50 protein-coding genes and 9 pseudogenes (1 of these 59 running past the window's edge) are annotated in these 57671 nt (G+C 58.8%); 35 read left to right on the top strand and 24 right to left on the bottom strand.

The genetic code is table 11. The features are described 5' to 3' along the window. The 3 genes from ACK83U_RS19145 to ACK83U_RS19135 form a co-directional block, all read left to right on the top strand. Positions 1-327, top strand: the end of a protein-coding gene (locus tag ACK83U_RS19145; protein ID WP_112610882.1) for an amino acid ABC transporter permease. Its footprint begins 333 nt before the window's first position; only the last 327 of its 660 coding nucleotides appear in the window; its start codon lies beyond the left edge, outside the window; it ends in the stop codon at positions 325-327. Between the two features lie 13 nt (positions 328-340). Further along, on the top strand, positions 341-1111 hold the full coding sequence (locus ACK83U_RS19140; RefSeq protein WP_112610884.1) for an amino acid ABC transporter ATP-binding protein: 771 nt from the start codon (positions 341-343) through the stop codon (positions 1109-1111). Between the two features lie 162 nt (positions 1112-1273). Continuing rightward, positions 1274-2077, top strand: coding sequence for a helix-turn-helix domain-containing protein (locus ACK83U_RS19135; protein ID WP_112610886.1), 804 nt, complete (start codon positions 1274-1276; stop codon positions 2075-2077). A 177-nt stretch (positions 2078-2254) separates the two neighbouring features. Here ACK83U_RS19135 and ACK83U_RS19130 read toward each other — a convergent pair whose 3' ends face one another. From ACK83U_RS19130 to ACK83U_RS19060, 15 genes and pseudogenes are all read right to left on the bottom strand, one after another. Continuing rightward, on the bottom strand, positions 2255-3334 hold the full coding sequence (locus ACK83U_RS19130) for an ABC transporter ATP-binding protein (RefSeq protein ID WP_112610888.1): 1080 nt from the start codon (positions 3332-3334) through the stop codon (positions 2255-2257). Next, positions 3331-4131, bottom strand: coding sequence for an ABC transporter permease (locus tag ACK83U_RS19125; protein ID WP_112610890.1), 801 nt, complete (start codon positions 4129-4131; stop codon positions 3331-3333). The genes ACK83U_RS19130 and ACK83U_RS19125 overlap by 4 nt, the downstream gene beginning before the upstream one ends. Position 4132: 1 nt before the next feature. After that, positions 4133-5005 carry an ABC transporter permease gene (locus ACK83U_RS19120; protein WP_112610892.1) on the bottom strand — a complete coding sequence of 291 codons (873 nt, stop codon included), beginning with the start codon at positions 5003-5005 and terminating at the stop codon, positions 4133-4135. 114 nt (positions 5006-5119) lie between these two features. Continuing rightward, the gene (locus tag ACK83U_RS19115; protein WP_112610894.1) at positions 5120-6130 is read right to left on the bottom strand and encodes an ABC transporter substrate-binding protein; all 1011 of its coding nucleotides are present in this window, start codon (positions 6128-6130) and stop codon (positions 5120-5122) included. Between the two features lie 54 nt (positions 6131-6184). Then, positions 6185-6499 carry an NIPSNAP family protein gene (locus ACK83U_RS19110; protein ID WP_112415255.1) on the bottom strand — a complete coding sequence of 105 codons (315 nt, stop codon included), beginning with the start codon at positions 6497-6499 and terminating at the stop codon, positions 6185-6187. A 5-nt stretch (positions 6500-6504) separates the two neighbouring features. After that, positions 6505-7968 carry an aldehyde dehydrogenase gene (locus ACK83U_RS19105; RefSeq protein ID WP_112610896.1) on the bottom strand — a complete coding sequence of 488 codons (1464 nt, stop codon included), beginning with the start codon at positions 7966-7968 and terminating at the stop codon, positions 6505-6507. A 5-nt stretch (positions 7969-7973) separates the two neighbouring features. Next, positions 7974-9014, bottom strand: coding sequence for an LLM class flavin-dependent oxidoreductase (locus ACK83U_RS19100; protein ID WP_112610898.1), 1041 nt, complete (start codon positions 9012-9014; stop codon positions 7974-7976). Beyond that, the gene (locus ACK83U_RS19095; RefSeq protein WP_112610900.1) at positions 9011-9946 is read right to left on the bottom strand and encodes a flavin reductase family protein; all 936 of its coding nucleotides are present in this window, start codon (positions 9944-9946) and stop codon (positions 9011-9013) included. Before ACK83U_RS19095 ends, ACK83U_RS19100 begins: the two co-directional genes overlap by 4 nt. Then, on the bottom strand, positions 9943-10779 hold the full coding sequence (locus tag ACK83U_RS19090; protein ID WP_183716303.1) for an alpha/beta fold hydrolase: 837 nt from the start codon (positions 10777-10779) through the stop codon (positions 9943-9945). The genes ACK83U_RS19095 and ACK83U_RS19090 overlap by 4 nt, the downstream gene beginning before the upstream one ends. Positions 10780-10803: 24 nt before the next feature. Continuing rightward, a complete protein-coding gene (locus ACK83U_RS19085; RefSeq protein WP_112610904.1) occupies positions 10804-11406 on the bottom strand; it encodes an amino acid synthesis family protein in 603 nt (200 codons plus the stop codon). A 343-nt stretch (positions 11407-11749) separates the two neighbouring features. Then, the gene (locus ACK83U_RS19080) at positions 11750-12661 is read right to left on the bottom strand and encodes an agmatinase (protein WP_112610950.1); all 912 of its coding nucleotides are present in this window, start codon (positions 12659-12661) and stop codon (positions 11750-11752) included. A gap of 21 nt (positions 12662-12682) precedes the next feature. Then, positions 12683-13378 carry a GntR family transcriptional regulator gene (locus ACK83U_RS19075; protein ID WP_112610906.1) on the bottom strand — a complete coding sequence of 232 codons (696 nt, stop codon included), beginning with the start codon at positions 13376-13378 and terminating at the stop codon, positions 12683-12685. Positions 13379-13618: 240 nt separating this feature from the next. Continuing rightward, positions 13619-13926, bottom strand: a pseudogene (locus tag ACK83U_RS19070) (UbiA family prenyltransferase); the annotation flags it as partial. 75 nt (positions 13927-14001) lie between these two features. After that, positions 14002-14100: pseudogene (locus ACK83U_RS19065) on the bottom strand (DNA resolvase); the annotation flags it as partial. Between the two features lie 440 nt (positions 14101-14540). Beyond that, positions 14541-16118, bottom strand: a complete 1578-nt coding sequence (locus tag ACK83U_RS19060; protein ID WP_112610908.1) for a 4-hydroxyphenylacetate 3-hydroxylase N-terminal domain-containing protein — start codon at positions 16116-16118, stop codon at positions 14541-14543. 183 nt (positions 16119-16301) lie between these two features. Between ACK83U_RS19060 and ACK83U_RS19055 the strand changes: the two genes are divergently transcribed. The 7 genes from ACK83U_RS19055 to ACK83U_RS19025 all read left to right on the top strand — a co-directional run bounded on the left by ACK83U_RS19055 (position 16302) and on the right by ACK83U_RS19025 (position 21787). After that, a complete protein-coding gene (locus ACK83U_RS19055) occupies positions 16302-16952 on the top strand; it encodes an FAD synthetase (RefSeq protein ID WP_412474959.1) in 651 nt (216 codons plus the stop codon). After that, a complete protein-coding gene (locus ACK83U_RS19050; RefSeq protein ID WP_112610912.1) occupies positions 16939-17463 on the top strand; it encodes a flavin reductase family protein in 525 nt (174 codons plus the stop codon). Before ACK83U_RS19055 ends, ACK83U_RS19050 begins: the two co-directional genes overlap by 14 nt. Positions 17464-17501: 38 nt before the next feature. After that, positions 17502-18371: a dioxygenase gene (locus ACK83U_RS19045; RefSeq protein WP_112610914.1), complete on the top strand. Its 870-nt coding sequence runs from the start codon at positions 17502-17504 to the stop codon at positions 18369-18371. A 73-nt stretch (positions 18372-18444) separates the two neighbouring features. Beyond that, complete coding sequence (locus tag ACK83U_RS19040) at positions 18445-19632, top strand: muconate/chloromuconate family cycloisomerase (protein ID WP_051970546.1); 1188 nt, start codon at positions 18445-18447, stop codon at positions 19630-19632. After that, complete coding sequence (locus tag ACK83U_RS19035; RefSeq protein WP_029616264.1) at positions 19629-20030, top strand: hypothetical protein; 402 nt, start codon at positions 19629-19631, stop codon at positions 20028-20030. The genes ACK83U_RS19040 and ACK83U_RS19035 overlap by 4 nt, the downstream gene beginning before the upstream one ends. Next, positions 20027-20896 carry an alpha/beta fold hydrolase gene (locus tag ACK83U_RS19030; protein WP_112610916.1) on the top strand — a complete coding sequence of 290 codons (870 nt, stop codon included), beginning with the start codon at positions 20027-20029 and terminating at the stop codon, positions 20894-20896. Before ACK83U_RS19035 ends, ACK83U_RS19030 begins: the two co-directional genes overlap by 4 nt. Positions 20897-20905: 9 nt before the next feature. Further along, the gene (locus ACK83U_RS19025) at positions 20906-21787 is read left to right on the top strand and encodes a LysR family transcriptional regulator (RefSeq protein ID WP_112610918.1); all 882 of its coding nucleotides are present in this window, start codon (positions 20906-20908) and stop codon (positions 21785-21787) included. A gap of 161 nt (positions 21788-21948) precedes the next feature. On the opposite strand, the gene ACK83U_RS19020 is transcribed toward ACK83U_RS19025, so the two are convergent. Continuing rightward, a complete protein-coding gene (locus ACK83U_RS19020) occupies positions 21949-22875 on the bottom strand; it encodes a LysR family transcriptional regulator (RefSeq protein WP_112610920.1) in 927 nt (308 codons plus the stop codon). A 163-nt stretch (positions 22876-23038) separates the two neighbouring features. On the opposite strand from ACK83U_RS19020, the gene ACK83U_RS19015 reads away from it, so the two are divergent. The 13 genes from ACK83U_RS19015 (at position 23039) to tehA (ending at position 36259) form a co-directional block, all read left to right on the top strand. Beyond that, the gene (locus ACK83U_RS19015) at positions 23039-23857 is read left to right on the top strand and encodes an alpha/beta fold hydrolase (protein ID WP_112610922.1); all 819 of its coding nucleotides are present in this window, start codon (positions 23039-23041) and stop codon (positions 23855-23857) included. A 419-nt stretch (positions 23858-24276) separates the two neighbouring features. Next, positions 24277-24891: a cupin domain-containing protein gene (locus ACK83U_RS19010; RefSeq protein WP_112610952.1), complete on the top strand. Its 615-nt coding sequence runs from the start codon at positions 24277-24279 to the stop codon at positions 24889-24891. Between the two features lie 121 nt (positions 24892-25012). Beyond that, the gene (locus ACK83U_RS19005) at positions 25013-25954 is read left to right on the top strand and encodes a substrate-binding domain-containing protein (protein ID WP_112610924.1); all 942 of its coding nucleotides are present in this window, start codon (positions 25013-25015) and stop codon (positions 25952-25954) included. Positions 25955-26043: 89 nt separating this feature from the next. Beyond that, on the top strand, positions 26044-26841 hold the full coding sequence (locus ACK83U_RS19000) for an ATP-binding cassette domain-containing protein (RefSeq protein ID WP_112610954.1): 798 nt from the start codon (positions 26044-26046) through the stop codon (positions 26839-26841). A gap of 2 nt (positions 26842-26843) precedes the next feature. Then, on the top strand, positions 26844-27851 hold the full coding sequence (locus ACK83U_RS18995; RefSeq protein ID WP_412475040.1) for an ABC transporter permease: 1008 nt from the start codon (positions 26844-26846) through the stop codon (positions 27849-27851). Between the two features lie 5 nt (positions 27852-27856). After that, the gene (locus ACK83U_RS18990) at positions 27857-28945 is read left to right on the top strand and encodes a phosphotriesterase (protein ID WP_112610956.1); all 1089 of its coding nucleotides are present in this window, start codon (positions 27857-27859) and stop codon (positions 28943-28945) included. Positions 28946-28971: 26 nt separating this feature from the next. Continuing rightward, the gene (locus ACK83U_RS18985; protein ID WP_112610928.1) at positions 28972-29742 is read left to right on the top strand and encodes a glutamine amidotransferase; all 771 of its coding nucleotides are present in this window, start codon (positions 28972-28974) and stop codon (positions 29740-29742) included. Between the two features lie 5 nt (positions 29743-29747). Next, entirely contained in the window at positions 29748-30662 is a 915-nt protein-coding gene (locus tag ACK83U_RS18980; RefSeq protein ID WP_112610930.1) for a PfkB family carbohydrate kinase, read from the top strand. Continuing rightward, positions 30659-31501, top strand: a complete 843-nt coding sequence (locus ACK83U_RS18975) for a BtpA/SgcQ family protein (RefSeq protein WP_112610932.1) — start codon at positions 30659-30661, stop codon at positions 31499-31501. The genes ACK83U_RS18980 and ACK83U_RS18975 overlap by 4 nt, the downstream gene beginning before the upstream one ends. Then, a complete protein-coding gene (locus ACK83U_RS18970; RefSeq protein ID WP_112610934.1) occupies positions 31498-32760 on the top strand; it encodes a Zn-dependent hydrolase in 1263 nt (420 codons plus the stop codon). Before ACK83U_RS18975 ends, ACK83U_RS18970 begins: the two co-directional genes overlap by 4 nt. Before the next feature lie 593 nt (positions 32761-33353). After that, positions 33354-34073: a hypothetical protein gene (locus ACK83U_RS18965; RefSeq protein ID WP_112610936.1), complete on the top strand. Its 720-nt coding sequence runs from the start codon at positions 33354-33356 to the stop codon at positions 34071-34073. Between the two features lie 116 nt (positions 34074-34189). Next, a complete protein-coding gene (locus tag ACK83U_RS18960) occupies positions 34190-35221 on the top strand; it encodes a zinc-binding alcohol dehydrogenase family protein (RefSeq protein WP_112610938.1) in 1032 nt (343 codons plus the stop codon). Positions 35222-35260: 39 nt separating this feature from the next. Continuing rightward, positions 35261-36259 carry a dicarboxylate transporter/tellurite-resistance protein TehA gene (gene tehA / locus ACK83U_RS18955; RefSeq protein WP_112610940.1) on the top strand — a complete coding sequence of 333 codons (999 nt, stop codon included), beginning with the start codon at positions 35261-35263 and terminating at the stop codon, positions 36257-36259. A 324-nt stretch (positions 36260-36583) separates the two neighbouring features. Here tehA and ACK83U_RS18950 read toward each other — a convergent pair whose 3' ends face one another. Next, positions 36584-37525, bottom strand: a complete 942-nt coding sequence (locus ACK83U_RS18950) for a GlxA family transcriptional regulator (RefSeq protein ID WP_112610942.1) — start codon at positions 37523-37525, stop codon at positions 36584-36586. A gap of 147 nt (positions 37526-37672) precedes the next feature. On the opposite strand from ACK83U_RS18950, the gene ACK83U_RS18945 reads away from it, so the two are divergent. From ACK83U_RS18945 to ACK83U_RS18935, 3 genes and pseudogenes are all read left to right on the top strand, one after another. Then, positions 37673-38497 (top strand): alpha/beta fold hydrolase, encoded by an 825-nt coding sequence (locus ACK83U_RS18945; RefSeq protein ID WP_112610944.1) that lies wholly within the window; start codon positions 37673-37675, stop codon positions 38495-38497. A gap of 12 nt (positions 38498-38509) precedes the next feature. Beyond that, a pseudogene (locus ACK83U_RS18940) lies at positions 38510-39228 on the top strand (hypothetical protein). A 56-nt stretch (positions 39229-39284) separates the two neighbouring features. After that, positions 39285-39635 (top strand): annotated as a pseudogene (locus ACK83U_RS18935) (alpha/beta fold hydrolase); the annotation flags it as partial. Here ACK83U_RS18935 and ACK83U_RS18930 read toward each other — a convergent pair. The 4 genes and pseudogenes from ACK83U_RS18930 to ACK83U_RS18915 all read right to left on the bottom strand — a co-directional run. Next, positions 39557-40021 (bottom strand): annotated as a pseudogene (locus ACK83U_RS18930) (IS6 family transposase); the annotation flags it as partial. The pseudogenes ACK83U_RS18935 and ACK83U_RS18930 sit on opposite strands and share 79 nt — an antisense overlap. A gap of 62 nt (positions 40022-40083) precedes the next feature. Then, positions 40084-41343, bottom strand: coding sequence for a group II intron reverse transcriptase/maturase (ltrA, locus tag ACK83U_RS18925; protein ID WP_112611032.1), 1260 nt, complete (start codon positions 41341-41343; stop codon positions 40084-40086). 532 nt (positions 41344-41875) lie between these two features. Continuing rightward, positions 41876-42133, bottom strand: a pseudogene (locus ACK83U_RS18920) (IS6 family transposase); the annotation flags it as partial. Between the two features lie 140 nt (positions 42134-42273). After that, a complete protein-coding gene (locus tag ACK83U_RS18915; protein WP_412474958.1) occupies positions 42274-43365 on the bottom strand; it encodes a hypothetical protein in 1092 nt (363 codons plus the stop codon). Between the two features lie 128 nt (positions 43366-43493). Here ACK83U_RS18915 and ACK83U_RS18910 point away from each other — a divergent pair, with 128 nt between their 5' ends. From ACK83U_RS18910 to ACK83U_RS18870, 9 genes and pseudogenes are all read left to right on the top strand, one after another. After that, the gene (locus tag ACK83U_RS18910) at positions 43494-45119 is read left to right on the top strand and encodes an ISL3 family transposase (RefSeq protein ID WP_412474957.1); all 1626 of its coding nucleotides are present in this window, start codon (positions 43494-43496) and stop codon (positions 45117-45119) included. A gap of 21 nt (positions 45120-45140) precedes the next feature. Further along, a pseudogene (locus ACK83U_RS18905) lies at positions 45141-45317 on the top strand (IS5/IS1182 family transposase); the annotation flags it as partial. A gap of 233 nt (positions 45318-45550) precedes the next feature. Next, positions 45551-46378, top strand: a complete 828-nt coding sequence (locus ACK83U_RS18900) for an FkbM family methyltransferase (protein WP_112611654.1) — start codon at positions 45551-45553, stop codon at positions 46376-46378. Between the two features lie 154 nt (positions 46379-46532). Further along, positions 46533-46820, top strand: a pseudogene (locus ACK83U_RS18895) (IS6 family transposase); the annotation flags it as partial. A gap of 717 nt (positions 46821-47537) precedes the next feature. Beyond that, a complete protein-coding gene (istA, locus tag ACK83U_RS18890; protein WP_112611405.1) occupies positions 47538-49058 on the top strand; it encodes an IS21 family transposase in 1521 nt (506 codons plus the stop codon). Continuing rightward, positions 49048-49842 (top strand): IS21-like element helper ATPase IstB, encoded by a 795-nt coding sequence (gene istB / locus ACK83U_RS18885; RefSeq protein WP_112611403.1) that lies wholly within the window; start codon positions 49048-49050, stop codon positions 49840-49842. Before istA ends, istB begins: the two co-directional genes overlap by 11 nt. Before the next feature lie 393 nt (positions 49843-50235). Beyond that, entirely contained in the window at positions 50236-51957 is a 1722-nt protein-coding gene (locus ACK83U_RS18880; RefSeq protein WP_112610998.1) for a peptidoglycan D,D-transpeptidase FtsI family protein, read from the top strand. 630 nt (positions 51958-52587) lie between these two features. Further along, entirely contained in the window at positions 52588-53085 is a 498-nt protein-coding gene (locus ACK83U_RS18875; protein ID WP_112611000.1) for an HIT family protein, read from the top strand. Positions 53086-53651: 566 nt separating this feature from the next. After that, complete coding sequence (locus ACK83U_RS18870) at positions 53652-53822, top strand: hypothetical protein (protein ID WP_181476491.1); 171 nt, start codon at positions 53652-53654, stop codon at positions 53820-53822. A gap of 184 nt (positions 53823-54006) precedes the next feature. Here ACK83U_RS18870 and repC read toward each other — a convergent pair whose 3' ends face one another. The 3 genes and pseudogenes from repC to repA all read right to left on the bottom strand — a co-directional run. Continuing rightward, the gene (gene repC / locus ACK83U_RS18865) at positions 54007-55230 is read right to left on the bottom strand and encodes a plasmid replication protein RepC (protein WP_112611002.1); all 1224 of its coding nucleotides are present in this window, start codon (positions 55228-55230) and stop codon (positions 54007-54009) included. A gap of 186 nt (positions 55231-55416) precedes the next feature. Next, positions 55417-56451 carry a plasmid partitioning protein RepB gene (repB, locus tag ACK83U_RS18860; protein ID WP_112611004.1) on the bottom strand — a complete coding sequence of 345 codons (1035 nt, stop codon included), beginning with the start codon at positions 56449-56451 and terminating at the stop codon, positions 55417-55419. Between the two features lie 2 nt (positions 56452-56453). After that, a pseudogene (repA, locus tag ACK83U_RS18855) lies at positions 56454-57625 on the bottom strand (plasmid partitioning protein RepA); the annotation flags it as partial. Positions 57626-57671: the final 46 nt, after the last annotated feature.

Below are 57671 nucleotides of genomic sequence, written 5' to 3'. Positions count from 1 at the left end.
CTTCAAGCCATCCCCAGAGGTCAGACGGAGGCGGCCAAGGCGATCGGCCTCACCTTCACTCAGGCCTTCACTTCGGTCCTATGGCCGCAAGCGATGCGCCAATGCCTGCCGGCTTGGGTGAATACCGCAGCCGAGATGGTGAAGGCCTCGACGCTTCTTTCCGTGATCGGCGTCGCTGAACTGCTCCTGCGCACCCAGGAGATCATCTCGCGCAATTTCATGAGCCTCCAGTTCTATTTTCTGGCTGGTGGCCTCTATTTCATCATCAACTTCGGTATCGAGCGCTTCGGCAAATATGTCGAGCGCAAGACCGCACTGCCGTCCTGAGGAGATCGGACCGATGGCCAAGACAATTCTAGACATTCAGGGCTTGCGCAAGACCTATGGCCAGCATGAGGTTCTGAAGGGCGTCAACTGCATAGTGCAGGAAGGCGAGGTCATTTCCATTATCGGCTCGTCGGGCTCCGGCAAGACGACGATGCTGCGCTGCATCAATATGCTGGAGGAGTTCCAGGGCGGCAAAATCAGCCTTGACGGCGAGGAAATCGGCTATCATGTCGATGGCAACATCCGCCGCCGCAAGAATGAGAAGGAGATCGCTCGCCAGCGCGCACTCACCGGCATGGCCTTCCAGCAGTTCAATCTTTTTCCGCATATGACCGCGGCCGAGAACGTGATGCTCGGCCTCGTAAAGGTGAAGAAGATGTCGAAGGCGGATGCGCGCGCCGTCGCCGAAAAATGGCTCGACCGTGTGGGTCTGTCCGCCCGCGCCAACCACTATCCAGGCCAGCTCTCGGGCGGTCAGCAGCAGCGTGTCGCGATTGCCCGAGCCATCGCCATGACGCCACGGCTGATGCTGTTCGACGAGGTGACGTCGGCTCTCGACCCTGAACTGGTTGGTGAAGTTCTTCAAGTCATCAAAGGGTTAGCTGCCGACGGTATGACGATGCTGCTGGTTACCCACGAGATGCGCTTTGCCTATGAAGTCTCGTCGCGCGTCATCTTCATGAACCAGGGCGTCATCTGTGAAGAAGGCGATCCGAAAGATATGTTCATGCGCCCGAAGACGGAGCGGCTGGCCGAATTCCTCAAGACCTCGAGTTTCAATTGAGAGGAAACAAGAGCGCTGCGCAAGCGTTGCGTCATCGCACGCGTGAATGCTATCGCAGCATCTTGCTTAGATCTGACGGCACGAGCGCCGTATAGTCGGCATCATGTGCCGATACGTCGCAACGTACGGGTTGCGGCTAGTTTAGGAATTTTGGAGAAAAGCGTGGCCGAGACTGCAAATGACATTGTATCCCGACGCATGCGAGGGCTGGATCGCGCGTTTGAGATCCTGGAATTTCTGCGCGTGAAACGCCAGCCCATGCGGCCGAACGAGATCGCTACGGAAATCGGCGCGCCACGTTCTTCCATCTACGAGCTTGTCAATCTTCTGCTCGGCCATGGCATGCTCGATTATCAGGGCGGCGATGGCCGGGTTTTTCTCGGCCGCCGTCTCTATTTTCTCGGAACCGCCTATGCAGAACAGTTCGACCTGATGCGCGAATGCGGCCGCATGCTGGGGGTGCTGGCGGAAGAGACGCGCGAAACCGCGCAAATGTGCCTGCTGGAAGGCAATAAATATACGGTCGCCATGATGCGCGAGGGCATCCGGCCCTTTCGCATTTCGTCGAATGTCGGCGAACTCGTTGCAATTCCGTGGACGGCCTCGGGGCGCCTGCTTGTCGCGCATCTTTCCGATCAGGAAATCCTCGATTTCATTCCGCCAGAGGATTTCATCCTGCCGAATGGCAGGCGCCTGGAGCCTGCTGATTTCATCGCTCAAGTGCGCCAGGCCGCCGAAGACGGATATTTCACCTTCAATAGCGAAGTGGAAAATTTCACCCACTGCTTCGCTGTTCCGATCCGGCAGGCCGACGGGTCCAGCATTGCGACGCTTTGCCTGGTTACCCCGCGTGAAGATGGCTTGCGCAATCGCACCGCCTATCTCGACAGTCTCTTGAAAGCTGCTCACGAAATCTCCGAAAAGCTCGGCTTCCGATCATTGAAAGGCCGCCTCTTCGGTTCCTAAATCTGAGAGGAATTTTTTCGAAAATGCAACGAGATGGGCTGCTCCTGAATGGGATCACAACCAACGACTCTTCTATTAGAAAATCCGTATCTAACAAATTCATGAGGCGAGCCAAGAACTTGGGCTGGCGGAATTGCCGTGGTTGCCTTCATTGCGCAGTGAGAGTACCGGCCAGCGCTAGCAGAAGACATGCGCGGCGTCGGGATCGAACTCCAGATGCACATTATCGCCGCGGCTGAGACCCGAGATGGCTTCGTGGCCAAAGGGCAGGCGCACGGACAGGGTTTCGCCGGCGGCAATCCGCGTCGTCACATGTACGTTGTTGCCGAGGAAAGTGATATCGTTGACCGTCGCGCTGAGGCCTTGGCTTGAGCCTGCTTTGCGCCCGAGCCGAATGCGTTCCGGCCGCAACATCAATGCCGCTTTGCTCCCTGACGTCGGCCGTCCGTGCACCGGGATGCTGTCGAAAACGGTCTTGTCACTGAGCGAGATCGTCGCCTGGCCATTGTCCGATGAAAGCAGATGGCACGAGATGAAATCGCTATCGCCGATGAACTCGGCGACGAAGCGAGTTTTGGGATTGGCGTAGAGTTCCGGGCCGGTTCCGATCTGGTCGATGACGCCCTTGGAGAAAACGGCGATGCGATCCGAGAGCCGCAGCGCCTCCTCCTGATCGTGGGTCACGTAGAGGATCGTCACTTCCGTCTGCTGGTGGATGCGGCGGATCTCATGCTGGATCTCTTCACGCAGCTTCTTGTCGAGCGCCGATAGCGGCTCGTCCATCAAAAGCACCGGCGGATCATAGGCAAGCGCCCGCGCAAGAGCGACGCGCTGCTGCTGGCCGCCCGACATCTGCGCCGGCTTGCGATCCTCGAAGCCTTCCAGGCGGACGAGACGCAGCATTTCCTTGACCCGGCTGTCGATCTCAGCCTTGGACTTGCGGCGGACCTTCAGCGGAAAAGCTATGTTCTCTCCAACGGTCAGATGCGGAAACAGCGTGTAGCGCTGGAACACCATGCCGATATTACGCTTATGCGACGGCGTCGACAACAGCGTCTCGCCGTTCAGCAGGATATCGCCCTTGGTCGGGTTCTCGAAGCCGGCGAGGATATAAAGCGTCGTGCTCTTGCCTGAGCCGGATGGGCCAAGAAAGGTCAGGAACTCGCCGCGCTTGACCTCGAGATTGACGTCATGGACTGCGACGACGGGGCCGTATTCCTTGCGGATACCTTTGATCTTCAGGAAGGATTCGCTCATGATTTCAGAACCTTGCGTACAATCGCGGCCAGCGTCATCAACGTGACCGTCAACAGAATGAGAAGCGTGGAGGCAGCGGCGACGACAGGGGTCAAATCCTGCCTGAGCGTCGCCCAGACTTTCACCGGCAGCGTCTGCAGCGTCGGGCTCGCCATGAAGATCGCAACGACCACTTCATCCCAAGACGTCAGGAACGAGAAGACAGCCGCGGAGAACAAGCCGTGGCTGATGGCGGGCAGCGTGACCCTGATCTTCGCCTCGAACGGAGACGCGCCGCAAAGCACGGCGGCATCCTCGATCGATTTGTCAAAGCCTTCGAGCGCGCCGGAGATGGACAGAATGGAAAAGGGCAGCGCCAGCACAAGGTGGGACACCACAAAGCCGATCAAGGTGCCTCCAAGGCCAATTCGCAGGAAGAAGGCGTAAAGCGCCACGGCGAAGACGACGACCGGGAGGATCATTGGCGTCAGGAACAATGCCTTCAGCGCGTCGCGAAACAGGAATTTTCCATGCACGAGGCCGAAGGATGTCACCAGGCCGAGCAGCACCGAAAGCACGGTGACGATCGCGGCGATCTTGAAGCTGGTCCAGGCGGAAGCCAGCCATTGCGGATCGGAAAGCAGCTCCGCGTACCAGCGCCAGGTCCAGCCCGGCGGCGGAAAGATCAGCCATTGCGACGAACCGAACGATAAGGCCGCAATGAACAGGATCGGCATCAGAAGAAAAGCCGCCGTCAGGACCGTGATGACGAGCAGCACATATTTCCACCAGCCGAGACGATCGAAATTCAGCAGCATCTCAGCGCCCTCCCATATTCTGGGCGCCGAACAGCCGCAGCTGGACGGCATAGAGCGTCAGCGTGACGACGAGCAGGACGAAGGCGGCGGCCCCGCCCATGCCCCAATTGACGAGCGACTGCACGAACTGCGCGATGAGTTCGGCAAGCATCATGTTCGCCGTGCCACCAAGCAGCGATGGCGTGACGTAGTAACCGAGCGACATGACGAACACCATCAGGGCACCTGCCATCATGCCAGGTGCGGCAAGGGGTATCAGAATGCGGGTCAGGCATTGCAGACGGCTGGCGCCGCACAGCGCTGCCGCCCGCAGCACGGCCGGATCGATCTTCCTGATGACGCCGTAGAGCGGCAGGATGATGAAGGGCAGCATGATATAGGTCATGCCGATCGTGACGCCGGTGAGGTTGTTGACCAGCGCGAGAGGCTTGTCGATAAGCCCCGCACCGACAAGCATCTTGTTGATCAGTCCCGTGCGCTGCAAAAGCACCATCCAGGCATAGGTTCGCGCCAGCAGGTTGGTCCACATCGACAGCAGCAGGATCGCAAAGACAACGGAAGACCAGCGCGAAGGCATGATCGCCAGCGTCCATGCGACAGGAAAACCGATCAGCAGCGCCAGGACGGTCACGACACCCGACACGATAAAGGTGTTGACAAAGATCTTCAGATAGGTTTCGGAGCCCAGCAATTCCGCGTAATTGCCAAAGCCGAATGCCGGCTCCATCACGCTGCGCAAAAGCAGCGCGATGACCGGAAAGATGAAAAAGATCGCGACGAAGGCGAGAGCCGGCGCCACCTGCGCAAATCCAGTAGGCCCTGCCGCCTTGCGCGCCGGTGCGGCCGCGTCCGCAACGTTTATGTATGTCGACATGGCAATCCTTTCCCACCATCGGCGCCGACGTGCAGCGATCGCCACTCGCGGGCCTGGACCTCGCATTGCCCCACCGCGGAGATTTGTCCGCGGTGGTCTGGCTATCTCCGCCGCTTACTGCGCCTGCCAGGCGTACCACTTCTTGCCGATGGCATCCCGGTTTGCGGCCCAATAGCTCATGTCGGCATTGACCTGGCTGGCGGTCTGCTGGTCCGGCAAGGTCTTGGCTATCTCAGGGTCCATCAGCTTCGCCGAGCCGAGGTTGGTCGGCGCATATCCGGTGGCCTTCGCCAGATCGGCCTGGGACTGTGCCGAGGTCGCCAGCGCAATGAACTTCATCGCCGTTTCAAGGTTCGGTGCACCCTTGGGGATGACAAGGGAATCCGCCGCCGTAATATTCTGGCTCCAGGAGGTTTCCGTCTTGACGCCGCGGTTGGCGAGCGCGGTCATGCGACCATTCCAGATACTGCCGAAAGGCGCTTCGGCCGAGGCCAGCAGCTGCTGCGATTGCGCGCCGCTCGACCACCAGACAATATCGGATTTGATCGTATCGAGCTTCTTGAAAGCACGGTCGAGATCGAGCGGATAGAGCTTGTCGGCGGGAACGCCATCGGCCAAGAGTGCCGCTTCGATGACGCCCGGCGCGGACCATTTGTAGAAGGTGCGCTTGCCTGGGAATTTCTTGGTGTCGAAGAGATCGGCCCAGGTCTTCGGGCAGGCGCTCACGGCATCGGCGTTGCAGCCGATAACGAAGGAATAATAGAAGCTGCCGACGGAGTAGTCGCTGACGAAACGCGGGTCGAGCTTGGACTTGTCGATGACGGAGAAGTCCAGCTTCTCTAGCAGGCCGTTCTTGCCGGCTTGGGCGGCATAATCACCCTCGACATCGACGACGTCCCAGCTCACCTGGCCGGCTTCTACCATAGCTTTCAGCTTGCCATAGTCCGTCGGACCGTCCTGCATGACGCCGATACCGGTCTTTTCAGTGAACTGGTTGGCCCAGGCGACCTTCTGCGCATCCTGCGTCGTTCCTCCCCAGCTCGTGAAGACCATGGTATCGGCCTTGGCGGGCATGGATGCGGCCATTATTGCGGCAAAGGCCGCGAGTGCAATTCTTGCTTTCATGTTCCCTTGTCCTTGTTTTTCAGTTCTTGGAGGCATGCCTTACACACCGCCAGTTCACCCCAAGGGGGAGAAACCGGCGGGCTTCATGATCTTGTTTTCCGCTTGTTCGATCAGGTCGCGAATCCTGGGCAGGAAAGCCTGCCACTTGGGGTCCGCCGCCAGCCGCCCGCGCCGCGCCTCGCGATCGTCGAGGCTTGCGTAGGCCCAGATGTGCACGATCTCGTTGATCACGCCGATTTCCGAATGGAAGTAGCCGACAAGATTGCCGAGATGCGCCTTCTGAATAGCGATCCCCTCCTCTTCCACGACCTTCAGATATTGCGGGATCGTGCCGTTCTTCAGCCGGTAGGTGCGGATCTCGTAAAACATCGCTCTCACCTCATGACGAAGGGATCGGGGATCGGGTCATCCGACGTCCGCAGCCAGATCGTCTTGGTGCGCGTATAGTCCAAAGCCGCCGCAAGACCGCCTTCCCGGCCATGACCGGAAAGGCCGAAGCCGCCGAATGGCGCGATCGGCGATACCGCGCGATAGGTGTTGACCCAGACGACACCGGCGCGGATGCCCTTCGTCAGGCGATGGGCGCGCGTGAGGTTTTGGGTAAAGACACCGGATGCCAAGCCATAGCGTGTATCGTTTGCAAGCCTGAGGGCTTCCGCCTCGGTCTCGAACGAGACAAGCGACAGAACCGGCCCGAAGAATTCTTCGGTAAGCGAAGGCGAGGAGACGCCATCGCAATCGAGGATCGTCGGCGGGAAGTAATAGCCCGCACCTTCAGGCCTTTGGCCACCCGTCACAAGCCGAGCACCGCTTTCAATGGATTTCTCAACGAGCGCGGCCACATGATCCTGCTGCCGCTTCGTGGCAAGGGGGCCGACCTCGGTTGCCATATCGAGCGGCGATCCAATGCGGATCGCGTCGGCCTTGCGCTTGAGGATCGACAGGAAGGTGTCCTTGACGCTGGCTTCGACGATCAGGCGCGAGCCGGCAACGCAGCTTTGGCCGGTTGCCGCGAAAATGCCGGCAACCTGTGCATTGGCGGCACTTTCGAGATCCGCATCGGCAAAGACGATGAAGGGTGATTTACCGCCCAGTTCCAGCGATGTCGAGGCAAGGTTCTCGGCCGAATTGCGCACGACATGGCGTGCCGTCTCCGGCCCGCCGGTAAAGGCGATATGCGCGACCTTGGGATGCCGCCCGAGTGCCGCGCCGCAGGAAGGGCCGAAACCGGTGATGATATTGACGACGCCAGCCGGAAAGCCGGCTTCATGGACCAGCCGCGCGAATTCCAGCAGCGGCGCCGGCCCGTCTTCCGAAGCCTTGACGACCGTCGTGCAGCCTGCCGCAAGCGCCGGCCCGATCTTGACGGCGGACAGGAAGAGCTGGCTGTTCCAGGGCACGACCATGGCGACGACGCCGACCGGTTCGCGACGCAGCCAGACATCCATGTCCGCCTTGTCGATCGGCAGATAGGAGCCTTCGATCTTGTCGGCGATGCCGGCATAGTAGCGGTAATAGTCGGCGACATAGGCGATCTGCGCCGAAGTCTCGCGGATGATCTTGCCGGTATCGCGCGTCTCCAGTTCCGCAAGCTTCTGCGCATTGGCCGCAACCAGATCGGCGAGCTTGTAGAGAAGCTTGCCGCGCTGCGTCGCGGTCATCTTCGACCACGGGCCTTCGTAAAGGGCCTTTTCGGCGGCATTGGCGGCGCGATCGACATCGGTCTCGCGCGCTTCCGGCATCTCCGCCCAGACGTCGCCGGTCGCGGGGTCGATGCTCTGGAAGCGGGCTTCCCCGTCCAGAAACTCACCGTCGATATAGTGCTGGAAGCGCTGCATGACGTTCACTCCGCAAATGCCGGCGTGACCTCGGCGATGAACCGTTCGAGCGAAGCTTTCTTGCGCTCGAATGACATGCCAGTGTCGATCCAGAAGGAATATTCGTCGTAGCCCATCGCCTCATAGGTCTTCAGCCGAGCAATCACTGTGGATGCATCTCCGACGACGTTATTGCTACGCATGACCGCATCCGACAGCATGGCATTGGCGCGAATATCCTCTTCCGGAATACGCTCGATCAGGCCCTGATGGATCGGCTTCTCGTTCTTGAACCAGGCGAAGAAGTAGTTGTAATAGACGCTGAGCTCATGAGCAGCCCGTGCGATGTCATCCTCCGAGGAGCCGACATAGGTATGGCGCAGGAGCATGATCTTCGGTCGCTCCATATGCGGGCTCTTGGCGCAGGCATCGTTGAACCGCCCTATCAGCGCCTCGACCTCATCATCGCCCTGCCAGAGCGGCGTCACCTGGACATTGCAGCCATTGGCGACAGCGAATTCATGCGAATTCGGGTCGCGCGCGGCAACCCAGATCGGCGGGTTCGGCTGCTGCAGCGGCTTCGGCGCCGAGGTGGTCGACGGGAATTTGAAGAACTCGCCTTCATGGGCGTAATCGCCCTGCCAGACGCCTTTCACGGCGGGGATCAGCTCGCGCATGCGCTGACCGGCGCCCCATGCATCGAGACCCGGCAGCAGCCGTTCATATTCGAAGGAATAGGCGCCGCGGGCGATGCCGATATCGAGCCTGCCGTCGCAGATGATGTCGGCCATCGCCGCTTCGCCGGCAAGCTTGATCGGATGCCAGAAGGGCGCGATCACTGTTCCCGTTCCGAGCCTCGCCCGTGACGTCCGGCGCGCCAGATCGGCGATCGTCACAAAGGGATTGGGCGCGATAGTGAAATCCATCCCATGATGTTCGCCCGTCCAGATCGCGTGCATGCCGCCCTTGTCGGCGATCTCGCAAAGCGCGACGAACTCCTCATAAAGGCTTTTATGCGTCTGGCTCGCGTCGAGACGCTCCATGTGGACGAAGAGAGAGAATTTCATATCTGCACCGCCTTTCCGGAAACCGGCCGCACCATGCCGGAGGTCTCGTCGCCAAAATAGACCCCGAAATTGCCGATCTGGCTTTCCAGCGCAAAGCGGGCGACGATATCGGCAGTGGAACTGGTCTTGAAGTGCGCCGTCGTCAGTGCATCCGGCTTGAGGAACCTGCCCTCGCGCGGTTCGCCTTGTGAAGCAAAGGCACGATAGACGATGTGATGCTTGCCATCGCTCCTGCTTTCATAGACGGAATAGAGGAAGCCGACGGTCACGGTAAGGCCTGTCAGCGTTTGCAAATACTGACCGAGAATGTCGGCGGGGCTTCCTTCGCTGCCCTCACAATTCGGAAGAGCAAGCACTTCTTCCCCAAGCAGCAGGATTTCGCCATCGCGCTCGACGACTGCTCCAAGCTCGATATTGCCTTCCGCAGCGGCAGAGACCGCCTTGCTTGCCAGGATTGGCGTGAAATAGCCGCCGCGAGCATAGCCAAGTCCATTGCGGCCACTGTTGTCGAACGAAACGATCCGTCCCATCAGGACGACATGGTCGCCGGCGTCGATGACTTCGCTCGTGGCACATTCGAACCAGGCGGCGACATCGGCAAGGATCGGACAGCCATCCGCCCCGGAACTCCACTCGACGGCGGCAAACCGGTCTTCAACGGGCCGCGCAAAGGTGTTGGAGACGGCCTTCTGCGTCTCCGAGAGCACATTGATGGCAAAGTGCTTCGCGCTCGTCATGGCGGCAAAATTACGCGAGGTCTTGGCGAGGCAGACAAGAAGAAGCGGCGGCTCAAGCGACACCGACGTGAAGGAGTTGGCCGTAAAGCCGATCGGAAGACCAGCCTGATCGCGCGCCGTCACGACCGTCACACCGGTCGGAAATGCGCCGAAGGCGTCGCGCAGCGCCCTCGGATCGAAAGCTTGTGTCGTCATCTTGCGTCCTCCCCGCATGAAAGCCACTCGGCAAGCAGCTCATTGACGGTATCCGGCGCCGTCAGGTTCACCATATGGCGGTGCCCTTCGACGATCCGTGCCCAGCCCTTGGGTGCAGCCGCGGCCATCTGCTCCGCCATCCGCGGCGTCGAGTTTGGATCGTCGGATCCCGTCAGGAACAGAGCCGGTGCCCCGACATCGGGCCAGCGATCGGCGTAGGTCTCGTCACCGCCGGCGAAAGCCGCGTAGGCGGTGGAGTAGCCCTGCGGATCGACAAGGCTCAGCCAGTTGCGGGTGAGCTCGCGCGCCACCGCGCTTTGGGCATCATCGCCAAACCAGCGCAGCAGCGGGCCTTCCTTGTCGACGCCCGTCAACGGTATTGCCGCTGCGCGCGCCAGCACGGCGGCCTTGGCCTTCGGATCGCGCCGATAGACGCCATTGAGATAGGCGATCCGCTTGATCCGCTCACCGAAGGTGGCGGCAGCCCCTCCGGCAACGAGCGCACCCATCGAATGGCCGGCAACATTGACCTTACTGAACGCCATCTCATCGAGAAAGCCGCCAAACCAGGCGACAAAGGCTTCCAGCTTGCTGCCAGGGGGTAAGCCAACGCTTTCCCCATGACCCGGCATATCGACAGCGATGACGCGATAGCTTCCGGAAAAAGCCTTGATCTGTGGCGTCCAGGCTTCAAGCCGCATGCCGACACCATGGATCAGAATCAGCGGCTCGCCTTTGCCGACTTCATGATAGGCGGTGCCATGCGCCGTGTGCTTGCGGAGCAAGCCTCCCACAGTCAGGTGACCGGCCTTTTTCTGATCCATCGTTTCCATTGCCGGCATCCAAGCATCCGATCCTTATACGCCGGCCGGATTGGAGACGTCCTGTCCCAGATCCCTAAGGTCCTGATAACGATCGCCGATGCGATGATGCGGCCGTCCACCGACAGAGGCGCCAAGAGCCACGACGATCTCATCGGCGGCAGGCGCATCGGGGACCGACGTCTGGATCGTCAGATAATGCGAACGACGACCTTCATCGTTCTTGTCCATGAGCGGGATCATGATCGGCGCATTGGCCGGTCCGCGCGTGTTGCAGAAGGCGAGATAGGATTTGGCGCCGACGGCGTGGCGATAATGATTGCCAAAGCGAAGGGTGTGGATCAGCGCGGATGCATGCTCGATCTCGCCATCGAGACCGACGACGGCGGATTTGCCATAAGCCTCGACGGCCTCGCCCGATCCGACCGCATCGATAATCATCTTGGTGAGCAATTCACCAAGAACAGGCGCGGCGGCATGAATCTCGGGCTTCAGATCCGCGACGAAGCCCCGACCGGCCCAAGGGTTTTTGACGATCGCGGATGCCGAGAAGAGCTTTAACGGCGTGGCCGCTGCCTTCTCCCCTTCAACAAGCGTCGTTTCGATCTGCAGGACAGTTTTTCGGATCTGAAGGCTCATGGCTCGCTCTCATCTAAGAATGCGTATGATGGTATGCCATAATACTATACTGTCAAGCAGCTTTGAACGACCGGAACTGAAAAACCTGCCGCTTTCTAAAATAGTCAGCTATATCAGTGCTTTATGAATAGGCACGAACAAGCGCCGGCGAAAGCGGTGCTTGTCATCGCGCATCTTCAGCCGTGAGTATTTTGCTTTTGTATTCGTTATTATGGTATACCGTCACACCGAAGAGGCGGCGAAGTCAACCCGCTTCACGAAGGCAAACGAACAATTTGATGCGGCGTGACGCTCATCGGCATCATGCACGCCTGCTCGTCACACGGCGAGAATTTCGCCGGCGTTACCCCTGGCGGACGATGGTGCCGATCGCATTGACGACAATGCGCGCGGCGGTCAAGGCCGAAAGGCCGTCGATATCGGCGGGAGGATAGAGTTCCACCAGATCGAAACCCGCAATATCAGCCCGTCGGCCGAGGCCGGCGATCAGGTCGATAACCTGCGTATAGGTGAGACCGCCCGGCGTCCGCGCGGCAACCCCAGGCATGATGCTGGGATCGATGCTGTCGCAATCCAAGGTGACGACAACCCGCGCTCCTTCCGGAATATGCCGAAGGGCCGCTGCAACGCCCTGCGCATGGATCTCGCGGGCGGTCACGAAGTGGCTGCCGTAGCTCTGCGCGGCCTCGATCTCGGTGGAACGGGCGCTTCCGACGCTGCGAAGACCGACTTGAACCATTCCGGCGACATGCGCCGTTTCGCTTGCCCGGCGCATCGGGCTCGAATAGCCATAGCGCTCGCCATGCAGTTCGTCACGCCAGTCGATGTGGGCGTCGAGCTGCAGTACCCAGACCGGTCCGTGATCCGCAAAGCCTGCAATAAAAGGGATCGTTACCGAGCAGTCACCGCCAAGCAACATCGGCACGGCTGACAATGCCAGAACGTCGCGTGTCTTGGCCTCAATCCGGCTTCGGTTGCCGGCATTGTCATGCATGACGGTCTCAATGTTCCCCACGTCGATGCAGGAAATCGGCTTGCCCTCGAACAGCGGGCCGCCGAGATCGAAATCCCAGTGGTCGACAAGCCCGGCATCACCCTGGCTGGCGTCTCGGATTGCCCCGGGCGATAAGGCATAGCCGCTGCTGTCCTTGCCGGGATAGGTGCTTCCGTGCCCCGCCCCGAAGATCACCACACGCGGCAGATGGCCATCGTCAAGGCGGTCCGAGAAGCCGAGAAAGGAAGAGGAAGCCGTCATCTTCATGGCCTTGGCGAGAAATCAGTCGATCGGCTGCCGGCCGGAAAGCACGGCCTGGGCAATGGCGCTTGCGCTGGTGACATGATCCATCGCCGCCTGATAGGCGCCTTCACCGTCGCCACGCCGGATCGCGTCGACGATACGCGCCATCTGTGCAGGCCCCTGGACATCGCGATTTTGCGTCTTGATCGTCATCGAGCGCAGGTGATTGATGCGCACGGTCAGAAGGTTGACGACGCCCCAGGCCACATGGCGGTCGACCATGCTGAACAGCGTCTGATAGAAGGACGATGTGTGAGCGAGCACGCCGGCCATATCCTTCTCGCGGTAGCTATGCCTTATGTCCTCAAGCGACTTGTCCAGGGCATCGGCGATCGCGGGGTTGTTCTGCTCGGCACAAAGCCGTGCCGCCATCCCTTCGAGCGCGGCGCGGATCTCGTAGATCTGCTTGGCTTCGTCATGATTGAGCTGCGCGACGATCGGCCCCTTGTTCGGAAGATTGGCGACGAGGCCTTCGGATTCGAGATGGCGCAGGACCTCGCGCACGATCGTGCGGCTGACGCCGAGCTGCGCGCAAAGATCGCGTTCCACCAAGCGGTCGCCCGGGCGGAAATAGCCGTTGATGATCGCCTCTCGCACCTTGTCGAGGGCGAGCTCCCGCAACGTCTTCGTCGGACGCTCCACGCGAATTGCGGCGCCATGCGCATCATCATTCATTTTCACACCCTCGATCTTCGGATGCCATAATATGGCGTACCAAAATCATCTATTGTCGAAATGAAGTCAATGCCGGCGTGACGTCAACGGCATGTGACGCGGGGCGACCGCCGTATGCAACCTCCGCGAAGAGGCGGTTGGTCAAACAACGCCACGAGTTCAGTGGGCAGCGTACTCAAGGTGATCACTCCCCTTGTTATCAGCTGGCTACGACTTGAGAACGCGCAAGCAAACAGGTATCGCCAAGGGGCGAAATCGTGTTCGTTCAACGTGTCCGTCGAACTTTTGATCAGCGATGTCGTTCACGGTCGAACCAGAACTTCTCATCAGCAATGCGCCGAGAGTAAAGACGATCAAGTGTCGAAGCTCGGGAATCCCGTACGACGCTTGGACGAGCGCCGCCCAGCAAGGGAATAGTGTGAGCATATTCCTACTGGACGGTCTAGCCGTGCAAGCCTTGTGTAGGGTTGCCATGCCTTAGGCAAACGCCGATCTACCCAGTCTCCTTTTTTAATATCGCTGAGGCCTGGTCGGCTTAATGTGTTCATCTTGGTATTCCACGACTACATTGAGATGCACGATAGAGACTTTTGCTGACCCTGCAACCGGCGCTAACAAACCAATCATTCGACGGGTGCGCGATTGCGTCTGACGACGTCGCTGACGGTGTTCTTGCTGATCCCGAGATCGCGTGCGATCCAGCGATAGCTGCGTCCTTCAGCAATAAGGGGTCGTTTGCGGAAGGGGGCGAAAGACTACCTTAAGCAGCGATCAGGCGGTTTACACTAGCGACCATGACAACTTTCATACGATAGGGATTTTTGGCGGGTTTCGCGACACAACAGCCGTTGGATAGTCTCCCTGTAGACGGCAAAGTGCGACCCAAGTCGGCCATTGGTTGTCGAGGGCGCAAAGGTCTGCAGTGGCTGATATCTCGGGTCGTTCTACTCGAACCGGTCAGCCGCCAGAAATCCGTCGGAGAAGCGGATCACGGCGAACGAATTGATGGTAGTGGGCTGCCCCCGACCGTGTCGACCGCTTCCTTGATCTGGTCGGCCTCAAAATCCCCATGCCTCCAACCCAGTTCTCAAGGGTTGGAGGCATGCGACAAGTATTTGGAGCTGCGGTAAGGCGAAGCCGAACCAAGCTTGCCATGGAACCACTAGGCAGCCTGGACTGTACCCCGGCCGACCAGGCTAATGTCATCCGGATTTATCAAATCAGAACCCGTCCATCCGGACAGGTCATATTCGCTCATGCAGTCTTTCACCAAGGACTGCATGGACTCGAGATCGCCGGTTACCGTCGCCGCCCCTAAGGTCTCGATCCTGAGGTTTTCATAGTTGCCAGCGTAATTGCGCTCATAGAGCTCATGGCGACCGCCGAACTCCGTGCCAATGGCATCCCATAGAAGCTTCAGGAGCTTGACGCGGTCGAGCGCGGCATAGCCGTTCGACCCACGGACGAAGCGGTCGAGGTAAGGGCGGATAGCCTCACTTTCGAAATCAGCAGCACTCGACGGCAGATAAATGAGGCCGCTCGCGACGTGACGCTCGATCAACTCCTTGATGCGCGGATACGCCATCGGCGCCAGCACGCGATAGGCAAGACCGGCATTGAGGTTCGGCAGGTTGTAGCCTTCGGTTCCCTGCCACGGAACGGGCGACTTCACCATCGCATCACCCAGTGCATGAAATGTGTTGCGCCACGCGATGACCTCGCCGACGCCGGCCTGCACGCCGCGAAAATCCTTCGAACCCGTTGCTTCGACAGCCATAGAGAAGAGGCCTGCGATGAAGTCGAGCTTCACCGACAGACGCGTAAGGCCATGCAGCGTGAAGCGCGGGACGAAGCCCGATGCCGGGAAGAACTGGTTGATCTTGTCGACGTCTCCATAGATGAAGATGTTCTCCCAGGGCACCAGGACTTTGTCGAAGACGAGGATGGAGTCGTTCTCGTCCATACGGCTCGAAAGCGGGTAGTCAAACGGCGATCCGGTCGCGGCCGCGTTGAACTCGTATGACGAGCGGGCAATGAGCTTGATACCTGGCGAGTCCATCGGCGCGGTAAAGATCAGCGCGAAGGACTTGTCCTTGATCGGGATGCCGTAGTGGGCGATGAAATTGTAGTGCGTGAGGGCCGAGCCGGTCGCGACAACCTTGGCTCCCGAGACGATGAGCCCCTTGTCCGTTTCCTTCTCTACATGCATGAAGACGTCGCGAACCTCCTCGATCGGGCGGTCACGGTCGATCGGCGGATTGACGATAGCGTGATTCCAATAGTCGAGCCGTTCCTGCGTACGGGCGTACCAGGCACGCGCATTCTGGGCGTATTCGCCGTAGAAGTCGGAATTCGCACCCAGCGTTCCGAGGAACGAGGCCTTGTAGTCCGGGGACCGGCCCATCCAGCCGTAGGAGACCTTCTGCAGCTCGGCAATAGCGTCTCGTGACTTGATGAGGTCTTCGCTCGTTTTGGAGCCGAGAAAGAAGGGATGCGTCAACTTGCCCGACCCCGTGTCGGTCAGCACGCCGATTTGCTGCTTCTTTTCATGGAAGCGATCGTACCAGCGCGCCACCATGCGCGCGGAATTCCGAAATGCCGGATGCTCGGTGACGTTCTTGACGCGCTCACCATAGATGTAGATCTCGCGGCCGTCCTGAATGCTCTCCAGGAACTCCGAACCGGTGTAGGCGTCGGTCGAGTTTGCGTTCTCCTCGGACGCGATAGCCAGATTGTGCATGTCGTTCACTCCTCCATTTTGGCCGGGTGGGCTGCGTGCCGGTGCGGCGCTTTGATCCGAAAGGGCACTCCTTCCCTTTCCGAGGGAGAGAACTATGCGCTTAAAGGGAGCGATTGATAGGTATCATGCGATACCGCTTCAGGCATCGCAGAGCATGCCGTCAGGCGCTAGATATACTCATCGATGGCGCTGGCGAAGGCGCTACGGCTGGGAACATGGGAGGAGACCATGGATCATCAACCCCGCATTCATGTGCAGATTCAAGATGAGGCAGAATTGACGCTTTGCGGATCGGCCTTGACGATCGGAGCCTTCGACGGGGTTCATGGCGGCCATCAGGCGTTGATCCGGTCGGCTGTGCTAAATGCGCAATGTCTCGGCGTTCCCTCTGTCGTCTACACATTCGATCCACCTCCCAAGGCTCTGCTGTGCGGTGCCCGCCCCCTCACTTCGATCGATGAGAAAATCGAGCGGATAAGCGCCCTCGGCCCCGATCACATCGTCGTCGCCCGTTTCGACGCGTCCTATAGGGCCCGCACAGCAAATGATTTCATTCGCGAAATCGGTCGGATTTCGCCGCGGGTCATTTGGCTCGGCTCGGATTTTCGCTTCGGTTCCTGCAAGAAGGGAAACCCAGCGTTGCTCGCCAGCCACTTCGATACTCGCATCCTTCCGGCCGTATGCTGCGAGTCTGGAGAGGTCGTATCGAGCACCCGGATTCGAGCCCTTAGGGCCGCAGGACGCTTCCTGGAGGCGGAACGACTGGAAGGATGGTCGGAGCTTCCGCCGTTTCGAGGATCCAACGACAATGGAGGGCACCATGCGACTGCTTGATCCCCGCACGTTTCGCGACGCCTGTGGTGTCTTCGCGACCGGTGTGAACATCATCACGACCCACTGCGACGGCCACGATCACGGCATGACCGCGAACGCGTTCATGTCGATTTCTCTCGATCCGCCACTGATTGCCATCTCAATCGCCGAGAAGGCTCGAATGCTGGAGAAGATCCAAAAATCGGGCCGCTTCGCCCTCAGCGTTCTTGCGTCCGGCATGGACGCCGTGGCCTGGCATTTCGCAGGCAAGCCAAACGCTGACCTGCATGATCTGTTCGACACTCTCGATGACCTTCCAGTGATCCGCGGCGCGATCGTCACGTTCTCGGCCATCGTCCACGACGAAATCCTCGCCGGCGATCACACAATTTTCGTGGGCCATGTTCAGTCGCTCGCGGGAAGCGGAGGCGACGAACCACTGCTTTTCTTCAAAGGCAAATTCGGCGCCATGGAAAATACGCGAAAGACTACGGCTGGCCTGCTGCAGGTCGAGACCGAGTTTATGTGGTGAGGATGAACCGCATACTTACAGTTTGCAAGGAGGAGAAAATGCGAAACGTAACCCAGCAAAACATCTCGGATGTTGTAATCGCCGCGCTGTCTTCGGATATCCCGGCCCGAAACCGTGGGATTCTTGAGAGCCTCATCCGTCACATCCACGGCTTCTGCATCGAAGCGAAGATCACCCACGCGGAGCTGATTGAAGTCTGTCAATTCCTCGTCCGCGCCGGACACATCTCTGATGATGCTCGCAACGAGTTCATTCTGCTTTCCGACATCCTGGGCGTCGAAGTTCTGGTCGACATGCTCGACCACACCGTGACGGATGGTGAGAGCGAATCTACTGTCCTCGGGCCGTTCTATCGAGACAACCCGCCGGTTTTGCCGAAAGGCGCCTCCATTGTTCAGAAGAGCTTCGAAGGCTCCGAGACCGTGCGTGTCCGCGGAACCGTGCGCGATACCGCCGGGCGTCCGGTTGAGGGCGTGACGATCGACGTTTGGGAGGATGCTCCGAACGGGCTCTATGAACAGCAGGATCCTGAGCAGCCCGACTACAATCTTCGCGGCCGCTTCTTGACCGACGAAAGAGGCGAATACGAATTCGTCGGCATTCGGCCGGTTCCTTATCCGATCCCCTATGATGGAGCCGCCGGAGAGCTGCTGAACTATATGGGCCACCACCCGTGGCGGCCAGGCCATATCCACTTCATGCTCAAGAAGGATGGCTATCAAAGCCTCGTCTCGCAGATCTATGACGCTGACACCCAGTATCTCGACAACGACTCGGTGTTCGCAGTCAAGGAAAGCCTCATCGGCAAGATGGACAAGGCCGCAGCCGATGCGGATACCGACCTTGTCATGGAATTCGATTTCAAGCTCAAGCCGGCCGCGGGCGCTATCGCTGTCGCCGCCGAGTAATCACCAAACAAGCACTCAAGCATCGATCCGCCGAGACATGTCTCAGCGGATCAGCTCGAAAGGCAATAGGAAAATGCCCCTCGCCAGCGCTGAACCATCCTCAATTCCGGACCACTCTGCGGTCAACGCCCGGGACATGCGGGTTCGCTCCATTGTGGCGACCATTCTCGAGGCTCCTACCGTTCGGCGGCACAAGCTTTCGAATACGGAGATTGCCCACCAGGGATTCGTCCTCGTGCGGGTTCGCCTTGAGAACGGCGTCACGGGCATCGGCGAGGCATCCACGCTCGGCGGGCCACGTTGGGCTGAGGAGAGCGTGGAGTCGATACAGGCGGTCATCGAAAACTATCTCGCCCCCGCACTCGCCGATCAGGATGCCATGCTGTTCGAGGCCAATGCGGTGCGCATGTCAAAGGCGGCGACGCGCAATTTCGCTGCGAAGGCGGCCGTTGAGTCGGCACTGTTCGATGCCGTCGGACGCACGCTCGGCCTGCCCGCCAGTGCATTGCTCGGCGGGCAGGTCCGCGACAGAATCGGCGTGATCTGGGCGCTTGCCTCCGGCGATGCCGGGCAGGAACTGGAAGAAGCACGCGAGAAGCTGCGTCTGCGTCAGCACAGGGACTTCAAGATCAAACTCGGCTTCAACACGCCGGATGCCGATGTCAAGCGACTGCAACACTTGCGCGGCGGCTTGGGCGACGACGTGAGGCTGATCGTCGATGTCAATCAAGCGTGGACGGAAGCTCTGTGCATCAGGCTCTTTCCGGCGCTCGAGGAACTTGGCGTGGCGCTGATCGAGCAACCGGTTCCGGCATCCCAACGCGATGCCATGGCGCGCGTCGCTTCCCGAACCCGCATCCCGCTTCTCATCGACGAGGCGGCCTTCACCAACACGGAACTGGCGAGCGTCGCCTCGCAGGCCTGCGGAAGTGTTTATTCCCTCAAGCTGGTGAAAAGCGGCGGGCTCCTTGAGCTCAAGCGAGCGGCCGGCATCGCGCAGGCATTCGGCATCGAGCTTTACGGCGGATGCCTGCTGGAAAGCAGCATCGGCGCAGCAGCGCACATGGCTGTGTTTTCGACGCTTCCCAAGCTCGAATGGGGAAGCGAGCACTTCGGTCCCCGTATTCTCGTGGACGATCTGGTCGCGGAGCCGCTGGTCTTCGAGGAGTTCGAGATCCATGTGCCGACTGGTCCCGGCCTCGGCGTGACCCTCGACGAAGACAAGGTACGCTTCATGGCGCGCAAGGCAGGAAGCCAATGACACCGGAAATGCCGTACGCACTCCATCGGTTCAAACTCGAAGACATGGCGGAGAGGCTCAACGCCACCCCTCATCTCCTGCGCCTCGGGCGCCTGTTCAATGAGACCGTGCTGCTCGAAATAGACCGGGATGAATTCTACCTCACCTTCGAGAAGGGCCGCGTGGTTGAGATCAAGGAAGGTCCGAGCAAGAAACTGCCGTGGCGCTTCGCGCTCAGGGTCAAAGGTGAGGCGCTGGACAAATTCTGGCACCCGCTGCCAGAGCCTGGGTACCATGACATCTTCGGCCTCGTGAAATATGGGCACGGCCGCATCGACGGAGACATTCTGACTCTCGTGAAGAACCTGCGCTATTTCAAGGAATTCATGGCACTGGGCCGACGGGAGGAACGCCCATGACATCGTCCATCGAACCGATCACCGGCCGGTATGTCCGCCTGACCGTCAATGGCACACCATTGCGGGTTTACTTCGAGGAAGCCGGCCAGGGCCGCCCGGTTGTCTGCCTGCATACCGCCGGAGCCGATACCCGCCAATGGCGGTTCATTCTCAACGACGAGGCGTTCACCAGTTCGCACCGCTTCGTGGCATTCGACATGCCCTGGCACGGCAAGTCCCTCCCGCCGGAAGGCTTCGAGACGGCGGAATACCTGCTGACCACCGGAACCTACATTGAAACAGTGCTCTCGTTTTGCAGTGCGCTGGGGCTGGAGAAGCCACTGCTCGCGGGGTGCTCCATGGGAGGCCGGATCGCTCTGCAACTGGCGGCGCTGCATCCCGATCGCTTTGCCGGGTTCATCGCCATCGAGGCGTCCGATTTCCAGCCCGCTTGGTATGACATCGACTGGTTCCATCGTCCCGACGCCCACGGCGGAGAGATGGGCGCCGCCCTCGTGTCGGCCAATATTGCTCCCCAGGCGCCGTCTGTCGAACGCTGGAACACCCAGTGGATGTTCATGCAATCGGGGCCGGGTGTGTTCCGCGGCGATCTCAGTTTCTACACGAAGGATGACAGCCTCACCGGCAGGCTGGGAATGATCGACACGAGAAAAACGCCGGTACATATCATGTGCGGAGAATACGACCTGACCTGCACACCCGAGGACGCCCGCCGTACGGCGGAAGCGATTGACGGCGCCACCCTTGCCATCATGAAGGATCTTGGACATTTTCCGATGAGCGAGAACCCTTCTGCTTTCCGACCCTATTTTGAGGAGGCGCTGGAGCGTATGAGGCACTCCAGGGCGGAGCTGGCTCATATCTGAGGGACGATAATGGACTTCAAACGGCTGAGTTATTTTCTGGCGGTGGCGGAAGAGCTGCATTTCGGCCGGGCATCCGCGCGGCTCGGCATTGCCCAGCCCCCGCTCAGTCGCCAGATCGCTCAGTTCGAAAAGGAGATCGGCGCGGCCCTGTTTGATCGAAGCCGCAGCCAGATCAGGCTCACCCAAGCCGGCGAGCTGCTTCAGGAACGGGCAAGAGAGATACTCGAGCGCGTCGACCAGACGGAGCGCGAGGTGAGGCGCATCGGCGAGGGGGTTGCAGGCCGTCTTCGGATCGCCTTCGTCGGCACTGCCACGTTCGGTATCCTCCCCAACATCATCAAGGCGTTTCGACTCGCCCATCCAGATATCGAGCTGGCTCTCTCTGCCATGAACAATGCCGAGCTGCAGCGCGCACTGATCCAACGGGAGATCGACATTGCTGTCGCGCGTCCCGCGATCGAGGATCCGGAGCTGAAATCCGAGACGTTGATCGAGGAGCCGCTGGTCCTTGCGCTGCCAGACATATACGCTGACGCTCAAGGTTCAATGAAACTGGAAGACCTGCGAGAAACGACGTTCGTGCTTTTTCCGCGCCGGCCGAGGCCAAGCTATGCGGACTACGTTCTCGACGTCTGCAAGCGGAACGGCTTCATCCCAGCTTCACAGGTGATGGCCCAGGACTTTCTGACTGCCATCAGTCTCGTCTCCGTCGGCGTGGGTGTGTGCATCGTTCCCCAGTCGGTGGCCCTCAACGAGCGGACCGGCGTCGTCTACCGGACTTTTGAAGGATTCAATCCGGGCACCAAACTCTCGCTAAACTATCGACGCGACAATCGCTCTCCCCACCTGTTCGGGTTTCTGGCGCTCGCACGGAAGGTGGCCCGCATGTAGTTTCCAGACTCCTGGTGTTCCAGCCAGCATTTCCGTTTGCGCCTTCCCGATCTTTGCGGCGACCTGTTGGTCTAGAGTCGTCAACACGGCTCGCGAGCGTCGGGCGATTCTTCTGCCGTAGAGCGTATTGGCGAGGGACGCGGCTGGACAAGTTAGTGATTTTACGACAGAGCTTCCGCATATCGGATGATACTCTGATTTTGCACGTTTTCGACCAACTCATCCGCACGCGATAAAAGCCGGCGGAGCAAGGGAGAGGGATTGGCCTCGTTGTATCCCAGAGTGAGATCAACTGTCGGAGGCACACCTTCCAGCGCTCTGGCAACGACGTTTGGTGCCAGCATATTTTGCGCATAGAGCGGGACAAGAGTAACTCCGCCCGTAGACGCAACGAGCGACATTGCCGACGATATATTCTCGCCTTCGTATCTTGCCTTGAGCGCGATCCCCGCATTCGATGCGTAGTCCTCGATCGCAGCTTGCAATACCGGAGATGTTCTCGCCGAACTGACGTAAATTTCGCGGGCGAGATCTTCCGGCCGAATCTTTTTGCGCGATGCCAAGCGGTGACTCGCCGGCAGCACGGCGAGCAGAGGCTCCTTCGCCAGCAATTTGAAGGATAGACCCAAACTCTGTTTCTCGGGACGAAGGAAGGCTAGGTCCAACCTCCCGCGCATTAACGCAAGGGCAAGCTCCGGGGAGGATAGGCTGCATAGCGTGACTTCGGTCTCCGGCGCTTCCTCACGGATCATGCGCAATAGGTGAGGCAGCCACGTGACCTCCAGCCCAACTAGAAACCCCATGGCGATTGTGGGCCTTTTCGGCTCTGCCGTCCGTCGGGCGCCTTCGATCGCAGCCTCGACTTGCAGAAGTGCCAGCCGAGCGTGATCCAGAAACACCTTACCCGCGGCGGTGAGCGTCACGCCACGCGGCTGCCGCTCCAGCAGTTCTACGCCGATTTCGCTTTCCAGATCGCGAATTTGCCTGCTGAGTGACGGTTGGGAAGTATGTAGCCGTCGCTCGGCTGCAGTCAGTAGGCTTCCCTCCTCGGCAACCGCAATGAAGTAGCGCAAATGCCTCAGTTCCATCCGGTCCTCGCTATACCTTTAAGGCATAGCTCGAACATACAAGGTATTTGTCTTTGATATAAGGGGGGATTTAGTTGACGTCGCAATTTTGGGATATGATCAAACGCGCCTCAACGGAGGTATTTCCCAATCAACTGTGTCCAATCGGAGAAGGAGCGACTCGATGCCTACGATCACCACCGCAGACGGCGTAAACATCTTCTACAAGGACTGGGGCTCAGGCCAGCCGATCGTTTTCAGCCATGGCTGGCCGCTGTCGGCGGACGACTGGGATGCCCAGATGACCTTCTTCCTTAGCCACGGCTATCGGGTAATCGCTCACGACCGGCGCGGCCACGGTCGATCCGACCAACCCAGCACCGGCAACGACATGGATCATTGGGTATCCGACCTCGCAGCCCTGACGGAACACCTCGACCTGCGCGACGCGATCCATATCGGTCACTCGACGGGTGGTGGGGAGGTGGCTCGCTATGTCGCTCGCCATCCGGAGCGCGTCGCCAAGGCGGTGCTGGTCGCCTCACTGACGCCGAACATGTATCGGAGCGAGGACAATCCCGCCGGTCAGCCGCCAGAATGGTTCGAGGCGATCCGTGCAGGCGTGCTGGGCAACCGAGCTGAGTTCTTCCGTTTCGTCCCTGAGAATCCGTTCTATGGCTACAATCTGGATGGGGCCAAACCTTCGGAGGCAGTGATTGCGAACTGGTGGCGTCAGGGCATGACCGGCGGCGTCTTGGCACACTACGCAACTATCGACTCCTGGCTCGAAGATTATACTGAAGACCTCAAGAAGATCACCGCGCCGGTGCTGGTAATGCATGGCGAGGCCGATCAGGTCGTCCCGTTCGCAAGTTCCGTGCCGCGTGCGGTCGATCTGCTCAAGAACGGGTCGCTGAAAACCTACCCCGGCTATCCCCATGGCATGCTGACCACGCATGCGGATGTCCTCAACCCCGACCTGCTCTCGTTCATCAGGTCTTGACGACATCGACCGGACCGCGACCGTCATCCACGACAGAGGATCTGTCCCCCGGCACTGCCGGGTGACAGCTGTTGGCGCTGGCACGTGGAGCCATCCCGAACTGTGCTTCCGGCCTTTAGGTAACCTCAGGCAAACCGGAAGGCTGGCGGAATTCCGCTCCCTACTTTCTACTGATGTAATATGCATCAGGGCGACGAATTATTTTTTCTCGCCTGCTTTAACAACTCCCAAGGAAATCTAAGCGTTCAAGGCGTATGTGGTCGCGAGGGGCTCAGCGTGCGTTATTCCGCGAAGAATTAGGTGCCATGGCTCGAAAGCGCCAACTGGGCACGCACGGTACCGCTATCCATGTCCCTAGACAGACGCAGAGGGCTGGCGTTAAGCTCTGGCTTTGCAACAGCGATACCAGAACCATGAACATGATTGGATCCCCCGGGAAATCGGGAGAAGACAACGAGGAAAAGATACTGACCAATCCGGCGCGGCTTGGAGGCCGTCTGAGGCTGGCCAGGCAAACCCGGGGCTTGACCCTTAAGGCTCTTGCGCTGGCTGCGGATTGCTCTGAAAGTCTGCTGTCGAAGATTGAGAACGGCAAGGCATCACCCTCGTTACCAATGTTGCATAGACTTGTCGGTGTTCTGGGTACGAATATTGGCTGGATGTTCGAGGAGGCCGACGGTGAAGAAGGCATTGTCTTCCGTTCCGGGACAAGGCCTTTGATTGGACTCGACCCATTGCGCAGAGGGGAAGGCATCTCTCTCGAACGGATTATCCCCTATTCGCAAGGTCATCTGCTTCAATGCAACATCCACCACATTGAGGCCGGTGGCCAAAGTGCGGGGCCGATCCAGCATGTCGGCGAGGAGGTTGGATACGTTCTTGCCGGCGAGATCGAACTTATGGTCGGTGAACGCACGTTCCGGCTTTCCGTCGGCGACAGCTTCGTCTTCAACTCCGAACTACCCCATTGGTATCGCAATGTGGGATCGCAGCGCGCAAGCATCTTCTGGGTGAATACGCCGGCGACCTTCTAGCACCGCCACTGGCTCTGAAAAGAACTCGAGATCATCTTCAAAGTCGCCAATTCAAGTCACTTGACAATCATTCAAGTTACTTGAATACTCCCCATGCAATCCAAAAACATGGGGAACGATCATGCATCTCAAGAAATACCTGTTCGGTTGCGCGATTGGTGCAACCGTAGCATTTGCCTGCAGTGCCGGCGCCGCGATGGCGAATACGCTGGCTCTCGTAACGATCAACCAGCAGGCTCTGTTCTTCAACCAGATCAATGACGGCGCCAAGGAGGCGGCAAAGAAAGCCGGCGCCGACCTTGTCATATTCAACGCCAACAACGTGCCCAGCGCGCAGAATGATGCCATCGAGAACTACATAACCCAGAAGGTCGACGGCATCATCTTGGTCGCCATCGACGTAAACGGCGTGAAGCCGGCAATCACCGCCGCCAAGAAGGCCGGCATCCCGGTCATCGCCATCGATGCCCAGATTCCAAACGGCGACAACATCGCCTTCGTGGGTGTCGACAATACCAAGGCGGGCGAGGAGATCGGCAAATTCTATTCCGACTACGTCAAGGATAAGATGGGCGGCAGCGCCAAAGTCGGCGTTGTCGGCGCACTGAACTCCTTCATTCAGAATCAGCGTCTCGATGGATTCGAGGCGGCGGTAAAGGCTGGTGGCCAGAAGGTCGACTTCCTCGATACCGTGGACGGCCAGAACGTGCAGGATGTTGCGCTCAGCGCGGCGGAAAATCTCATTACCGCCAATCCCGACATGACGACGTTGTATGCAACCGGTGAGCCCGCACTCCTTGGCGCCGTTGCCGCCGTTACCAGCCAGGGCAAAACGGGTAACGTCAAGGTCTTCGGCTGGGATCTGACCAAGCAGGCGGTCGAAGGCATCGATCAGGGTTGGGTGACAGCCGTTATCCAGCAGGATCCGGCCGGCGAAGGCAAGGCGGCCGTCGAAGCGCTCGTCAAGGTGAAAAAGGGCGAGAAGATCGATCCGATTATCAATGTGCCGGTGACCATCGTCACCAAGGAGAATGTCGACAAGTTCCGGGGCATGTTCAAATAGCTCCCGCATCTCGTCACGTCATGGCCGATCGCATCGGCCATGACGTTGTGGCATCATGGCTGAGGCCATTTCCGCAAGGCAGCATTGATATGACAAACGCTGATACCTACCGCGTCAGGATGACCGGCATTTCCAAACGCTATGGCACGATGCAGTCGTTGGACAATGTATCGTTGACCTTGAAGCCGGGCGAGGTCCTCGGCCTTGTCGGTGACAACGGTGCCGGCAAATCGACCTTGAGCAAGGTTCTTTCAGGCGCGGTGATCCCGGATTCGGGAACGATCGAGATCGACGGCAAACCGGTTTCCTTTGCCTCGCCCGCTGACGCACGCGCCGCGCACGTCGAGATGGTCTATCAGGACCTATCCCTCTGCGACACGGTCGATGTGGCGGGCAATCTCTTCCTTGGGCGTGAACCGAAATGGAAGCTTGCGGGCATCCCAATCCTCGACAAGAAGACCATGCATGAACGGGCGCGCCATATGCTGGAAGGGCTCGGCATCGTCATTCCGGACACGCATCTGAAGGTCGAGAATCTCTCAGGCGGCCAACGCCAGTCCATCGCGATCGGCCGTGCGGCATCATTCAATCCATCGGTCCTCATCATGGACGAGCCAACGGCCGCCCTGGCGGTTGCCGAAGTCGAGGCGGTGCTGGAGCTCATCCGCACGGTTAGCGCCCGTGGTGTCAGTGTCATTCTGATTACGCATCGGCTGCAGGATCTTTTCCTCGTCTGCGATCGCATCCAGGTCATGTATGAGGGGCAGAACGTCGCCGAGCGCCTCATCGCTGAAACGAATATAGAAGAAGTCGTCAACCTGATCGTCGGTCGCAAGTTCTCCGCACGCTCGGCCGGTCGACATACCGAGCGAGGCGCTTCCGTATGACCATGACATCCTCTCACGCCCAAACCGCCCCCTCATCCCGTTTGCGCAAGGCTCGCCTCTATGACAAGGCGATAGCTAATGGCGGCATCGTTTCGATCGCCCTGTTTTTCATCGCGGTCTGCATTTTCTTCTCCCTCTTTACAAACGTTTTTCTGACGACTCCCAATCTCTTGAACGTGGTCAGACAATCCGCCCCCTTGTTGATCGTGGCGGCGGCCATGACTTTCGTCATCACGACAGGCGGTATCGATCTTTCGGTCGGATCCGTATTGGCTCTTGCCGCAACGCTTTCGGCCGCCTGCCTTCAGGCTGGAATCGCATGGCCGATTGTCGTCGTTCTGATGATGCTTCTTGGGGCGGCGACCGGATTAATCCAGGGATATTTCATCGCCTATGAGCGGATCCCCGCCTTCATCGTCACGCTGGCTGGACTATCGGTCATCAGGGGCCTGGCACTGCTTATCACCGGTGGCTACTCGATTCCTGTCGATCCGCAGAGCCCGTTCACCGCAATCGGCCAAGCCTGGTTCGTTGGCATTCCTGCCCCCGCGATCATCGCGATCGTTGCCCTCATCGCGGCCTATATCGCCTTCAACGAAACGCCGTTCGGGCGATACGTTACCGGTATTGGTGCCAATGCCGAGGCGGTGCGCCGCGCCGGAGTCAACACGCGGCGCGTCACCCTATTCGTCTATGTGATATCGGGTGTCGCAGCCTCCATCGCCGGCATCATTCTTGCCGCGCGCCTGGGTTCCGGCTCTTCCAATGCCGGGCAAGGCTTCGAGCTCGATGTCATTGCCGCAGTTGTCCTCGGCGGTACGAGCCTGTTCGGTGGGCGCGGTTCAGTGGTCGGAACGGTGCTCGGAGCACTGACGGTTGCCGTTATCGCCAACGGCCTGATCCTCTCGCACATGTCGCCCTTCTTCACGCCGATCGTCACCGGGGTCATCATCCTCGTGGCAATCTGGTTGAACTTCCGCCTTTTCAAGGGCGCAGCAAGGGGCCGCTAAGCATGATGGATCATCTCTTCGCCGAGGGGGCCAGAACGCGTCATGCCATTGGCGTTCATACCGGATGCGCAATGACCGTGCTTGGCCCCATCCCGGTCACGGAAATGGGCGTGACGCTCATGCATGAGCATATCTTCCTGGATGGAGCGAGCTCCTGGAGGTGCCCTTGCCATCCCGACGAAAAGGCGATCGCCGAACAGCCGGTTGGAATAGAGATCATCGGCGAGTTGCGGATGAACCCCTATATGAGCCGCGACAACGTCTCGCTGGATGATCGGGATCTGGCGCTAGCCGAACTTTCCCGCTTCCAGAAGCTTGGCGGCCATACCGTGGTTGAAACCACCAACTTTGGCATAGGGCGCGATGCCGAACAATTGGCCCGCATTGCCCGCATGTCCGGTCTGAAGATCATCATGGGGACCGGATTCTACCTGGAGCATACGCATCCGGAGTGGCTGAAGGGCATGGATCTGGACGAGGTCACCGCCTTCATCGTCAACGACGTCGGCGGCGGCGAAACCCAGCCAGACATCATGGCAGGCATCATCGGCGAGGTCGGCGTCAGCAAGGATTTTACGTCCGAGGAACAGAAGTCCCTGAGGGCATCCGCGCGTGCCTCGCGGTTGACCGGCCTGCCTCTATCCATCCATTTGCCGGGATGGGAGCGGCTTGCTCATCGGGTGCTGGACGTGGTCGAGGAAGAAGGCGCGGATCTGCGTCACACTGTGCTCTGCCACATGAATCCCAGCCATGATGATCTCGATTATCAAAAGAGCCTCGCAGAGCGCGGCGCTTTCCTGGAATATGACATGATCGGCATGGACTATTATTACGCCGATCAGGATGCCCAATCGCCATCTGACGAGGAGAACGCCAAGGCGATCAGAGCGCTCGTGGAGCTGGGCTTTGCCGATCGGCTGCTTCTGTCTCAGGACGTCTTTCTCAAGATCATGCTGACCCGCTATGGCGGCTTCGGCTATGGCTATATTCTCAAGCATTTCCTGCCGCGACTGAAGCGTCACGGGGTCGATCAGCAGGCGATCGACCAAATGCTGATCACCAATCCCCAATCGGTATTTTCCGCCTCGGCCTGAAGGTCGGGTGCATCCAAGGAGCAGACATGAGCAAGAAAAAGGTTCTTCTGGCGGGTGAATCATGGGTTTCGACCGCCACCCATATCAAGGGTTTCGATCAGTTTCCGACGGTGACCTATCACACCGGTGCCGACGAATTGCTGAAGGCATTGAAGGACAGCGCCTTTGACGTCACCTTCATGCCTGCCCATGAGGCGCAACGTGATTTTCCGCTGACAGCCGAAGCACTCGCGGAATATGACGCCATCGTTCTGTCCGATATCGGCGCAAACACGCTGCTATTGCACCCTGATACCTGGATTCATTCCAAGAGGACCCCGAACCGGCTGAAGCTGTTGCGCGATTACGTTACAAATGGCGGCGCGCTGCTGATGTTCGGCGGCTATTACAGCTTCCAAGGCATCAATGGCGGCGCGCGCTATCATAAAACGCCGGTGGAGGAGGTGCTGCCGGTAACCTGCCTTGCCTTCGATGACCGCGTTGAAGTTCCCGAGGGGTTTTCGCCCGTTGTGACGGGCAATGACACCCACCCGGTTCTCAAGGGCCTCGGAAAAGATTGGCCCTATCTTCTCGGCTTCAACGAGGTGAAGGTGAAGCAAGGAGCTGACGTGCTTGCGACGGTTTCAGGCGAATATGGTTCGCAGCCACTTTTGGTAACGGGCACCTATGGCGCCGGCAGAACACTCGTCTGGACTTCGGATGTCGGTCCACACTGGCTGCCGCCGGAGTTCATTGCATGGAACGGCTACAAGACGCTCTTCGAGCAGATGCTGGCCTGGGCAACGTTCAAGGACTGACGCCCATGCGCCTCCATGTCGTCGGCAATGTCTGCGTCGATACGAGCTTCCGCCTGCCGCGCTTGCCGCGGCCAGGGGAAACGCTCAACGCGACCTCGATCGCTGAAGGCATAGGAGGCAAGGGTGCCAATCAAGCGGTGGCGGCGGCGCGAAGCGGGGCAGCGGTGTGCTTCTGGAGCGCGCTTGGCGACGACGACATGGCGGATGACGTACGCGAGATGCTGAAGGGTGACCTTGAGGTCGATCGGCTGATCCGCCTGCCTCTTTCCACCGACCGTTCGACGATCCTGTTGGAAGAAAGCGGCGAAAACGCCATCGTCAGCGCCGTCGCCTGCGCGCGAGCCTTCGATCCGATCCGGCAATCGGCCCTGACGCGGACCTGGAGCAAGGGCGACATCCTTATGATGCAGGGCAACCTGTCCAGGGAGATCACCGCCACCTGTCTGGAACTTGCCGGAAGGTCAGGTCTGAGGACGGTGCTCAATGCCAGTCCGTTGTCGGACCTGACGGTCGAGGATGTTGCCAATGTGGATCTCGTCATCGTCAATCAAGGCGAAGCCGCGGCCCTGACGGGTGTGGAAAGCCCAACGGCAGCGGCAAACCTGCTGTTCGGCAACGGAGCGAGAAGCGCCGTGGTTACGCTTGGAAGCCAAGGCAGCCTCATATGGGATCAGGCGGATCAAACACCAGTTTTCCTCGCAGCGCCCAAGAGGGCAGTCTTTGATACCAGCGGCGCCGGTGACTGCTTTGCGGGCGTTCTCGTCGGCCTGCTCGCACAAGGAAAAACCCTGACTGCAGCTGCGAAAGTGGCAACCAAGGCCGCCGGCATCTCCGTCGGTCGTCCTGGAACGCTCGCCTCCTATCCCTCGCGGGTGGAAATTTCGGACATCATCAAGAGATCAGAACTGGAAAACACATGAGTGGGACAATGAAACCCATCGCGCAGATAGCTGGCAACGCGCTCATCGATCTTTTCGGGCGCGAAAAGGCGATCATTGGCGTCGTTCATCTGGCGCCGCTTCCCGGCGCGCCGCGCTATTCGGGCGACGAGATTGAGACCGTCTACCAGCGCGGACTTGACGATGCCCGCGCCTACCTTGCGGGCGGCTGCGACGCCGTGATCATCGAGAACCATGGCGACATTCCCTTTTCCAAGCCCGATGATATCGGCCCCGAAACCTCAGCTTACATGGCCGTCATCTCCGATCGCATCCGCCGTGAACTCGGCGGTCCGATCGGCATCAATGTTCTTGCCAATGCCGCCATTCCGGCGCTTGCAATCGCCAGTGCCGCGGGCGCGGGCTTCGTTCGCGTCAATCAATGGGCAAACGCCTATGTCGCCAATGAAGGCTTTATCGAGGGCGAAGCGGCCCGCGCAATGCGCTATCGCGCAAGGCTCAATGCCCATGGCATCCGCGTCTTTGCCGATGCGCATGTCAAACATGGCGCGCATGCCATCGTTGCGGACCGACCGATCGAAGAACAGGTCAAAGATCTTGTTTTCTTCGACGCAGATGTGGTTATCGCCACAGGGCAAAGGACGGGCCATGCAGCCGATCTCGACTACATCAGAATGATCAAGCAGGCGGCGGGCCTGCCGACACTCGTCGGCAGCGGCGTGACGCCGGATAATGGTAACGACATTCTGTCGGTAGCCGATGGCGTGATCATTGCAAGCTCGCTGAAGTATGACGGCGTCTGGTGGAATGCGGTCGACCCGCTGCGCGTGACGAACTTCGTGGCAGGCATCCGCCGATGAATGCATGCCCGAAGATCAATGCGCCGCGCCTGCTGCAGCGCATTGCCGATTTTGCAGCCATCGGAGCGACCGCAGCGGGTGGAGTGAACCGTCAGGCGCTGAGCGCGGACGATCGCGCAGCCCGACGGCTGCTTGCGGAACTGGCCGCTGCACGGGGATTTGACATCTATCAGGATGCAGTAGCCAACCTATTCATCCGGCGCGAGGGACGCGATCCTTCACTTCCGCCCGTGCTGATCGGCAGCCATCTCGACAGTCAGCCTACGGGAGGCAAGTTCGATGGTGCGCTCGGCACACTGTCTGCCTTCGAAGTGCTGGAAGCCTTGGATGACGCAGCGCTAGCCACGGAGCGATCCGTGGAAGTGGTGTCGTGGACCAATGAGGAAGGCAGCCGCTTTTCTCCCGGTTGCATGGGTTCAATGGCCTTTGTCGGCGCGGGCGACATACTGGGTTGGCAGGACATGCGTGGCGTCGACGGAGCGAGATTTGGCGATGAACTGGCAGCAACATTGAATGCGCTGCCGGAAGCTGTGGCGCGGCCGATTGGCCATTCCGTTTCCGCCTTAGTTGAAGTGCATATCGAGCAAGGCCCTGTGCTCGAACGCATGGGCGTGCCGATCGGCATCGTCACCGGCGTCCAGGGAACCAAGTGGCTAGAGATATCCTTCACCGGCGAAGCAGCCCATGCCGGTACGACACCACTGGAATTCCGCAGGGATCCGATGGCGGCAGCGGTCACCGCGATCGCGCACCTTCAGCAAGTCGTCATGCCTGCTGATCCGCTGGCGCGGCTGACGGTTGGTCGCATGACCATCGAACCCAGTTCAGTCAACGTCATCCCGAGCAAAGTCACGTTCACAGTCGACATTCGTCATCCGCGGGAAGACGCGCTTTCTTCCATACAAGCCCAGATCGATGCTGAATGCCGCGCGTCGGCCAAGCATCATATGGTCGATGTGCATATCGAAAAACGCTTCGACTTGGCTCCCGGACAATTCGACATGACAATCGTCGATGTGATCGACAATGCATGCGAAAGGCTCGGCGTTTCCAACATGAAATTGGTTTCCGGCGCCTTCCACGATGCACTTTTCGTCAGCCGCGTTGCACCGACAGCGATGATCTTTGTTCCATGCCGCGACGGTATCAGTCACAACGAAGCTGAATTCGTCACCTCAGAGCATATCGAGATAGGCGCAAAGGTCCTGCTCGAGACCGCTCTATCTCTGGCTCGAGGACCAATCCTCAACGCTCCTTAAGGGTGGCCGAAGATAGCAACACGACGAGAATAAAGCCGAGAGATGCGAACACGCGCCCTGATTGACCGCCACGATTTGAACTACCTCAATGCATCGCATTGAATAGATTCGAACTGACGACCCTCAACCGATCAACCCTCCAAGCCATTACTGTTGTTTTGTCAAGCGAAGTGAGGATTTGACCCCGCCAGTCGCCTTAAGGAAAATCTAACCGACGTGCCGTCATTCGCTAAGCCGACGACCTGCGCTTGGAAGTGTCACCTGCCTGCGATTATTGAGAATGTCCCTATCGCTTGTCGGCGGTTCCAATCCATACCTTCCATGGCGGTATCAGAAATAGTTTTTGATCTATGATTTGAACTTGAGACCGATTGTGCTGGCGCGCGATAGCCCGGGCACGATCTGAGCCCGACCGCGGCCCCCCGGAGGCGCCCCAATGATCTTCGGGGTGCTGCGCCGCTCCCCGTTCGAGGGCCCAGACGCCATGGCCGGAATCAAGGCATCAACGACGTTCGCAGATTGCAGTCGTGGTTCTAGCTTCAGGCGACTTAAAGCACGCGCAATCTCGCGCGTGCCCTCGCAGGAGCGCATCGATGACGCAACTCAAGGACTTTGTAATCGAGGCTCATGGCGGCCTCGATCGCTGGCGGCAATTCAACCAAGTCTCCGCCGATCTCATCCAGGGCGGTGCCCTGTGGCCATTGAAGGGGCACCCCGACACGCTCACGCGCGCTACCGTCACGGTGGGCATCAACGAGGAATGGGCGTCGCATGCGCCCTTCGGCGCCGGAGACCGACGCTCTCGCTTCACTCCGGATCGCGTGGCGATCGAGGGTGGTGGCGGCGTGGTTCTGGAGGAGTTGAGGCAGCCCCGCGCCAGCTTCTCCGGCCATTCGTTGCAGACGCCATGGAGCGAGCTCCAGCTGGCCTATTTCGCTGGCTGCGCCATGTGGACCTATCTCAACATGCCGTTCCTGCTTGCCTGGCCGGGGGTTGAGAGCGAGGAGCTGGAGCCCTGGCCGGCCGACAGTGGTGACTGGCGCCGCCTCGCCGTGCGGTTTCCCGCCGGCATCGCGACGCACAGCACGGTGCAGACACTCTATTTCGACGGTGACGGCCTGCTGAAGCGCCATGATTATGACGTCGAGATCTCCGGCAACACGCCCGGCGCTCATATCATTGAAGGCTACACGGAAGCATCCGGCATCAAATTCCCCACGAAGCGCCGGATCTATGCTCGCCAACCCGATGGCAACTTCAGCACCGATCCGCTCGTCGTCTCCATCGATCTCTCGAACATCCGTCTCAGCTAGCCGCAGGCTCCGAACCCCGAGCATCGGCTATCCTGGCGACCCACCATGGCTGGAACCGGCGCGGTCCATGGCTTCCCAGAGCGCCCCAGCGCCATTTCCCTTAAGGTGACAAAATCATGAAAGCTATCGGTTTCCGCTTCTCCCTCCCAGTCAGCGATCCGGCATCCCTCGCCGACATCGATCTGCCTCGGCCGGAGCCCACAGGGCGGGATCTTCTCGTAAGGATCGAAGCCGTGTCGGTAAATCCGGTCGACACAAAGATGAGGATGCGGCCTCCGACGGAACCGGGGTCCTGGAAGGTGCTCGGCTGGGACGCCGCCGGTACCGTGGAAGCGGTCGGTCCCGACGCGACCCTCTTCGTTCCGGGTGACACGGTGTTCTATGCGGGCGCACTCGGCAGCGCCGGGACGAATGCCGAATTCCATCTGGTCGATGAGCGGATCGTCGGCGGGAAGCCCGCCTCGCTCAGCTTCGCTGAGGCGGCGGCCCTGCCGCTGACCGCCATCACCGCCTGGGAGACCCTGTTCGACCGGCTCGACATCCGCAGTGCCGTGCGGGGTGCCGCAAATGCTCTCCTCATCATCGGCGGTGCCGGCGGGGTCGGATCGATTACGACGCAGCTCGCCCGCAAACTCACCGACGTGACCGTGATCACGACGGCGTCGCGAACGGAAACGGCGGAATGGAGCCGCGGCCTCGGCGCGCATCATGTGATCGATCATTCGAAGCCACTCTCGGCGGAGATCGAGCGGATTGGGATCGGACAGCCGGCTTTCGTGTTCTCGACCACCAATACGGACCAGCATCTCGCCGAGATCGCCAAGCTCATCGCGCCGCAGGGCCGCTTTGCCCTGATCGATGACCCGGCGGTGCTCGATGTGTCGCCGTTCAAGGTGAAGAGCGTATCCGCGCACTGGGAATTCATGTTCACGCGCTCGATGTTCGGCACGGCCGACATAGCGGAACAAGGGGCGCTGCTCAACGAGGTATCGCGGCTGGTCGATGCCGGGACGCTGAAGACTACCCTGACCGAAGTCTTCGGGACCATCTCGGCCGAGAACCTGCTCCGGGCCCACGCCCTGATCGAGAGCGGGCGCGCCAGGGGCAAGATCGTGCTCGCGGGCTGGCCGACATCAGGCCAGAGCTGATCGAACCATGCGAGCCGCGCGGCTGTGAAAAAAAGATCCATGAAAGCCTCCAACTTACCGATCGTTCCCGCATCCTTCTTCGGCATGGTGCTCGGCTTGGCCGGGCTCGCCGGCGCCTGGCGCGCCGCGCATCTCGTCTGGGGCCTTCCCGCCCTCATTGGAGAACTGGTGATGATGGCCGCAGCGCTCGTGTGGCTTGCGCTGGCGATCCTTTACGGATTGAAGTGGCTTGTGGCGCGCGAGGCCGCGCTGGGAGAAGCCGCGCATCCGGTGCAATGCTGCTTCATCGGACTTGTGGGTGTTGCGACCATGCTGGTGGGCGCGGGGGTCATTCCCTATTCCCAGGGTGTCGCTGTTGGGCTTTATATCGTGGGCGCCGTGTTCACGGCTGGCTTCGCCGTGTGGCGGACGGGCAGCCTCTGGATGGGTGAGCGTGATCCTGGCCATACGACGCCGGTGCTTTATCTGCCGACCGTCGCCGGCAGTTTCGTCGCGGCCACGGTCGTCTCTGCCCTCGGCCTTCCCGATGCCGGACAGTTCTTCTTCGGGGCAGGTTTCTTCGGCTGGCTCGCGATTGAGTCCGTGTTGCTGCACCGGTTGCTGGCGGCGCCTGGCATGGCGAACGCACTGCGGCCGACCCTGGGCATACAGCTTGCGCCACCCGTGGTCGGCGCGGTCTCGCTCATCGCGGTCGCGCCGCAGGCTCCATGGGTGCTAGCCCACGGCATGATCGGCTATGGCGTCCTGCAGGCCCTGATCTTGCTCAGGCTGCTGCCCTGGATCCTGCGCGAGCCCTTCGCGCCGTCCTATTGGTCTTTCACCTTCGGCGTGACAGCGCTTGCCACGGCGCCGATGCGCCTTCTGCTGCTCGGTGATGATGGCGCCGTTCGCTATCTCGCGCCGGCGCTGTTCGTCTTCGCCAACCTGGTCGTGACGCTCGTGGCTGGAGGCACGCTTTACCGCTTCTGGGAGCATCGCGTGCGCGCGCCGAACACCAAGTCCATCTCGAAACCAACAAGCTCCACCCTGCCAAATTGAAGTCTCATCATCTCAGTTTGCTCGATTGGAGCGGACAATCGCTGCTGGCAAACATCGGGAAACACGGCAAAAGCGGTCCGAAGCTTTTCAGGTTCCTTGAGCACAACCCAGGGACGGGTCTAGAGATTGCCGGTGGCACTAGAACCCTCTTCAGGGAGAGATCGGCAAGGCTGTCATAGCCAGGCCGCGCTCTATGCGACGTTCCGCGTCGCGCTATTCGAGGCTGAGAACGGGAAGGCGATCTTCGAGCATGGCCGCTCCTCATACGTCTTTAGGCTGTTCGGTGATCCTGCGCGAGAGGTATGACTCTATCGAAGCGACCGGCTAGATTGCAGCGAGAGGTCCGGCATCATTGCGGATCGCCCTCGGAACCTCGCCGTGCACCCTCGCAAACGCGAGACGCATCCGTTCCCGATTGGCAAATCCCACCTCTCGGGCGATCACCTCGATCGGCAGCCGACTCTGCTCCAGCATCAGCTTCGCGGCCTCGACTCGCAGCGCCTCGACCGCCTTCGCCGGCGTCGTGCCGGTTTCCGCGCGGAAGAGCCGCGTGAACTGGCGCGGGCTGAGACAGGCAGCCTCGGCAAGATCCTCGATCGTGAGGCTTTGGGCCAGGTTCTGGCGGGCGAAATTCAACGCGCGCTGGACCCTGTCCTCATTGGTGCCAAGGTCGAGCAGCGTGGAATGTTGGGACTGGCCGCCAGAACGGCGATGGTACATCACCATGCCTTTGGCAACCGAGCGGGCGACCTCGACGCCGTGGTCGCGCTCGATAAGGCCGACGACAAGATCGGTTCCCGCCGTCATGCCCGCCGATGTCCAGATCGGGCCGTCCGCAATATAGATCTTGTCCATCTCGACCTGGCAACTCGGAAACCGCTCCTGCAGGGTCTGGGCATAACGCCAATGCGTCGTAGCACGCCGGCCATTCAGCAGCCCGGCGTCTCCCAGAATGAACGAACCGAGGCAGATGGCGGCGACCCGTCTGGCATCGCGCGCGGCGGCCCGAAGCAGCCGGATGAGACCCGGCGAGGATGTGGGAATCTCCAGGCCCGCGGCGGCGATCAGCGTGTCGTAGGGCGCGTCATCGAACGCTTCCGTCATGACCTGCATGGCGGACGACGAGGCGACCAGTCCGCCCTCCTCCGAGAGCACGCGCAAGTCGTAGAGCTTCTTGCCTGCTTGCTTATTGGCCACGTCGAACGCCGCGACGGCGCCGAAGCAGACGGGTTGGAAACCGGGACACAGGACGAGGCCGATCTTCATGTTTTCTCCGAGAGGTTCGTTTCCGCCTAAATAGTTGTTTCAGCGGTAGCTCGCCATACCCATGGCCGGAATGATGGCATCTACGTCCTGTCGGCTTTGGAACACCACTGATAGCCATTTCCCGGATTTCAGAACCAGGAGCGTACAATGTCACTCGAAACCGTAAAGACCGAGCATCTCGACGCCGGCGGCGTCCGCTACGCCTACAGGCGCCTTGGCCCTAGCACCGGAATGCCGCTCGTTCTGCTGCAACATTTCACCGGGACCATGGACGCCTGGGACCCGGCGGTGGTGAACGCACTGGCCGAGACACGGCCCGTCATCGTATTCAACAACCGCGGCATCGGCACCTCGACCGGCCGGACACCCGACACCGTGGAGCACATGGCGGCGGATGCCGAGGCATTCATCCGTGGTCTCGGCCTCGCCAAGGTCGATCTTCTCGGCTTCTCGCTGGGCGGCATGCTCGCCCAGGTCCTCGCGGTCGAGCATCCGGAGCTGATCCGCAAGATCATCATCGCCGGCGCGGCGCCGCGCGGCGGCGAGGAGCATCTGCTCGCCGTGGTGGAGGACGCCTTCGCGAAAGGCGCGCCGGATGTGCGCCTGCCCCTGTTCTTCACGCCTTCCGACGACAGCCAGCGCGCCGGCCGCGCCTTCGTGGCCCGCGCCACCGCGCGCACTCAGGGCCGCGATCCGGATAGCGGCGACGATGTCAGCGAGCCTCAGGCCAAGGCCATCATCGGCTGGTGCGCAGCCAATGACGAAGGCGACAAGACGCTGCGCGCCATCACCCAGCGCACGCTCATCGTGCATGGCAGCGACGACACGATGTTCCCCAGCATCAACGCCTACACCATGTTCAAGGCGATGCGGAACGCGCAGCTAATCCTCTATCCGGATTCCGGCCACGGCGCGCTCTTCCAATACCCGGAGACTTTCGTCGCCCACTGCCGAACCTTCCTGGACGCCTGAGGGAGACGACAGATGAACGACCTTCAGCAAATGGCGATCGAGGCCCATGGCGGCCTTGAACGGTTCCGGCAGTTCTCCTTTCTGACGGCCAGGCTCCACCAGTTCGGCATTCTCTGGAATCTCAAGGGCAAGCCCGATACGCTTACCCAAGCCAATCTGCGGGTGAACCTCCGAACGGAGGAGGTCTCGCACTGGCCTTTCCACCCGACCCGGAATCGCTCCCGGTTCACCCCGACGAGGTGACGATCGAGACACCGGATGGCGATTTCATCGAGAAGCTCCCGCGGCCGCGCGCGACTTTCGCGGGCTTCGCCATGGAGACGCATTGGAGCGACCCGCAACTCGCCTATTTCGCGGGCTACACGATGTGGACCTACCTGACGTCACCCTTCATCTTGGCACAGCCTGGCATCGTGACGGAGGAGATCGCGCCCTGGTCGGAGCAAGGCGAGACGTGGCGCCGACTGCGGGTGACCTTTCCCGCGGCCATTGCCACCCACAGCAGGGAGCAGACCTTCTACATTGGTCCGGACGGCTTGATCCGGCGTCATGACTATGAGGTCGAGATCCAGGGTAACAACGCGGCGGCCCGCTATCTCCTCGATCCCGTCACGGTCGAGGGCATCGTGCTGCCCTCCAAGTTCCGCGTCTTTCCCCGCAACCCGGACAATACGCCTGCCACCGAGCTCCTCATCGTCGGGGTGGATCTCTCGGACTATCGTTTCGAGTGACGCCGTTCGCCGACCTGGCCCCATCATCTGAAAAATTCGAAAATGGAGTTTCCTATATGGCCACCCTCAAACTCGCCGACGGCACCGAGATCTTCTACAAAGACTGGGGGCCACGAGACGCGCGGCCGATCGTGTTCCATCACGGCTGGCCGCTCAGCGCGGACGATTGGGACGCGCAGATGCTGTTCTTCCTCTCCCATGGCTATCGCGTGATCGCGCACGACCGGCGCGGACACGGCCGCTCAAGCCAGACCGACACCGGCAATGACATGAATGGTGGCGTCGCCTTAACTAATTCTGGCCGAAGGAGGGGCTTGTGCGCCGAACGTCAGAGCACGCTGGACAATGCGATTTCACGCCAGGTTGTGACGGCATCGGCGCGGAGTTGGCGGTGGGCTGCGGCAGTGTGACATTTCCGATGTAGGTGGAAGAGGTTGGCGATCTGGCCATGGGCTGAAACGAAATGTTGGCATTGTCGCGTCGACTTGAAGCGCATCATGCGCCTCTCTCGTCGTCTCAGCGGAAGATGAGAATTTTCAGCGCGGTTGTTCAATCCTTTATGCGAGCGATGCTCGACGTCTGGCATCAACTCAGCCCTTGCGGCGGCGTAAGAGCGCAACTTGTCGGTTACCATCACTCGCGGCATGACGCCCTGTCCTTTGAGCAGCTTGCGCATCAGCCGAAGAGCTGCCTTTTTGTTTCTCCGGCTTTGCAACAGAGCATCGAGAACGAAACCATCCTGATCTACGGCACGCCAAAGCCAATATTTCCTGCCCTTGATCGAGACGACCAGGCGAGTGGCGCAGGGGAATTTCACCCCCACGCTCTCTCAGAACCGGACGTGATACTCTCGCATCATCCGGCTCCCATTGTTCGACCGTATCCATGAAGCAGAGGCCAATGGGCGAACAGCCGAGGTTGGCGCTGCGCGATGCGCAAAAGCCAATGCCGGGATCGCCGCTTATGCCCACGCAAGGACTTGTACTTTCCCGAGGCCCATCGGGCCAAGTATCGCTCGACACTCCAGAGCGTAGGTTGGAGAGCTGAAGGACAGAACCGACCATAGTAATTGATCCAGCCGCGGATGTACGAGTTGAACATCCGTGCCAGATCATCGAGAGCCCTGTCACTGCGAAGGTGCAAGGACCAACTACGGATCGTGCCCCGTATCGCCTTGAGCGCCGTCGGACTGGCCGCAGGACCGAATGAAACACCCATGCCCCCGGCCTTCTTGCTCACAAGTCTCGGCCGGAAAGCGTAGCCGAGAAAGTCGAACTTGTAGACCGGATGAGTGCCTCGCCGACTTTCATCCCTGCAATAGACGATTTTGGTCTTGTCAGGATGAAGCGTCAGCCCACAATCAGTAAAACGCGCGTCCAGAGCGTTCCGAAGCGCCATCGCCTGGTCCTCGGTCCGACAATGACAGATCGCGTCGTCAGCATAACGCTCAAACGGAATGTTCGGGAAATTCCGACACATCCACATGTCAAACGCATAGTGAAGAAAGAGGTTTGCCAAGAGAGGGCTGATTACCCCGCCCTGTGGCGTTCCTCGTTCTCTGGCGACGAGATTTCCGTCCGGCATCTGCACTGGCGCTTTCAGCCATCGTTCAATGTATAAAAGCACCCACGGGCAATCGGTGTGCTTGCGCACAGCCCGCATCAGCAGGTCCGGTTCAATGCTATCAAAGAAAGCCTTGATATCGAGATCAAGAACCCAGTTGTAACGCCAGCATCGCTGCCGCGCCACGCTGATCGCATCGAGTGCCGATTTGCCGGGCCGATACCCATAGGAATCCGGATGGAATTCAGGCTCCACCGCCGGTTCCAGATGGCGTTTGACCACCATCTGCGCAATGCGATCGGCGACCGTGGGTATGCCCAGCGGGCGCGTCTTCCCATCGCTCTTGGGTATGTCGACCCGCCGCACCGGCGGCGGAAAGTAGCTGCCCGACGCCAGCCGATTCCAGAGCTTGTACAGGTTGTTCGTAAGATCAGCCTCAAAGTCCAAAATCGTCTGGCCGTCAATACCAGCCGCTCCTTGGTTGGCTCTAACCCTCTTATATGCTTCCCACACCTCCCTTTTCGGGATCGCGTACGGCTTTGCTCTATCCACGAGGATCCTCCCGTCGCCGGTTGTCCACGCTCCAGAGCTGAACAACGCAGCCCCTTCGCTCCAGCCCCATTACAGGACCTTCAGCACTACTACGGGCTGCTCCGCCCCTGTGCTCCGCTTCGGTAATCTCACCCTCGCAGGGACCGCCGGCTTGGGTTTCTCCCTTAACATCGGAGCGACAGGTTCCCGCGTTCCACACGAAAGCCTGGTTAAGAGTCACGCCGCCTTCATGCCGGATGCCGCCTGGGCAGAAATCAGGTCGCCCCCCAGACTTGTCCCGGGCTAACGAATTCCTCCCGGTTTCGACATCATCTTGCACTTTTCGACACGTCATCAGCGGTTCGCTTGCGCTCGTCTCTCTAAACCTCACCTGACGGACTAACGTCCGCCTTTTCTGCAACGCTCACCACCACGGCTCTTTACCGTTGCAGCTTGCAGTGGTTTGAAACCTACCCCTGACGGTCGGCTTCGAGGGACCATACCCTCATCTTCCGTGCAGCTCGGCTCCCACACTGCTGTGGGTGCCTCGCGGCACACTCTCGTCGAGGTGCCACTTGGCGGCAAGCCGACCGGCGGAGCGCCGCCGGATTTCATTCGCAAAGTGCCGACCAAATTTATCGGCCCAAAGGCGCACGGTCTGGTGCGAGACGATGATCCCACGTGCCGCAAGCAAATCTTCGACCATCCGCAAACTGAGCGGGAACCGAAGATAGAGCCAGACGGCGTGAGCAATCACTTCAGCTGGGAAACGGTTGCGGCGATACAGCAGATCACGAGCAGTTTGGGTCATGCCACAAAATCGCACAGGCCAATCGCCGACAGGTTAACGTTACGATGCCCACGCAGCCATTCGGTGGGCTCAAAGCGGCCGACGCGCAATGCTGCCTCTCTAACCCAGTCCATATCCCATTTCGATACGGTTCTAAGCGTTCATCCGATCGGGGGATTTCCGAGAAACGGGATTCGCTCCCAAGCTTTGCCGTCGAAACGCACGATGTCTTCGTAGCCAATGGCCCAGAGCACTCCATCGACGACCTGCAAGATGTGGCCGTCCTCGAATTCCGGAACCAATCCTGTTTTGACGGGGCTGACGGAGCCGTCGACATAGACGTAAAGCCCGAGATTTGTCGCCAGGAAGAGCTGATCGCCATAAATGGTGACGCTCAGATACTCGCGGGAGCGCACGGGCTCTAGGACATTTCTGAATCCGTCAATGTGATTGCCATGCAGCAGGGTGCCGTGGCGGCCGCATGCCCATACCGAGGCTTCGTGCTCGATATGAATGCTGCTGATCGCAGGAATATTGTGTGCGACCGCCTCCCATCCATGGCTGCCCCAATAGTAAAGAACGCCGTCGTCCACGTTCGCACGCCAGCCGCCGACATAGATCTCCTGTTCGTTGGGACCGGCGATCGTCCTGAGGCTGAGATCATGCTGGTCACCCTTAACCTGCAGCAGCCCCTCATCGATGTGTTCCCATACCCCCGTCTCAAGCCGTCGGTAGACTTGGCCACCACCACCGCAGGCATGGAGTCGATTGCCGATCTGCGTAATGGCCTTGACGTAGCCCCACCCTTCGGAATCATCGCTCCAGAGACCGGAGCCGACAATTCGCTCTGTCTCCGGCTCGCGTCCGGCCGGCAAATAGAAAACATCGCCGTCCTCTTCCAGAAAAACATAACTGGTCGTCACAGCAGCGTCGGGATCCGGCTGCGGCACGAATGACGTAGCGTCCGCAATCGTGACTGGCAGGTCGAAATAGGTCCAGGGCGGATCTTTCTCAGCCCGAAACAGGCAAAGGCGAGCGAAGCCATCAAAGCGCTCGTCCCGATTAGAGCAGGCCAGAAACAGTTCGTTGCGGGATTTGGCAACGGCCGCCTCGAACATCAGTGGAATGTCATCGGGTTTAGCAAGAGGCTGCATAACTATTTCCTTCATAGCGGGTAATCTGACAACGCGCATGTTGCCTATAGCTTTGCCCCATCTCAACTTGCCCGATCGCAGCGAGACCTGTTGCAACATAAGCATGAAAAAACTATCTGAAAACGGTCATCTTCAAATATCTAGAGGTGTCGTTTTGCATTTAACCGGGTTCTTCCTCAATTTCTGTGGTTAACAGAGTGTTAGCGCCACGACTGCTATCTGCGGGGATGCGAACGCAATCGAAATGGTCACCCGGCCCAGGGGTCAAAATTCTGGGTATCACGCTTCATGATGAAGAAAACTGGGTTGTTTCGGCTGCTGCGAAACCGGTCGGCATCTGCCCAGATTGCGGAACACGAAGCCGACACAGGCACGGCTGGCACAACCGCCGCCTCCAGGACTTGCCTGTTCAAGGTCAAGTGGTGAGAATCAAACTCGCTCTGAACCGATGGCAGTGTCGACACAGGAAATGCGGGCGACGAACCTTCACCGACAGATTGCCCGGGATTGCTGCACCCTATATGCGACGAACTGGGCGGATGGCGGAGATTGTCGGCTTGATTGGCCACAGACTAGGTGGTCGTCCAGGAGAGAACTTGATGCATCGGCTCGGTATGCCGGTCAGCGACGACACGATCTTGCGGCAGTTGAAGCGCGGTAATCCGGCATCCATACAAAAAGACACTATTCGGGTCGTGGGCATTGATGATTGGAGCTGGCGGCATTCCTCGCGATACGGGACAATCATGGTCGATCTTGAGCGTCATTCGGTCGTCGATGTTCTGGAGGACCGCAGCGTCGAGAGCGCAAAATCTTGGTTGCAAGAGCGTCCGACGATCGAGGTCGTGAGCCGAGATCGCTGCGGCTTGTATGCACAGGCAGCCCGAGAGGGGGCGCCCCAAGCCCGCCAGGTGGCTGATCGTTTTCATCTGGTTCAAAATCTCAGGGAGGCAATCAAGGAGCAGATCAGCGTTTATGGTCACGCCCATATTAGGCCGATACTCTCCGAAGATGCTATCGCCAGCGCCAGGTCACAACAGCGCCGTGCCCGCTTGGCGCACAGGCAATCTCGTCAGGAAATTTTCGACACGCTTCAAGCTTTGCGCCAGCAGGGCCTCACCTACAGCGAGATTGCAAGGCGGACCGGATACGAGCGCCGCAGCATCGTGAATTGGCTTACTTCCAATGCACCTCGTGACAGAAACCGGGCAGCGTTGAATTCGACATCGCCATTGTATTTTGAAACATTCCTGGCTGAGTGCTGGAAGAATGGAAACCGGGTTGGGCGCCATCTGTTTTACGACATCAAGAACCGCTGCTATACCGGCAGCCGCTCCAATCTGGAGCGCCTGTTGAAGGTTTGGCGTGAAGTCGAAAACATTCAACCCGACGAGCCGACTCCGGAAATGGATGTTTCAGAACCCGTCCGCGATCCCGATACGGGCCATATGATCTCGTCCGTAGTGGCTGCAGCTTTGTGCATAAAACCGCGCGGCATGCTGACAGATCGTCAGGCCAGAAAGGTCAATGCCTTGAAGCAGGGCTCTCGAGCATTCGCCATAATGCGTGGCTTGGCTATGCGCTTCAACGGCATATTGCGCAGCAGGAGCTCGCAAGCACTGGATGAATGGATGGACGATGCCGTCGACACCGAGCTCACGGCAATCATGCGTTTCGCCAGCATTTTGCGCCGGGATATTGATGCCGTCAAAAATGCAATCGAACTCCCTTGGAGCAACGGGCAAGCCGAAGGGCAGATCAACCGCCTCAAGATGCTGAAGCGAGCAATGTACGGTCGCGCCGGTCCAGAGCTGATGAGGGCGAGAATGCTGCCGCTGAATCACAGAAATTGAGGAAGAGCCCGATTAAATGCAAAACGACAGCTGGTCGAGACCGCGATCGGTCGTTACAAATCGATTATCGGACACCGGCTGCGGGCGCGCTCATTCGGAGCGCAGCGGACGGAAGTCGCCATCGGCTGCTCGGTCCTCAATAGAATGCTGGCATGCGCACGCCCGAAATCCGTCCGCTGCAAGACTGCAACGCCGTAGCAACAGCATCAAAGACGGAATTCCGTTCTTTCAACGAACCGCGCACCAAAGCCCATCCTTGACAGAGATGTCAAGTTGTCAATCCAGTTAGTGTAAGGACCACCAGAAGGTGTTATCCCGGTAACCGATTGGATAGCAACCGCTTACTCCGGTCCGCCACCAACTGCGTATTTCTAAGCCTGCGCGAGGCGTGTAATGTTTTCGCATCTTTTCGCTCAGGGGAGAAATCGTCGGTGGCAATTCAGGCGAACGCGAAGTACTTTGATGCCCGCTGGTGGAAGGCGGCCCTTTCGTCAAGGTTGAACGATGCAGTGACGTCGATTAGATTCGCTCCTTACGAAACGAGACTCACGGTCAACGGTATCGGGTTCAATTTCGCTGTCACGACGCCTCTCGCAAAGAATTGGTACGCGAGACATGCTAACATTCATTCCCACGAAATGGATGCTATAGCGCTGCTCGGCTTAATTGATGCCACTGTTTTCGAATGTGGTAGTCATCATGGACGTGACTGCATTCTCCTTTCGAAAATGGTTGGGGACGAAGGGAAAGTGGTTAGCTTCGAGCCCTTCCCCGAAAACTTCGATGCATTGCAGAAGAACCTCGAAATCAATCAGATTAGTAATACCGTTGCTATCAACGCGGCGGTAGGAGCAAAGCCTGGCGTATTGCATATCAAATCGCGTTCAAATGCGAAGGTAACCAGTCGGGGTGGCATTGCGGTTCCTGTTGTAACCCTCGACGAATGGGCAGAGACCAACACCGTTTGGCCAGACGTGATAAAAATTGACGTCGAGGGGTTCGAATTCGAAGTTCTGCGCGGAGCAGAGAAAATCTTACGGAGAACACCGGCGCTGTCGATCGAGATCCATTGCGACATCGTTGGCGAGTTCGGCGCGGAGCCAGAAGATATCTGGGGACTGATAGATATTACCAAATACGACATCTGGATTCAGCGAAACGATGGCGTTGCGGCCATACCATTGGTGCAAACAACCAAGCTGGAAGGGCGTCCGCATTTGCTCTTCTTGCCCAAGGACCGCCACGCGACAAGGCTATAAAGGTAATCTTGCTTCGAGTGGTGGCCCCGCACAGACGAGGGCCAGAACGTTCTCGTGAAAATTCTAGCCCTTCTTCTGATTGAGATAACCATGCTTAATATTGGTGGCGTCGCCTTAACCGCGTGGTTGGGATCGGCTTGATATTCGGATAGTCATGACCGAAGCCTCGCATGCCCACTTCAGACGCCATCGCTTTCCCGCTGAGATCATTGCCCATGCCGTGTGGCTCTACTATCGATTTCCGCTCAGCTTGCACGATGTCGAAGATCTGTTAGCCGAGCGCGGCATCGCCGTCTCGTTTCAGACCGTCGCGGAATGGGCGGCGAAATTCGGCTTGAAGTTCGCTCATCAGCTCCGACGCCGCTCACGAGGCCAGTTTGCCGACAAGTGGCAGCTCGATGAGATGGTGGTGACGATCAAGGGAAAGAAATACTGGCTATGGCCTATCAGGAGCCATGCTTCGCGTAGGAGGTTTGTCGCAATGCCTGCGCCTTGTGAAAGGGAGCTTCTGATTTTGCTTCAGCGGGAGTACGACGAGAGCAAGATTCCTGGTCGGATCCACATGAATGGAGCATGTCATCATAAGTCGTCCGGTGTCATCGTAGACTTGGGGCCTGGGGTATCGGAGTTCGCAGAGGACGAGATCGTAGAAGTGAGTTGGTTGCAGAATGTTTGTTTGCGCTGTGAATGTTTCGAGATGGGCTTGGGCCGAAAGTGCGAACATCAACGAATCAAATCTCGCTCTGCGGAGCGGCCTGGCACAGATTTCGTCATCGCGTCAGTAGTTTCTACAAACAAGCTCACTGACAATTAAACATGCAGGGACCGCCTTAATCACCGCTTCTCCGACAGCTCCTGGCTCAGCTCGGCCGTACATTACCGACATCTTATTTGATCAACTACAGGGTGTGCACTGACGGAGAAAATTCGATCTTTAGCTTATTATCATGTTTTCAGTACCGCAAAGATTGTGTTGACAGAATATCTACTCGCCCACATCATTTTGTAGGGCAAAATCAGCACTGCGGAGTGTGTGCCATGCAAGCCTGTTGGTTTTCACGCGGAACTGAGCCGGTCAGGCGCATAATTTCCATTGAGAATTGAGCCATGTGAACCTTCCCCCAACGCGGTGAGCGACAGGGGCAACGGAGTGATCCACATGGGACTTTTAAACATCATCCGTCGGATGGCACTGCGCGAGAAGTTGTCGGTGCGCGAGATCAGCCGACGAACCGGATTGTCACGCAATACGATCGCGAAGTATTTGAGCGCCGGCACGATCGAGCCGAAGTTTGCGGTACCGGAACGACCGAGCAAGCTCGATCCTTTTGCCGACAAACTGGCGGGCTGGCTGAAGACTGAGGCCGGGAAGTCGCGCAAGCAGCGCCGAACGCTGAAGCAGCTTCATGCTGATCTGACAGCTCTCGGCTTTACCGGCTCCTATGGTCGGGTCGCCGCGTTCGCCCGTGACTGGCGGGTTGAGCAGCAGACGGCTGGCCGCGGCATATTCGTTCCGCTGTCTTTCCGGCCTGGCGAAGCATTCCAATTCGATTGGAGTGAAGATTATGCCGTGATCGGCGGCGAACGCACAAAGCTGCAGGTCGCCCATATTAAGCTATCGCACAGCCGAGCGTTTCTGATCAGGGCTTACCTGCTGCAGACGCACGAGATGCTCTTCGACGCCCACTGGCACGGTTTCCGCGTGTTCGGTGGCGTACCTGGTCGCGGCATCTACGATAACATGAAGACGGCGGTCGATCGCGTCGGCCGCGGCAAGGAGCGGCAGGTCAATATCCGTTTCCTGGCGATGACGAACCACTACGTCTTTGCGCCTGAGTTCTGCAATCCAGCGGCAGGATGGGAGAAGGGTCAGGTAGAGAAGAACGTCCAGGATGCTCGACCGCGGTTGTGGCAACAGATGCCGGACTTTCCCGATCTGCCGGCGTTGAACGCCTGGCTGGAGCAGCATTGTCAGGATCTGTGGCGCGACACAGCGCACGGCACCTTGCCCGGTACGATCGCGCACGTCTGGTCGGCAGAGCGACCGGCATTGATGGCGCTCCCCGCTGCGTTTGACGGCTTCGTCGAGCAGAGCAAGCGCGTCTCTCCAACATGCCTGGTTACCTTCGAGCGTAATCGCTACAGCGTGCCTGCGTCTTTTGCGAACCGGCCAGTCAGCCTGCGGATCTATCCCGAGCGACTGGTTGTTGCGGCAGAAGGCAATATCCTATGTGAGCATCTGCGGGTCATTGAACGCAGCCACGACAAGCCGCCGCGGACGATTTACGACTGGCGGCATTATCTTGCCGTCATCCAGCGCAAGCCTGGTGCCCTGCGCAATGGAGCGCCTTTCCTGGAATTGCCGTTGGCCTTCCGGCAATTGCAGGATCAGATGCTTCGCCGCCCCGGCGGTGATCGTGAGATGGCCGATATCCTTGCTCTCGTGCTCCATCATGATGAACAGGTCGTCCTTCGCGCTGTGGAACTGGCCCTGGAGGCGGGCGTGGCAACCAAAACGCATGTGCTGAACCTGCTGCATCGATTGATCGACGGCAAAACCACTGATGGTCCCGATATCGATACGCCACAAGCGCTGACCTTGCTTCGCGAACCCAAGGCCAATGTAGAACGCTACGATGGCTTGCGTGTCCGGATCGCGGGAGGTCGCCATGCGTCATGATCCTGCCAGCGCCGCCGTCGTCATCATGCTTCGTAGTCTGAAGATGTACGGCATGGCTCAAGCCGTCATCGACCTGATCGAGCAAGGCGCTCCAGCCTTCGATGCGGCCGTGCCGATCTTGTCCCAGTTGCTGAAGGCTGAAATGGCCGAGCGCGAAGTTCGCTCGATAGCCTATCACATGAAGGCTGCTCGCTTCCCGGCCTACAAGGACATCTCCGAGTTCGACTTCGCCGCCAGCGAGATCAACGAGGCGACGGTGCGCCAACTGCACCGATGCGAGTTCATGGACGGAGCGCAGAATATCGTGCTCGTCGGCGGCCCTGGCACAGGAAAAACACATATCGCGACCGCCCTCGGTGTCCAGGCGATCGAGCATCATCGCCGAAAGGTCCGCTTCTTCTCGACGATCGAATTGGTCAATGCGCTCGAGCAGGAGAAGGCCAAAGGCAAGGCCGGCCAGATCGCTGAGACACTGGTTCGCCTCGATCTGCTGGTCCTGGACGAGTTGGGATACCTCCCATTCAGCGCGTCAGGCGGAGCGCTGCTCTTCCACCTGCTGAGCAAGCTCTATGAGCGCACCAGCGTCATCATCACCACCAACCTCAGCTTCAGCGAATGGGCCACGGTCTTCGGAGACGCCAAGATGACGACCGCTCTGCTCGACCGCCTGACCCACCGTTGCCATATCCTGGAAACAGGAAACGACAGCTTCCGCTTCAAGGCCAGCTCGGCCGCAGCAGCCCAAAAGAGAGGAGAAAAAACCAATCCCTTGACCAAAGCCTGATCAGAAAACCATATTTAAACGTGGCTCACTTCTCGGTGGAAAAACCGGCTCTGTTCCGCGTGAAAACCAACAACGGTGCATGGGGACGAGAGATGAAGGGGTAGACGCTGGGTAGAGGGGGCTACCAGTCCCAAAATCTGCCTCGCATACTACTGTAAGGCGCCTGGACGTACTGTTGTCCTCCGGACGCCAATCGTCGCTTTTCAGAAAGTGTCCTTCCCACTAGCATTTCCACTTTATCACTTGCCGGCCGGAAGTCCGCTTGGTGCACTCTCTTTCACGCACGAGGATGGTAATGGGAGCTTATGATTAGACTCCTGTTAACCATCTTGCGTTTAAAGATTGTTAATCGAGAGGCAAACCCGCCCTCCCAGTTTTTGCGAATTATCGTTCATGTCGATCATCCACGCCCTCGGCGCAAATAGCGGTCGCCTCATCAGAATCACCTTTGGTCCTGTGGGCCGCGAGCGCCCGCCGGTGCGCGCGACGGGCCAGGCGAAACTTGCCAAAGCGCGTATCATGATGCTCGCGGGTGGGCTGCTCGTCTGCTATGTGGCGATCTTCGCCAGGCTTACCTATTTCGACATGGAGCCGAGGACCGACACCTCGGCAATTCCTCCGGATCATGTCAGCGCCGCGCGTCCGGATATTGTCGACAGAAACGGCGAATTGCTTGCAACGGACATCCGCACAGTTTCGATGTTTGCCGAGCCCAACCGTGTAATCGATCCGGACGAGGCAGTGGAAAAAATCGCCTCGATCTTTCCCGATATCGACCGCAAATCCCTTTATAAGAAGCTTGCTGATCGCCGCTCGCATTTTGCCTGGCTGCGCCGGCAGCTGACGCCGAAGGAACAGAGCGAAATCCTGGCGCTCGGCATTCCGGCGATCGGATTTCGGCCTGAGGTCAAGCGCTTCTATCCGGGCGGACGAACCGCTGCCCATATTCTCGGCTATGTCGATATCGACAATCACGGCGTCGCCGGCATGGAGAAATATCTCGACATGCAGGGCCTGTCGGATCTCGCATCGACGGGCCTGACGAGCCGCGACCAACTGGAGCCCGTGCGGCTTTCGATCGACCTGCGCGTTCAGAACATCGTCCACGACGTGGTGTCGGATGCGATCGGCCGCTACCAGAGTCAGGCGGCCGGCGCCGTCATTCTCGACATCCACACCGGCGAAGTCCTGGCCATGGCTTCGGCACCCGACTTCGATCCAAACGATCCGCAGACTGATGTCAAAGGCTGGCTGAACCGCATGTCGAACGGCACCGACGAGATGGGATCGGTTTTCAAGACCTTCTCGATCGCGATGGCCATCGATACCGGCACGGTCAAGCTGACGGACACCTTCGACGCCAGCTCTCCCCTGCACTACGGCGGCTTCACCATCCATGACGACCGCGACGTGCCGCGGCGTGTCCTGTCGATCCCGGAAATCTTCCGTTATTCGTCCAACATCGGCACGGCCAAAATGATGGACAAGGTGGGCATGACCATCCAGAAGAGCTACCTGACCCGCTTCGGTCTGCTGTCGAAAATGCAGACGGAACTGCCTGAGGTGAAAGCGCCGAGCCAGCCAAGAGTTTGGAAGAAGCTCAACTCCATAACCATAGCGTTCGGCCACGGCGTCGCCACCACGCCGATGCAAACCGCCGTCGCGGGTGCCGCCCTCATTGACGGCGGCAAGCTGATCGAGCCGACCTTCCTGCCGCGCACGCAGGAAGAGGCGGAAAAGACCGAAACGATGATCGTCAAGAAGAGCACCAGCGACACGATCCGCTACCTCTTCCAGTTGAACGGTGAGCAAGGGTCTGGCAAACCTGCCGACGTCCCCGGCTATCACGTCGGCGGGAAGACCGGCACCGCAAACAAGGTCATCCACGGGGTTTACTCGCACAAGCTCAGCTTCAATTCATTCCTGGCGGCGTTTCCAATGAATAACCCGAAATACGTGGTGCTGGCCTTCGTCGACCAGCCGCTGACAGGCCAACACAATTTAACCTTCGCGACCAACACGGCGGCACCCATGGTTCACGACATCATTGCCCACGCCGCGCCGCTGCTCGGTGTTGAGCCGGATTTCGGATCGAACTTTCTGGCCGCATATTAAGGATCACGCTCGCTCCGAAGCGTGGCTGCGGCGGCGGACGCCGCTGCAGCTGCAGCCACGCGGGATAAAATGGCGGTCCGCCCGCGTGATTCAGCCTGCCGTTTATCTTCCCGCCGAAATCCTCCTGGCAAGACTGACCGGGTTTCTGCTCTGCCGCATGGCGCATCAATGCCAGGAATCCCGTACAATCAAAACCCTGACAGCTGTCAGGGTTTGCGGTCAAAGCTTATTGATAGGCAGCATGACATATGTTGTCTTCCGGCCCGTCGCCTTACGCAGGGTAGATCTTTCCATACCGCCTCCCACATACGCCTATTGGAAAACCCTGACAGCTGTCAGGGTTTGTTGTGAGCGCGAAACTGGAGAGAGCTTTTCCGAAGCCACTACAAACGACTTTGAGGTGCCGTCAACGCTAGAGAACTTCACATCATATCGTTACCGCCGTCTATTTCCTCGGTGTAATCTGCCGGGCGCCCAGTAAGAATTGCAAATGGAAAGGACCATACTGTCTGCCCCTTCATTCAGACCAATAAAGGGGGCCGGCTCATGCCCACCGAATTCCACACCGCTTTTGCGCTGGACGCGGGGTAAAAATAGCCGGCGAACAATAGCAGGAACAGGAGATCCGAAATGAGGCCCGCTTCACAGTTTTTCATCGCTGAAACCGACGGATGGGTTGTAGGTCATCGCGCGAACTCTGCTCTCCCCGGCTATCTTGTCGTTGCCTCGAAGATATCTGCAGATGATCTGTCGGACTTATCCGATGACGATTTGCGCGAAATCGGTCCGTTGTTGGCGCTGTCTCAAGCTGCCCTGAAAGAGGAACTCCGCGTTCCGCGCGTCTATATCGGGCGCTATGGTCACAGCTCCGGACTCGCTTTTCATTTCCATATCATTCCTATCTATGAGTGGGTCGAGAAACTGTTCTGGCGAGACGCCCGATATCGGCTCCTCGGGCAATTTACGGAAGGGGAGGCGGAAAGCGAAACGGACGGCGCCGAACTAACCCTGTTCGTCTGGCGGGAGTTCTGCGAACGCGCGCTGCCGCCTCCGATCGAAGGACCGACCGTTTCCGAAGCAATCGACCTTCTGCGCAAGACAATACGTCTCCGTTTGCAGGCCATATGAAAGATGTTGCTGAACGACAATTTGCTTGACTATTCCCTCCCCTGCCTTGCTATACATCACAAAACAAGCGGAGCGCCTCGCTATTCATACCCGAATTCGCCACTGTCTAACTGTCGGATTTTTCAACGAAAATCTCTCATCCTGAAGCTATATGGGTATTAGCTTCCATAAGCGATACCGGGTTGACTAAACTTTTTAGCGATGGCGGGAATGTGCACCCACTAGCTCCGATTTCGTTTTCAGTAGAGAAGAAAATAGGTGTCTGAGCGAGTAATCCGAGCGCACTTATTCGCCGGTTTCGTTCCCACATTCGTCCATGACCGTTCCAATGACTCGATCTCGCTGGAATAGTGATGAGACATAATGCACTGCGTATTGTCGATTAAACCGGGATCTAATCTCTGAAGCTCAATTCTACCCCTTTTGAAAATTCGTCGAGCGAGTTGCTGGCGCTAAAGTTCATTACAAAATCGTAAGGGTGCTATTCATTTTCGGTTAAGCCTTAATCAGTCATCAAAGTCATGCGTAAACACGCAGCATCACCCCCAATGCTTATGAGGTTTCACATGAAAAGCCTGCTTCTCTCCACTGCCATCGCCCTGGCTTCGGTCGTTGCCGTCAGCGCTCCCTCCCAGGCAGCTCCATTTCATCGTCATCACCACAATTGCTTTGTGAAGACCGTAAAGCATAGGGTTCATGGCCATTGGGTAGTTCGCAAGGAGCGCGTCTGCCGCTAATCCAATGTGCAGCTTTGGCCGTCGGCAAGGTTCGATGGCCAAAGCTGAATGGCTTGCCGCAGCCATATCGCACAAGAGGATGTATATCCTGGTGCTTCTTTCCTGTGTTGACCCGAAGGCTCATTCCGATCGTGTACCGTTGGTGTCTCGGAACCAGCGCATCTCAGCAAGCCGATCTGATATGTCATGAAACTTCTAATACGATATCGCCGTACCCCGCGTTTGTGCGAAGCAACGCCATAAGTACCGGACCAAGTGAAAATTCGCCGCGTTTTGCCTTGCCTGCAAGATTACGTAGATAAGCACCGGCTGAGTTGATATGCCCTGATCGCTCGAGAATGCAGGCCATCGTCACGGCGGCATTTTCCGGCCCCATCGTCTCGCAAGCCTGCTGATAGGCCGAGGGCGTGACACCCAGCATCGATCGTACCACGATGGCTGCAGACATGAGATCTCGCCAATTGCTGATCACGCCTGCAGGGGCATAGGAGCTAATTTCGGGGCATGCCTTCAGCACGAGAGCTAACGGGAAGATGCGCATCGGCTCTTTTTGTCGCTCGTCCGTTTTCCGAGATCTTGCTTCCAACTTTGTTCGAAAGCCTGGTTCAAGTTCATTAAAGGATTCGGGATTCGAATTCTTTATGTGGCGCTCACCATGGGCATCATTGGTGCTATAATTTTCAATTTTTTGCTGTTTTTCCAGCAGGTTGATGATTTCGCCGCGCAGTAGCTCCATATCACTGAGAATAGAGGTAATCTCAGACATCGTCGGGGAGCGAGGAATGCGCGCGAGGAGGGCGCTATAGATTTCTTCGATCCGAGGCCAGTCGCCCTCGACGCCTTCCGTGATAGCCGCCGCAATCAGTTTACGGACGTCGCGCCGGCAAATTGTCAGGCTCTCCTTGGCCCGCCGAAAGGCGATCCGATCAGCCACGACCTGTTGAGCAATGACTGCAAGTTCTTCGGCGCGCAACAACAGCGGTGAGATATCGAAGCCGAATGCGTTTTCGATCTCACCTGTTCGGCCTTTTCTCGCATAGCGCTTGCCATTGGCGCTATCCTTACGAACGATCAGGCCAGCCTCGACGAGAAATGCCAGATGCCTGCGAAGCGTGGCGCCTGCAATGCCATGGGCTCGTAAGGTCAATTGCGTATTGGATGGAAAGACGATGAGCTTGGCGTCCTGACGAAGCTCATTGTCGGGATAAAAACTCAGCAACGCGTCGAGTACCGCCAGGCTGCGATCCTGCAGACCGAGCTTTTCTCGTGCTTCGGATATGTCTCGAAAGACTTTCCATTTATCGGCCGTCTTGTTTGGTTCGATCGCGGACGTGGCGACCTGCCGTCTCATTAAGGCAAGCGTCATCGGCCGCCGCCCAAAGGGCGTCGTCACACTTCCGTTCTGCATTTTCTTCACCTTCAAGAGGCAAAAGAAATACGATCACCAAAAACGGTGCCAAAAACTCTTGACTGTGATTCGGGGAAATGCGATTCTTCAGTTGCTACATTGAAGAGAAGGCTTCCACGACGGCAACGTTTGGGGGCCTTTTTTCTTTTGCTAGTTTCCTTTCCAATCAGAAAACCCTGACAGCTGTCAGGGGTTGCGTTTGTCTCTGAAACGAGTGAAGCGCTCGACAAGATCGGGCAACTCCTCCTCGATAAATCTCACGAATTCCGTACCCAGTTTGCCCTCGGCAGAAATTCGAACTTCCCGAGGGGAGGTCATGAACACACCCAACCTAGTTCCGGATGTATCGGAAATCGCAATTTGCGTGTTGCGCGGCTCAGACGGAGGCTTGATTGCCTTCAGCGCCACCTGAAAGCGCTGGTCCGAGGTTTCATTGGCCCTGTTTGCATCCAAGAGAGCGGCGCGCACCACATCAAGAGCATTCGGGGCTGCGGATATGGCCTTCGCCAGATCCAGCCAACGCGGTCTGCCAATCTTCGGAGCCCTGCCGATCGCTTCAATGATATCTGCCGGAATTGCGCGATAGACACTCCGCATTCGCGCAAGCTCCGCATCCTCAATCGAGAGAGCCGCATAGATGTGGCGCGCCTTGATGCCCGCATCATCCATGCGCGAGGCAAACAAGGCGCGTTCGATCCATGTCAGGTCCTGCCGGCTGGCATTCTCGATGCCCTGCGCCAGAACGAGATCGAGATCGGAAATCTCGACTTCTATGGCACGGACGGTGCGACCGAGCTCTAGAGCAGCCCGCCATCTGCGATGGCCGTAAACGACCTGATATCGATCGCTTGAAGAGGGATGCCGTCGAACCTGGATCGGAACCTTTTGGCCCTCTTCCTCAATGGAACGCTTGAATCTCTCGAAATCCTGAGGATCATCGTCAGGCAGGCGATCCGGATAAGGAGAAGCATCGATCACCTGAGGATCGAGGTCCTGTATCCAGCCTTCGCCGGATTCGACAATGGCACGCAGCCGGTCACGCTCGGCGCGTATGTCACCGATCGCCCGATGCGCGGCCCCGATCACACCGGCACCGACACGGCCGGCTTGCGCGGGGGCAGGGGCCGGCGGCGATGAATCCGTTTTGTTTTCGCTGCTTTCCAACTCCGCTGAGAGCAGACCGAAACTGGCGACGATGGATTTTCTCGGGCTTTTGCTCATCCACGTCCCCAACTTGCATTGATGAGTTGCACGATCGCCTCGTTGACGGCGTCGACGGCCTCACGCGCGCGCTTGTGCGTGTCTCGGCCGATCTGCCCCATTTCCAGCTCGTAGAGGGAGCGCTTGGCAAGTCCGGCGGCCTCGACTGCGGTGCTCTCTATCGCCGTCGGCAACAAGACATCGGTGCCGAAGAGATGGCGCAACATCGCAACGACCTGGGACTGTGGCGCATCGTTCGGATCGTGACGCGTTACCAGATAGCGAATGAAATCATGATCGAGCTGCGCACCGCTTTCGTTGAGCACGCTGATCAGGTCGCCCATCATGAGCAGGAATTGGCTCATCGATGCCACGTCCAGCATGGCCGGATGTACCGTGATGATCATGCTCGTTGCGGCATAAATAGCGCTGAGGGTCAGAAATCCGAGCGACGGCGGCGTGTCGAGGATGACGATGTCGTAATCGCTTTCGACTTCCGCCAGCGCTAGCTTAAGGCGCTCGAAAAAGATCACGCCCGAGCCGGATTTTTGAGCCAGGACGCGAGGGGTCTCGTGCTCATACTCCATGACCTCCAGGTTGCCCGGAATAAGGTCAATGCCGTCGAAATAGGTTTTGCGAATGATCTCGCGGATGGGACGCCTTTCGGCCGCCTCATATCGAAGTGCCGCATAGATGGTTTCGTTGGCGCCGACATCGATTTCCGGCTGCGCGCCAAACATGGCCGAAAGCGATGCCTGCGGATCGAGATCGAGGGCAAGCACGCGATAGCCATGCAGTGCGAGATAATGCGCGAGATGAACGCAGGTCGTCGTCTTGGCGCTGCCACCCTTGAAGTTGGCAATCGCCATGACCTGCAGATGTTCGCCCGGTCGGCGCCGAGGCAGGAAGCGAAGCGCTTCCGTAGGCTTCTGCTTGGCAAACAGTTCCCGCAATTCGTTGATCTGGGCAAGCGTATAGACCCGGTGATTGTTCTCCAACCGGCTGGGAACAGGACCGCGGCCTTCACTCGACATCAGCTTCAATGTCGAATCCGGGATAGACGTGAGCTTTGACACTTCATTGGTCAGGAACTGGCGTAGCATCTTCTCGGATTTCGGCGGATACATACGCGTTCTGAGCTGCTGGAGCTGACCAGACAGTACGGTTGCATGCCGCGCGATCTTGCTGGCTGCATTTTCCTTTGAAGGAGCTATTGTCTCCGTGCGGTTCGCTATCGCCAT

Origin of the sequence: Rhizobium sp. WW22 (assembly GCF_047041135.1) — a bacterium.
Taxonomy (GTDB): domain Bacteria; phylum Pseudomonadota; class Alphaproteobacteria; order Rhizobiales; family Rhizobiaceae; genus Rhizobium.
The sequence above is the reverse complement of the archived record's forward strand: the minus strand, read 5'-3'. Positions and strand labels throughout refer to the sequence as shown.

Coding starts and splice junctions, on each gene's coding strand:
- ACK83U_RS19075 (WP_112610906.1), bottom strand. CDS start 13,378: ATGAATGATGATGCGCATGGCGCCGCAATTCGCGTGGAGCGTCCGACG.
- tehA (WP_112610940.1), top strand. CDS start 35,261: ATGAAAGCCTCCAACTTACCGATCGTTCCCGCATCCTTCTTCGGCATG.
- ACK83U_RS19025 (WP_112610918.1), top strand. CDS start 20,906: ATGGACTTCAAACGGCTGAGTTATTTTCTGGCGGTGGCGGAAGAGCTG.
- repB (WP_112611004.1), bottom strand. CDS start 56,451: ATGAGCAAAAGCCCGAGAAAATCCATCGTCGCCAGTTTCGGTCTGCTC.
- ACK83U_RS19015 (WP_112610922.1), top strand. CDS start 23,039: ATGCCTACGATCACCACCGCAGACGGCGTAAACATCTTCTACAAGGAC.
- ACK83U_RS19125 (WP_112610890.1), bottom strand. CDS start 4,131: ATGCTGCTGAATTTCGATCGTCTCGGCTGGTGGAAATATGTGCTGCTC.
- ACK83U_RS19100 (WP_112610898.1), bottom strand. CDS start 9,014: ATGAAATTCTCTCTCTTCGTCCACATGGAGCGTCTCGACGCGAGCCAG.
- ACK83U_RS19110 (WP_112415255.1), bottom strand. CDS start 6,499: ATGTTTTACGAGATCCGCACCTACCGGCTGAAGAACGGCACGATCCCG.
- istB (WP_112611403.1), top strand. CDS start 49,048: ATGCGTCATGATCCTGCCAGCGCCGCCGTCGTCATCATGCTTCGTAGT.
- repC (WP_112611002.1), bottom strand. CDS start 55,230: ATGCAGAACGGAAGTGTGACGACGCCCTTTGGGCGGCGGCCGATGACG.
- ACK83U_RS19140 (WP_112610884.1), top strand. CDS start 341: ATGGCCAAGACAATTCTAGACATTCAGGGCTTGCGCAAGACCTATGGC.
- ACK83U_RS19080 (WP_112610950.1), bottom strand. CDS start 12,661: ATGACGGCTTCCTCTTCCTTTCTCGGCTTCTCGGACCGCCTTGACGAT.
- ACK83U_RS18950 (WP_112610942.1), bottom strand. CDS start 37,525: ATGAAGATCGGCCTCGTCCTGTGTCCCGGTTTCCAACCCGTCTGCTTC.
- ACK83U_RS19040 (WP_051970546.1), top strand. CDS start 18,445: ATGCCCCTCGCCAGCGCTGAACCATCCTCAATTCCGGACCACTCTGCG.
- ACK83U_RS19090 (WP_183716303.1), bottom strand. CDS start 10,779: ATGGAAACGATGGATCAGAAAAAGGCCGGTCACCTGACTGTGGGAGGC.
- ACK83U_RS19050 (WP_112610912.1), top strand. CDS start 16,939: ATGCGACTGCTTGATCCCCGCACGTTTCGCGACGCCTGTGGTGTCTTC.
- ACK83U_RS19085 (WP_112610904.1), bottom strand. CDS start 11,406: ATGAGCCTTCAGATCCGAAAAACTGTCCTGCAGATCGAAACGACGCTT.
- ACK83U_RS18965 (WP_112610936.1), top strand. CDS start 33,354: ATGACGCAACTCAAGGACTTTGTAATCGAGGCTCATGGCGGCCTCGAT.
- ACK83U_RS19055 (WP_412474959.1), top strand. CDS start 16,302: ATGGCGCTGGCGAAGGCGCTACGGCTGGGAACATGGGAGGAGACCATG.
- ACK83U_RS19020 (WP_112610920.1), bottom strand. CDS start 22,875: ATGGAACTGAGGCATTTGCGCTACTTCATTGCGGTTGCCGAGGAGGGA.
- ACK83U_RS18960 (WP_112610938.1), top strand. CDS start 34,190: ATGAAAGCTATCGGTTTCCGCTTCTCCCTCCCAGTCAGCGATCCGGCA.
- ACK83U_RS19120 (WP_112610892.1), bottom strand. CDS start 5,005: ATGTCGACATACATAAACGTTGCGGACGCGGCCGCACCGGCGCGCAAG.
- ACK83U_RS19045 (WP_112610914.1), top strand. CDS start 17,502: ATGCGAAACGTAACCCAGCAAAACATCTCGGATGTTGTAATCGCCGCG.
- ACK83U_RS19030 (WP_112610916.1), top strand. CDS start 20,027: ATGACATCGTCCATCGAACCGATCACCGGCCGGTATGTCCGCCTGACC.
- ACK83U_RS18970 (WP_112610934.1), top strand. CDS start 31,498: ATGAATGCATGCCCGAAGATCAATGCGCCGCGCCTGCTGCAGCGCATT.
- ACK83U_RS18985 (WP_112610928.1), top strand. CDS start 28,972: ATGAGCAAGAAAAAGGTTCTTCTGGCGGGTGAATCATGGGTTTCGACC.
- ACK83U_RS19105 (WP_112610896.1), bottom strand. CDS start 7,968: ATGCAGCGCTTCCAGCACTATATCGACGGTGAGTTTCTGGACGGGGAA.
- ACK83U_RS19035 (WP_029616264.1), top strand. CDS start 19,629: ATGACACCGGAAATGCCGTACGCACTCCATCGGTTCAAACTCGAAGAC.
- ACK83U_RS19095 (WP_112610900.1), bottom strand. CDS start 9,946: ATGACGACACAAGCTTTCGATCCGAGGGCGCTGCGCGACGCCTTCGGC.
- ACK83U_RS19000 (WP_112610954.1), top strand. CDS start 26,044: ATGACAAACGCTGATACCTACCGCGTCAGGATGACCGGCATTTCCAAA.
- ACK83U_RS18945 (WP_112610944.1), top strand. CDS start 37,673: ATGTCACTCGAAACCGTAAAGACCGAGCATCTCGACGCCGGCGGCGTC.
- ACK83U_RS18880 (WP_112610998.1), top strand. CDS start 50,236: ATGTCGATCATCCACGCCCTCGGCGCAAATAGCGGTCGCCTCATCAGA.
- ACK83U_RS18975 (WP_112610932.1), top strand. CDS start 30,659: ATGAGTGGGACAATGAAACCCATCGCGCAGATAGCTGGCAACGCGCTC.
- ACK83U_RS19010 (WP_112610952.1), top strand. CDS start 24,277: ATGATTGGATCCCCCGGGAAATCGGGAGAAGACAACGAGGAAAAGATA.
- ACK83U_RS18910 (WP_412474957.1), top strand. CDS start 43,494: ATGCGAACGCAATCGAAATGGTCACCCGGCCCAGGGGTCAAAATTCTG.
- ACK83U_RS18980 (WP_112610930.1), top strand. CDS start 29,748: ATGCGCCTCCATGTCGTCGGCAATGTCTGCGTCGATACGAGCTTCCGC.
- ACK83U_RS19005 (WP_112610924.1), top strand. CDS start 25,013: ATGCATCTCAAGAAATACCTGTTCGGTTGCGCGATTGGTGCAACCGTA.
- ACK83U_RS18870 (WP_181476491.1), top strand. CDS start 53,652: ATGAAAAGCCTGCTTCTCTCCACTGCCATCGCCCTGGCTTCGGTCGTT.
- ACK83U_RS19130 (WP_112610888.1), bottom strand. CDS start 3,334: ATGAGCGAATCCTTCCTGAAGATCAAAGGTATCCGCAAGGAATACGGC.
- ACK83U_RS19115 (WP_112610894.1), bottom strand. CDS start 6,130: ATGAAAGCAAGAATTGCACTCGCGGCCTTTGCCGCAATAATGGCCGCA.
- ACK83U_RS18915 (WP_412474958.1), bottom strand. CDS start 43,365: ATGTTGCAACAGGTCTCGCTGCGATCGGGCAAGTTGAGATGGGGCAAA.
- ACK83U_RS18995 (WP_412475040.1), top strand. CDS start 26,844: ATGACATCCTCTCACGCCCAAACCGCCCCCTCATCCCGTTTGCGCAAG.
- ACK83U_RS18875 (WP_112611000.1), top strand. CDS start 52,588: ATGAGGCCCGCTTCACAGTTTTTCATCGCTGAAACCGACGGATGGGTT.
- ACK83U_RS19060 (WP_112610908.1), bottom strand. CDS start 16,118: ATGCACAATCTGGCTATCGCGTCCGAGGAGAACGCAAACTCGACCGAC.
- istA (WP_112611405.1), top strand. CDS start 47,538: ATGGGACTTTTAAACATCATCCGTCGGATGGCACTGCGCGAGAAGTTG.
- ACK83U_RS18990 (WP_112610956.1), top strand. CDS start 27,857: ATGGATCATCTCTTCGCCGAGGGGGCCAGAACGCGTCATGCCATTGGC.